General features: G+C 73.1%; 41 protein-coding genes, 1 pseudogene and 2 riboswitches (1 of these 44 running past the window's edge). Of the genes and pseudogenes, 33 read left to right on the top strand and 9 right to left on the bottom strand.

Features of this window, described 5'->3' with window-relative positions:
* The 3 genes from ACWEQL_RS10540 to glgX form a co-directional block, all read right to left on the bottom strand.
* On the bottom strand, positions 1-554 hold the beginning of the coding sequence (locus ACWEQL_RS10540; protein WP_452149817.1) for an ABC transporter ATP-binding protein. 1,339 nt of this gene lie to the left of the window's left edge; only the first 554 of its 1,893 coding nucleotides appear in the window; the start codon lies at positions 552-554; the stop codon falls past the left edge of the window.
* The gene (locus ACWEQL_RS10535) at positions 551-2,359 is read right to left on the bottom strand and encodes an ABC transporter ATP-binding protein (RefSeq protein ID WP_452149816.1); all 1,809 of its coding nucleotides are present in this window, start codon (positions 2,357-2,359) and stop codon (positions 551-553) included. Before ACWEQL_RS10535 ends, ACWEQL_RS10540 begins: the two co-directional genes overlap by 4 nt.
* A 149-nt stretch (positions 2,360-2,508) precedes the next feature.
* Positions 2,509-4,722 (bottom strand): glycogen debranching protein GlgX, encoded by a 2,214-nt coding sequence (glgX, locus tag ACWEQL_RS10530; RefSeq protein ID WP_452149815.1) that lies wholly within the window; start codon positions 4,720-4,722, stop codon positions 2,509-2,511.
* Between the two features lie 205 nt (positions 4,723-4,927).
* Between glgX and ACWEQL_RS10525 the strand changes: the two genes are divergently transcribed.
* The 4 genes from ACWEQL_RS10525 to ACWEQL_RS10510 all read left to right on the top strand — a co-directional run bounded on the left by ACWEQL_RS10525 (position 4,928) and on the right by ACWEQL_RS10510 (position 9,708).
* On the top strand, positions 4,928-6,148 hold the full coding sequence (locus ACWEQL_RS10525; protein WP_452149814.1) for a L,D-transpeptidase: 1,221 nt from the start codon (positions 4,928-4,930) through the stop codon (positions 6,146-6,148).
* Between the two features lie 190 nt (positions 6,149-6,338).
* Positions 6,339-7,613, top strand: coding sequence for a L,D-transpeptidase (locus ACWEQL_RS10520; RefSeq protein WP_452149813.1), 1,275 nt, complete (start codon positions 6,339-6,341; stop codon positions 7,611-7,613).
* 202 nt (positions 7,614-7,815) lie between these two features.
* Positions 7,816-9,030, top strand: a complete 1,215-nt coding sequence (locus ACWEQL_RS10515; RefSeq protein ID WP_452149812.1) for a L,D-transpeptidase — start codon at positions 7,816-7,818, stop codon at positions 9,028-9,030.
* Between the two features lie 198 nt (positions 9,031-9,228).
* Entirely contained in the window at positions 9,229-9,708 is a 480-nt protein-coding gene (locus ACWEQL_RS10510) for an ATP-binding protein (RefSeq protein WP_452149811.1), read from the top strand.
* A gap of 489 nt (positions 9,709-10,197) precedes the next feature.
* Here ACWEQL_RS10510 and ACWEQL_RS10505 read toward each other — a convergent pair whose 3' ends face one another.
* The 4 genes from ACWEQL_RS10505 to gcvT all read right to left on the bottom strand — a co-directional run bounded on the left by ACWEQL_RS10505 (position 10,198) and on the right by gcvT (position 14,702).
* Positions 10,198-11,565 carry an L-serine ammonia-lyase gene (locus tag ACWEQL_RS10505; protein ID WP_452149810.1) on the bottom strand — a complete coding sequence of 456 codons (1,368 nt, stop codon included), beginning with the start codon at positions 11,563-11,565 and terminating at the stop codon, positions 10,198-10,200.
* A 160-nt stretch (positions 11,566-11,725) separates the two neighbouring features.
* Positions 11,726-12,994: a serine hydroxymethyltransferase gene (gene glyA, locus ACWEQL_RS10500; RefSeq protein ID WP_452149809.1), complete on the bottom strand. Its 1,269-nt coding sequence runs from the start codon at positions 12,992-12,994 to the stop codon at positions 11,726-11,728.
* 82 nt (positions 12,995-13,076) lie between these two features.
* Positions 13,077-13,457: a glycine cleavage system protein GcvH gene (gene gcvH, locus ACWEQL_RS10495; protein WP_452149808.1), complete on the bottom strand. Its 381-nt coding sequence runs from the start codon at positions 13,455-13,457 to the stop codon at positions 13,077-13,079.
* A 123-nt stretch (positions 13,458-13,580) separates the two neighbouring features.
* Positions 13,581-14,702: a glycine cleavage system aminomethyltransferase GcvT gene (gene gcvT / locus ACWEQL_RS10490; RefSeq protein WP_452149807.1), complete on the bottom strand. Its 1,122-nt coding sequence runs from the start codon at positions 14,700-14,702 to the stop codon at positions 13,581-13,583.
* A gap of 94 nt (positions 14,703-14,796) precedes the next feature.
* Positions 14,797-14,916, bottom strand: a riboswitch (glycine riboswitch).
* A riboswitch (glycine riboswitch) is annotated at positions 14,917-15,022 on the bottom strand.
* A 184-nt stretch (positions 15,023-15,206) separates the two neighbouring features.
* On the opposite strand from gcvT, the gene ACWEQL_RS10485 reads away from it, so the two are divergent.
* The 8 genes from ACWEQL_RS10485 to ACWEQL_RS10450 all read left to right on the top strand — a co-directional run bounded on the left by ACWEQL_RS10485 (position 15,207) and on the right by ACWEQL_RS10450 (position 24,402).
* Positions 15,207-16,007 carry an enhanced serine sensitivity protein SseB gene (locus ACWEQL_RS10485; protein WP_452149806.1) on the top strand — a complete coding sequence of 267 codons (801 nt, stop codon included), beginning with the start codon at positions 15,207-15,209 and terminating at the stop codon, positions 16,005-16,007.
* Positions 16,008-16,138: 131 nt separating this feature from the next.
* Positions 16,139-17,071 carry an enhanced serine sensitivity protein SseB C-terminal domain-containing protein gene (locus tag ACWEQL_RS10480; RefSeq protein ID WP_452149805.1) on the top strand — a complete coding sequence of 311 codons (933 nt, stop codon included), beginning with the start codon at positions 16,139-16,141 and terminating at the stop codon, positions 17,069-17,071.
* Between the two features lie 437 nt (positions 17,072-17,508).
* Positions 17,509-18,498 (top strand): ABC transporter permease, encoded by a 990-nt coding sequence (locus ACWEQL_RS10475; protein WP_452149804.1) that lies wholly within the window; start codon positions 17,509-17,511, stop codon positions 18,496-18,498.
* 63 nt (positions 18,499-18,561) lie between these two features.
* Positions 18,562-20,334, top strand: coding sequence for an ABC transporter substrate-binding protein (locus ACWEQL_RS10470; RefSeq protein ID WP_452149803.1), 1,773 nt, complete (start codon positions 18,562-18,564; stop codon positions 20,332-20,334).
* Positions 20,335-20,435: 101 nt separating this feature from the next.
* The gene (locus tag ACWEQL_RS10465) at positions 20,436-21,446 is read left to right on the top strand and encodes an ABC transporter permease (protein ID WP_452149802.1); all 1,011 of its coding nucleotides are present in this window, start codon (positions 20,436-20,438) and stop codon (positions 21,444-21,446) included.
* Complete coding sequence (locus ACWEQL_RS10460; RefSeq protein ID WP_452149801.1) at positions 21,443-22,546, top strand: ABC transporter ATP-binding protein; 1,104 nt, start codon at positions 21,443-21,445, stop codon at positions 22,544-22,546. The genes ACWEQL_RS10465 and ACWEQL_RS10460 overlap by 4 nt, the downstream gene beginning before the upstream one ends.
* A gap of 28 nt (positions 22,547-22,574) precedes the next feature.
* Positions 22,575-23,648 (top strand): ABC transporter ATP-binding protein, encoded by a 1,074-nt coding sequence (locus ACWEQL_RS10455; RefSeq protein WP_452149800.1) that lies wholly within the window; start codon positions 22,575-22,577, stop codon positions 23,646-23,648.
* A gap of 94 nt (positions 23,649-23,742) precedes the next feature.
* Positions 23,743-24,402, top strand: a complete 660-nt coding sequence (locus tag ACWEQL_RS10450) for a trimeric intracellular cation channel family protein (protein WP_452149799.1) — start codon at positions 23,743-23,745, stop codon at positions 24,400-24,402.
* Here ACWEQL_RS10450 and ACWEQL_RS10445 read toward each other — a convergent pair.
* Positions 24,338-25,075, bottom strand: coding sequence for an IclR family transcriptional regulator (locus ACWEQL_RS10445; RefSeq protein WP_452149798.1), 738 nt, complete (start codon positions 25,073-25,075; stop codon positions 24,338-24,340). The two genes, ACWEQL_RS10450 and ACWEQL_RS10445, sit on opposite strands and share 65 nt — an antisense overlap.
* Before the next feature lie 279 nt (positions 25,076-25,354).
* On the opposite strand from ACWEQL_RS10445, the gene ACWEQL_RS10440 reads away from it, so the two are divergent.
* The 4 genes from ACWEQL_RS10440 to ACWEQL_RS10425 all read left to right on the top strand — a co-directional run bounded on the left by ACWEQL_RS10440 (position 25,355) and on the right by ACWEQL_RS10425 (position 29,055).
* The gene (locus ACWEQL_RS10440; protein ID WP_452149797.1) at positions 25,355-26,539 is read left to right on the top strand and encodes a cysteine desulfurase family protein; all 1,185 of its coding nucleotides are present in this window, start codon (positions 25,355-25,357) and stop codon (positions 26,537-26,539) included.
* A gap of 87 nt (positions 26,540-26,626) precedes the next feature.
* Positions 26,627-27,766, top strand: coding sequence for a tRNA 2-thiouridine(34) synthase MnmA (gene mnmA / locus ACWEQL_RS10435; RefSeq protein WP_452149796.1), 1,140 nt, complete (start codon positions 26,627-26,629; stop codon positions 27,764-27,766).
* 55 nt (positions 27,767-27,821) lie between these two features.
* Complete coding sequence (locus ACWEQL_RS10430; RefSeq protein WP_452149795.1) at positions 27,822-28,352, top strand: LOG family protein; 531 nt, start codon at positions 27,822-27,824, stop codon at positions 28,350-28,352.
* 13 nt (positions 28,353-28,365) lie between these two features.
* Positions 28,366-29,055, top strand: a complete 690-nt coding sequence (locus tag ACWEQL_RS10425) for an SDR family oxidoreductase (protein ID WP_452149794.1) — start codon at positions 28,366-28,368, stop codon at positions 29,053-29,055.
* Positions 29,056-29,109: 54 nt separating this feature from the next.
* Here ACWEQL_RS10425 and ACWEQL_RS10420 read toward each other — a convergent pair whose 3' ends face one another.
* Complete coding sequence (locus ACWEQL_RS10420; protein WP_452149793.1) at positions 29,110-29,649, bottom strand: nuclear transport factor 2 family protein; 540 nt, start codon at positions 29,647-29,649, stop codon at positions 29,110-29,112.
* A gap of 126 nt (positions 29,650-29,775) precedes the next feature.
* Between ACWEQL_RS10420 and ACWEQL_RS10415 the strand changes: the two genes are divergently transcribed.
* The 17 genes and pseudogenes from ACWEQL_RS10415 (at position 29,776) to ACWEQL_RS10335 (ending at position 57,431) form a co-directional block, all read left to right on the top strand.
* Positions 29,776-30,639 (top strand): LysR family transcriptional regulator, encoded by an 864-nt coding sequence (locus ACWEQL_RS10415; RefSeq protein WP_452149792.1) that lies wholly within the window; start codon positions 29,776-29,778, stop codon positions 30,637-30,639.
* Positions 30,640-30,676: 37 nt separating this feature from the next.
* Positions 30,677-31,687: a methionine synthase gene (locus tag ACWEQL_RS10410; protein ID WP_452149791.1), complete on the top strand. Its 1,011-nt coding sequence runs from the start codon at positions 30,677-30,679 to the stop codon at positions 31,685-31,687.
* Positions 31,688-31,708: 21 nt separating this feature from the next.
* Complete coding sequence (gene ligA, locus ACWEQL_RS10405) at positions 31,709-34,042, top strand: NAD-dependent DNA ligase LigA (protein WP_452149820.1); 2,334 nt, start codon at positions 31,709-31,711, stop codon at positions 34,040-34,042.
* A 407-nt stretch (positions 34,043-34,449) separates the two neighbouring features.
* Positions 34,450-35,934, top strand: a pseudogene (locus tag ACWEQL_RS10400) (putative bifunctional diguanylate cyclase/phosphodiesterase); the annotation flags it as partial.
* 842 nt (positions 35,935-36,776) lie between these two features.
* Positions 36,777-37,073: an Asp-tRNA(Asn)/Glu-tRNA(Gln) amidotransferase subunit GatC gene (gene gatC, locus ACWEQL_RS10395; protein WP_035845952.1), complete on the top strand. Its 297-nt coding sequence runs from the start codon at positions 36,777-36,779 to the stop codon at positions 37,071-37,073.
* A 5-nt stretch (positions 37,074-37,078) separates the two neighbouring features.
* Positions 37,079-38,572: an Asp-tRNA(Asn)/Glu-tRNA(Gln) amidotransferase subunit GatA gene (gene gatA / locus ACWEQL_RS10390; protein ID WP_452149790.1), complete on the top strand. Its 1,494-nt coding sequence runs from the start codon at positions 37,079-37,081 to the stop codon at positions 38,570-38,572.
* A complete protein-coding gene (locus ACWEQL_RS10385) occupies positions 38,569-38,808 on the top strand; it encodes a hypothetical protein (RefSeq protein ID WP_452149789.1) in 240 nt (79 codons plus the stop codon). Before gatA ends, ACWEQL_RS10385 begins: the two co-directional genes overlap by 4 nt.
* A gap of 78 nt (positions 38,809-38,886) precedes the next feature.
* Complete coding sequence (gene gatB, locus ACWEQL_RS10380) at positions 38,887-40,395, top strand: Asp-tRNA(Asn)/Glu-tRNA(Gln) amidotransferase subunit GatB (protein WP_452149788.1); 1,509 nt, start codon at positions 38,887-38,889, stop codon at positions 40,393-40,395.
* A 244-nt stretch (positions 40,396-40,639) separates the two neighbouring features.
* Entirely contained in the window at positions 40,640-40,801 is a 162-nt protein-coding gene (locus tag ACWEQL_RS10375; protein ID WP_452149787.1) for a hypothetical protein, read from the top strand.
* 131 nt (positions 40,802-40,932) lie between these two features.
* The gene (locus tag ACWEQL_RS10370; RefSeq protein WP_452149786.1) at positions 40,933-43,995 is read left to right on the top strand and encodes a helix-turn-helix transcriptional regulator; all 3,063 of its coding nucleotides are present in this window, start codon (positions 40,933-40,935) and stop codon (positions 43,993-43,995) included.
* Positions 43,996-44,582: 587 nt separating this feature from the next.
* Complete coding sequence (locus tag ACWEQL_RS10365) at positions 44,583-47,543, top strand: putative bifunctional diguanylate cyclase/phosphodiesterase (RefSeq protein WP_452149819.1); 2,961 nt, start codon at positions 44,583-44,585, stop codon at positions 47,541-47,543.
* A gap of 312 nt (positions 47,544-47,855) precedes the next feature.
* Positions 47,856-49,709 (top strand): acetolactate synthase large subunit, encoded by a 1,854-nt coding sequence (locus ACWEQL_RS10360; RefSeq protein WP_452149785.1) that lies wholly within the window; start codon positions 47,856-47,858, stop codon positions 49,707-49,709.
* 36 nt (positions 49,710-49,745) lie between these two features.
* Positions 49,746-50,270, top strand: coding sequence for an acetolactate synthase small subunit (gene ilvN / locus ACWEQL_RS10355; protein WP_452149784.1), 525 nt, complete (start codon positions 49,746-49,748; stop codon positions 50,268-50,270).
* 131 nt (positions 50,271-50,401) lie between these two features.
* Positions 50,402-51,400, top strand: a complete 999-nt coding sequence (gene ilvC / locus ACWEQL_RS10350) for a ketol-acid reductoisomerase (RefSeq protein WP_452149783.1) — start codon at positions 50,402-50,404, stop codon at positions 51,398-51,400.
* 237 nt (positions 51,401-51,637) lie between these two features.
* On the top strand, positions 51,638-53,221 hold the full coding sequence (serA, locus tag ACWEQL_RS10345; RefSeq protein ID WP_452149782.1) for a phosphoglycerate dehydrogenase: 1,584 nt from the start codon (positions 51,638-51,640) through the stop codon (positions 53,219-53,221).
* Positions 53,222-53,634: 413 nt separating this feature from the next.
* Entirely contained in the window at positions 53,635-53,796 is a 162-nt protein-coding gene (locus ACWEQL_RS10340) for a hypothetical protein (protein ID WP_452149781.1), read from the top strand.
* Positions 53,797-54,065: 269 nt separating this feature from the next.
* A complete protein-coding gene (locus ACWEQL_RS10335) occupies positions 54,066-57,431 on the top strand; it encodes a S8 family serine peptidase (RefSeq protein ID WP_452149780.1) in 3,366 nt (1,121 codons plus the stop codon).
* The last annotated feature ends 240 nt before the right edge of the window (positions 57,432-57,671 follow it).

Genomic DNA, 57,671 nt, shown 5'->3' with positions numbered 1-57,671 from the left:
CCCTCGGAGAGCAGTTCGCGCAGGGCGTCCACGTCGCTGGTGGCGCGGGAGATGATCCGCCCCGAGGTGTAGCGCTCGTGGAAGTCCAGGCTCAGCCGCTGCGAGTGCCGGAAGATCCGGCCGCGCAGCTCCAGCAGGATGTCCTGGTTGATCCGCGCGCTGATCTTGATGAACGCCCACTGCAGCACCGTGCTCAGCACCGCGAAGGACAGGTAGGCGGTGATCACCGCGATCAGCGGGCCGGCGTCGGAGTCGCGCAGCGCCGGGATGCCGCGGTCGATCGCGACGGCGACCAGCAGCGGCCCGGACTGCAGGGCGGCCTGCTGGACCAGGATCACCGTCATGGCGACGGCGATCCGCCGCCGGTGCGGGCCGAGCAGTTCGCGCAGCAGGGCGCGCGGGGCGCCCGGCGGGACGGGGATGTCCTCCTCGTCCGCCGGGGGCGGCGGGAGTTCCTCCTCCGGGGCGGCCTGAGCGGCGGCGTCCGCGGCGGGGCCGGCGGGTCGGTCGAGCGCGTCGTGGTCGCTCGGGGCGGGGCCGACGGTGGTGGTCATCGGGCGGGGCTCCCCTCCGGGACGGGGGCGGGCTCGCCCGACATCAGTTCGCGGTAGACGGCGGAGCCGCGCAGCAGCTCCTGGTGGGTGCCGACCGCCTCGATCCGGCCGCCGGCGAGCACGGCGACCCGGTCGGCGAGTAGCACGGTGGACGGCCGGTGGGCCACCACCAGGGCGGTGGTGGAGCCGAGCACCTGGCGCAGCGCCCGTTCGACCTGGGCCTCGGTGTGCACGTCGAGCGCGGAGAGCGGGTCGTCGAGCACCAGGAAGTCGGGCCGGCCGACCACCGCGCGGGCCAGTGCGAGCCGCTGGCGCTGGCCGCCGGACAGGCTGAGGCCCTGCTCGCCGACCTCGGTGTCGACGCCCTCGGGCAGCTTCTCGACGAAGCCGGCCTGGGCGGTGGCGAGCGCGTCGCCGAGGTCGGCGGCGGTGGCGCCGGGCGCGCCCATCAGGACGTTCTCCTTGACGGTGGCGGAGAACAGGGTGGGCTCCTCGAAGGCGACCGAGACCAGTTCGCGCAGTTCGTCGCGGGGCAGCCCGCGCACGTCCCGCCCGTCCAGGGTGATGGTGCCGCCGGTGGCCTCGTACAGCCGGGGGAGCAGGGCGGTGAGGGTGGTCTTGCCGCTGCCGGTGGCACCGACCAGGGCCATCGTCTCGCCGCTGCGGATGTGCAGGTCGACGCCCCGGAGCAGGTCGGGGGTGCCGGGCGGGGCGTCGGGGTAGCGGAAGCGGACGCCGCTGAGCCGGATGCCGTCCCGGCTGCCCGCCGGTGCGGCGCCCGCGGGGGCGGCGGTGTCGGCGGGTTCCGGCTGGTCGAGGATCTCGAAGAACCGGTCGGTGGCGGTGGCGGCCTCGTTGGCGTACGCGAGCAGCCAGCCGAGCGAGTCGACCGGCCAGCGCAGGGCGAGCGCGGTGGTGAGGAAGGCGACCAGGGTGCCGGTGCTGAGCTCGTCGTGGGCGACCAGGTAGGCGCCGGCGGCGAGCGCGCAGCCGAGGGCGAGCTCGGGCAGGCCGACGATGACCGCCCACAGGTTGGCGAGCAGCCCGGCCTTGCGCAGCTCGGTGCGGCGCAGGTCGCGGGAGTGGTCGCGGAAGCGCTCGGCCATGGAGCGGTGCCGGCCGAAGGCCTTGACGATGCGGATGCCGAGGATGGACTCCTCGATCACGGTGGCGAGGTCGCCGTTCTGGTCCTGGGCACGGCGGGCGTTCTCGGAGTAGCCGGACTCGAAGCGGCGGGTGAGCAGCAGCAGCGGGACGGCGGGCGTCAGCACGATCAGTGCGAGCCGCCAGTCCTGGGTGAACATCAGGGCCGTGCCGGACAGGAACATCACCGAGTTGACGATGATGAACACCAGCGGGAAGGTCAGGAAGAGCCGCATGGTGAACATGTCGGAGGTGGCCCGGGAGAGCAGCTGCCCCGACCCCCAGCGGTCGTGGAAGGAGACCGGCAGCCGCTGGAGCTTCGCGAAGAGGTCGCCGCGCATGGCCGTCTCGACCCCGGCGAGCGGGCGGGCCAGGATGACCCGGCGGGCGTAGAACAGCGCCGCCTCGACGAGGCCGAGGAACAGCAGCAGCGCCGCCCAGGGCCAGAGGGCGCCGAGGTCATGGTCGGCGATCGGCCCGTCCACGATCCGCCCGAGCACGGTGGTGGTGCCGAGCACGCTGAGCATGGCGATGCAGGCCGCGACCACCGAGGAGGCCAGCCGCCAGCGGATCGGCCGGACGTAGGGCCACAGGCGCAGCAGCGAGCGGACCGTCGACCGGTGGGCGGGGGGTCGGGTCGGGGGTGAGGGTTTCTCGGACATCGTCGCGAGCGTAGGTCGGGAACCCGACATTATTCATCCGGTTATTCGCACCTGTCGTCGAGTTCCGGCCACCCCGTGCGCCGGGGCCCGTGCGCCGTGGGGCGCGTCCGGCGGGCCCCGGTGCGGCAGGGGCGCACGGGCCCCGGCGGTCAGCCGGTGGCGGGGGTGCGCAGCAGCATCAGTGAGCGTCCGTCCAGCACCACGGCCTTCCCGGCGAGGTGTTCCGCGGCGCGCTGCTCCGGACCGTTCCCGAGGTCCTCGACCGCGGTGTCCAGCAGCGTCCCGTACGCCGTGCCCGGCTCGCCGGGCAGGGTGAAGGGGCGCGGCTGGTGACCGGCGTTGAGCAACAGCAGGAAGTCGTCGTCCCGCAGCGGGTTCCCGTCCGGGTCGCGCTCGCCGAGGGCGCTGCCGGAGAGCAGCATCCCCAGGCAGCCGGTCGGGGTGAACCAGTCGGCCTCGGTCATCTCCTTGCCCTGCGGGGTGAACCAGGCGAGGTCGGGCTGCCCGCCGGGGGTGGCGGCCCGGCCGGAGAAGAACGCCCGCCGGCGCAGCACCGGGTGCTCGCGCCGCAGCCGTACCAGCCGTGCGGTCAGCCGGTACAGCGCCCGCCATTCGGGGTCGTCCAGCAGGCTCCAGTCAAGCCAGCTGACCTCGTTGTCCTGGCAGTACGCGTTGTTGTTGCCGCCCTGGGTGCGGCCGAGCTCGTCGCCGGCGGTGAGCATCGGCACCCCGGCGGAGAGCAGCAGGGTGGCCAGCAGGTTGCGCAGCTGCCGCCGCCGCAGCGCCCGGACGGCGGGGTCGGTGCTCTCGCCCTCGGCGCCGTGGTTCCAGGAGCGGTTGTCGTCGGTGCCGTCGCGGTTCTGCTCGCCGTTGGCCTCGTTGTGCTTGCGGTCGTAGCTGACCAGGTCGCGCAGGGTGAACCCGTCGTGGGCGGTGACGAAGTTGACCGAGGCGTACGGGCGGCGCCCGCCGCGCTGGTAGAGGTCGGAGGAGCCGGAGAGCCGGTAGCCGAGCTCCCGTACGTCGGGGCGGGCGCCGCGCCAGAAGTCCCGGACGGTGTCGCGGTAGCGGTCGTTCCACTCGGCCCACAGCGGGGGGAAGCCGCCGACCTGGTAGCCGCCCATGCCGACGTCCCAGGGCTCGGCGATCAGCTTGACCCGGCTGAGCACCGGGTCCTGGGCGACGGCGGAGAGGAACGGGTGCTCCATGTCGACCCCGTCGCCGCCGCGGGCCAGCGCGGCGGCGAGGTCGAAGCGGAAGCCGTCCACGCCCATCTCGGTGACCCAGTAGCGCAGCGAGTCGGTGATCAGCCGCACGACCTGGGGCCGCCGGGTGTCCAGGGTGTTGCCGCAGCCGGTGTAGTCGGCGTAGCCGCGCGGGCGGTTGTGCGGCAGCCGGTAGTAGCCGGCGTTGTCGATGCCGCGCAGCGAGAGGGTGGGCCCGAGCTCGGAGGCCTCGGCGGTGTGGTTGTAGACCACGTCGAGGATGACCTCGATCCCGGCCGCGTGCAGGGCCCGGACCATCCGCTTGAACTCGCCGACCTGGCCGCCGCGGCTGCCGGAGGAGGAGTAGCCGGCGTGCGGGGCGAAGTAGCCGACGGTGTTGTACCCCCAGTAGTTGACCAGCCCGCGGGCCTGGAGGTGGTCCTCGTCGGCGTACTGGTGGACCGGCAGCAGCTCCACGGCGGTGACGCCGAGGCCGGTGAGGTGGGCGATCGCGGCCGGGTGGGCGAGGCCGGCGTAGGTGCCGCGCAGTTCGGGCGGGACCTCGGGGTGGCGCATGGTGAAGCCGCGCACATGGGTCTCGTACAGTACGGTCTCGGCCCAGGGGGTCTTGGGCCGGCGGTCGTCGTACCAGTCGTCCTCGTCGTGGACGACCACCGAGCGGGGCACGAAGCGGGCCGAGTCGCGGTTGTCCCGGACGGTGTCCGCGACCTCGGCCTCGGGCCAGTTGCGCACCGCCGAGCAGACCGCGTCGTCGGCGGTGTAGCAGCCGTCGACGGCCCGCGCGTACGGGTCGAGCAGCAGTTTGGCCGGGTTCCAGCGGGCGCCGGTCCAGGGGTCCCAGCGGCCGTGGACGCGGTAGCCGTAGCGGGTGCCGGGGCCGACGCCGGGTACGAAGCCGTGCCAGGTCTGGAGGGTGTGCTCCTCCAGCCGGAGTCTGGTCTCCCGGCCGTCCTCGTCGAAGAGGCAGAGGTCGACGGCCTCGGCGCCGGCGGCCCAGAGGGCGAAGTTGGTGCCCCGGCGGCCCCGGGCGTCGGCGCGGCAGCGGGCGCCCAGCGGCTGCCAGCTGCCGGGCCAGGGCGGATCCGCGACGGGCCCCTCCGGCCCCGGCGCTCCGGCTTCCCGCTGCTGCCACGTCATGCCGTCACCCTCCCGGTCGGGGTGTCCCGGACCCCGTTCACTTCCTGTTCCCTGATCGTTCCCTGATCCCACGGATCGGAAGCGGTCGACCTGCGGCCCGGCGTGTCCCCGGTGTGCTCCGAGGCGCCCCGAGGTGCCCCGGCGTGTCCCGGGGTGCGCGCGGTCGTTGTGCCCGGTACCGGACGCGAGAGGCGGGAGGCCCGGGATGCGCCCCGGACGGCGGGTGTGGGTGCGGGCGGCGGCCGCGGGGGCGGGGCTGGCCCTGCTGACCGGCTGCGTCGGCGGTGGCGGCCGGGCCGGGGGGTCCTCGCCGGCCCACGGCCACGCCGGGCCGCCGCCGGTCTCCCGCGCCACACTCACCGCGCTGCCCGCCGACGGCACCCGGGACGTCGCGCCGCAGGGCCCGGTCCGGGTCACCGTGACGCAGGGCCGGCTGGTGTCCGTACGGCTGGCGGACGCCCGGGGCACCGAGGTGCCGGGCACGATCACCGGGGACGGCGGCACCTGGATGCCGGACGGGCTGCTGCCGCTGGCCACCGCGTTCACCCTGGAGGCGGTCGCCGAGGACGGGCAGGGGCTGCGGGCGGCCCGGCGCACCGCCTTCTCCACCGCGGCCAGGGCGCACACCTTCGTGGCCTTCTTCACCCCCGAGGACGGCTCGACGGTCGGCGTGGGGATGCCGGTCTCGCTGCGCTTCAGCCGTCCGATCACCGACCGGGCGGCGGTGGAGCGGGCGGTGTCGGTGAGCGCGGTGCCGCCGGTGCGGGTGGCCGCGCACTGGTTCGGGGACCAGCGGCTGGACCTGCGGCCGCAGCGGTACTGGGCGGCCGGCACCAGGGTCAGGGTCGAGCTGCGGCTGAAGGACGTGGAGGGCGCGCCCGGCGAGTACGGCACCCAGTCCAAGGACGTCCGCTTCACGATCGGCCGGGCCCAGGTCAGCACGGTCGACCTGGACGCGCACACGCTGACCGTCCGGCAGGGGGCGGAGGTGCTGCGCACCCTCGCGGTCTCCGGCGGTGATCCCGCCCACACCACCTACCGTGGCGCGCTGGTGGTCTCCGAGAAGTTCAGGGTGACCCGGATGAACTCGCAGACCGTCGGCATGGGTGACGAGTACGACATCGAGGACGTGCCGCACGCGATGCGGCTGACCACCTCGGGCACCTTCGTCCACGGCAACTACTGGGCCGATCCGGCGGTCTTCGGCACCGCCAACACCAGCCACGGCTGCATCGGCCTGGCCGACAGCAAGGGCGGCACGGCCGCGGACACCCCGGCGGGCTGGCTGTTCGAGCACACCATCCCCGGTGACGTGATCGAGGTGAGGGGCTCCGCCGGGGAGGTCGTCCCGCCGCACAACGGCCTCAACGGCTGGAACCTGCCCTGGGACCGGTGGCTGGCGGGCAGCGCCCTCGGCACGGAGTGACCCGCCGGTAACACCCCGTGCGCGGGCCGCCGATTCACCCCGACTCCACCCGGATCCTCCCGAGGATTCACTCATCCGGCCCAGTTATCCTGCTTCCGCGCCGGGGCCCGGTGCGAAAGATCGCCGTCCGGTGCAACCCGTCCGGGCATTCGTGCGTGTATTCAGGATGAATACCGGGAGGGGAGAGACCGTGAAGCCGGTGAGGGCGGCCGACGCCGCGATACGTACCAGCCAGAGCAAGGCTCGGCGGGGCGCGGTGGCGCTGTTGATGGGCGGGGTGCTGCTGGCCAGTGCCGCGTGTACGGGGGACAAGGACAGCGGCGGTCAGGCCGGTGGGAACGGGGACGCGGCGGCGACCGCGGGCGCGACGGCCGGCGGCACCGCCCCGGCGACGGGCCAGGGCACGCCGGCCCCGGCCAAGACCTCGGCCGCGGTGCTGACGGTCGACCCCAAGGACGGGGCGGACGACGTGCCGACCACCGGCCTGAAGGTCGCGGTGGCCAACGGCAAGCTGAGCACCGTCGAGGTGACCGACAAGAACGGCAAGCCGGTCGAGGGCACGATCAGCCCCGACGGCGCGGGCTGGAAGCCCAACGCGGCGCTCGCCGTCGGCATGGCGTACAAGGTGAACGCGCAGGCCAAGGACGCCGACGGCCAGGTGGTCGCGTCCACGACCACCTTCACCACGCTGACCCCGGCGAAGACGGTGTCCACCAACGACAACATCACCGACAACGCCACCTACGGCGTCGGCATGATCGTCTCGGTGGTGTTCAACAAGGACATCAAGAACAAGGACGCCGTCGTCGGCGGCATCAAGTTCGAGACCAACAACGGCACCGAGGTCAAGGGCCACTGGTTCGGCAACCGGCGGGTGGACTTCCGTCCGGCCGAGTACTGGAAGCCGGGCACCAAGGTCGTCATGAAGTACCGGCTGAAGAACGTCGAGATCGCCCCCGGCGTCTACGGCGACGTGGAGAAGGACCAGCCGTTCACCATCGGCCGGTACCAGGTCTCGGTCGCCGACTCGGCCGCCCACACCATGACCATCGACCGCGACGGCAAGAAGACCACCGTCCCGGTCACCCTGGGCGACGAGAAGAACCCGTCCTGGAACGGCAAGATGGTGATCTCCAGCAAGGAGAAGGTCACCCGGATGAACTCGCAGACCGTGGGTCTCGGCGAGGAGTACGACATCCAGGACGTGCCGCACGCCATGCGGCTGACCACCTCGGGCACCTTCGTCCACGGCAACTACTGGGCGAACCCGTTCGGCAAGACCAACGCCAGCCACGGCTGCATCTCGATGCAGGACATCAAGGGCGGCAGCGACAGCTCGGTGGCCGGCAAGTTCTTCAACGACTCGATCATCGGTGACGTGGTCGAGGTCAAGAACTCCAAGGAGAAGACGGTCGCCCCCGACAACGGCCTGAGCGGCTGGAACGTCGGCTGGGCGAACTGGTAGACCACCCCGCCCGGTAGCCGCTCCGGCTCCCGGTGAGCCCCCGGAAGATCTCCGTTCGGGCACCTTTCGGCAACGACCGGCCCGGCCCCTCACTCGATGGGGTCGGGCCGGTCGTCCTTCATGCGTAACTGTCCTCCGAACGGCGCAACCTTTCGGGTGTCGTCGGCGTGTAACTGGCGGAACGCATGGGAGGGAGTCGGCTGTGAAGTCGATACGCAAGGTGGTGGCCGCCGGGGTGCTCGGCGGTGTGATGGTGCTGACCAGTGCCTGCAGCGGGGGCGGGAGCGGTTCGGCGGCCAAGGCGGAGCTGGGCGGGGGCGCGGCCGCGGGGGCCGCGTCGACGGCCCCGGCGGCGCCCGCGACGCCCGCGGTCTCGGCGGCCGTGCTGGACGTCCGGCCGAAGGACGGCGCGGCGGACGTGGCACCGGGGGCGGTCGGGGTGTCGGTGGCCGGCGGCAAGCTCACCCAGGTCAAGGTGACCGACGCGGCCGGCAAGGAGGTGCCCGGGACGACGGCCCCGGACGGCGGCAGCTGGGCCCCGACCACCAACCTCGCGGTCGGCACCGCCTACCGGCTCAGCGCCCAGGCCGCGGACGCCAACGGCGTGGTCGCCACGGCGAGCTCGTCCTTCACCACGCTGACCCCGAAGGCCGAGGCCGCCCCGAGCGACAACATCGCCGACGACGCGACCTACGGCGTCGGCATGATCGTCTCGGTGGAGTTCGACAAGGCGGTGAAGAACAAGGACGCCGTGCTGAAGGGGATCACCTTCGAGACCGACAACGGCACGGCCGTGAAGGGCCACTGGTTCGGCGACAAGCGGGTGGACTTCCGCCCGGAGAAGTACTGGACGCCGGGCACCAAGGTCACCGTGAAGTACCGGCTGAAGAGCGTGGAGGTCGCGCCGGGCGTCTACGGGGGCGTCGACCGGGACGAGCCCTTCACGATCGGGCGGTCCCAGACCTCGGTGGTTGACGCCAAGACCCACCGGATGACGGTGACCAAGGACGGGCAGAGCTCGGTCATCGACATCACCTCCGGCTCGCCGGAGCACCCGACCTGGAACGGCGTGATGGTCATCTCCTCCAAGGAGGGCGTGGTCCGGATGCAGTCCAGCTCGATGCCCGGGATGACCGGCGCCCCGTACGACCTCCAGGTGCCGCACTCGATGCGCCTGACCACCTCCGGGACGTACGTGCACGGAAACTACTGGAGCAACGCCTTCGGCGAGGACAACGTCAGCCACGGCTGCGTCGGCCTCAAGGACGTCAAGGGCGGCGGCGCCGGCACCTCGGCGGGCACCTTCTACGACGGCTCGCTGATCGGTGACGTGATCAAGGTGCAGAATTCCTCGCGCGGCCAGGTCGAGCCGGACAACGGCCTCAGCGGCTGGAACCTCGACTGGAGTGCCTGGTAGGAGCGGTTGTGCGGCAACCCGGGCTTGACGTTCGAACGGCCCGGGTTGCGTCCGGCATATGCCGGAGCGGTGGTGATCGTTTGTTCATTGTCCGTACGCGGCCGCTTGCGTTCCGCAATGATGGGGCGCATGGCGGGTTGGGGCGAAACAGATCAGTCATCACATCCGGGCACCAGCTTGATCGCTGACGTTCCGTCGGTGAGCTTCCTGCGGGAGCTGGCGGCCCTGGAACGGCGCAGCTCCGAGGAGCTGGAACAGATGTACTTCGACAAGCTGTGCGATCAGACGGAACCGGGCGAGGTGCGGCTCCCGTCCCGGCCGGAATCCTGCCCGCTGGCGCGCAGGCTGGTGCTCTCGGTGCTCCAGTCCTGGGAGCTGCACCAGCAGCTGGAGGCCGGTGAACTGCTCACCAGCGAGCTGGTCTCCAACGCCGTGCGCCACGCCGGCGGGCGCACCATCGGTCTGCAGATCACCCGCCGGCCGGGCTGGCTGCGGATCGAGGTCCGCGACTCCTCCCGTTCGCTGCCCTGCATGATCATGGCCGATCCGCTGCCGGTCAACGAGCGGGGGCGCGGCCTCGTGGTGGTCGACGACCTGGCCGACCGCTGGGGCGCGGACCTGCTGCCGCGGGGCAAGGGCGTCTGGTTCGAGCTGAAGACCCGCGAGCGGGGGCACTGAGCCGCCCGTCGCGACCGGAACCCCGCCCCCTCGCCTCCCCGCCGCCGGAAACACGCAGGGCCCCCGATACCGCCGTGGTCCGGCGCGTGGGGGCCCCTGCAGGTCATCGCGCCGGCCAAGGGGGTGCGTGCCGCGCGATGGGTGACGGCCGTGCCGGGTCGGGCCGGCCGTGGTTCGCGTCCAGGGGTGACCGCGGTGTTCGCGCCCGCCGCTGGACTGCGTCGACTATCGCATGGATCTCAGCATGTGGGCAAACCGAGCGGCTTGGAAACCAAGGCTTGTAACCCAGTTCACCTTTGCTATTTGCATGGGTTAACGCGCTCGCCTGTGATTATTCATGATCGATACTTTTCCGTAGCGATCCCCGTACCCCGCGTGCGACCCTCGGGCGCGGAAGACGATCGCGAGTCCGCGCGCCCGCCCCGGGAACGCGCGGGCCCCGGGACGGACGGTCCGTCCCGGGGCCGGGGTGTCAGGGTGCGGGGGGTGTCAGCACTCGATGACGTTGACGGCGAGGCCGCCGCGCGAGGTCTCCTTGTACTTGATCTTCATATCGGCGCCGGTCTCCTTCATGGTCTTGATCGCCTTGTCGAGGGAGACGTGGTGGCGGCCGTCGCCGCGCAGGGCCATCCGGGCGGCGGTGACGGCCTTCACGGAGGCCATGCCGTTGCGCTCGATGCACGGGATCTGGACCAGGCCGCCGACCGGGTCGCAGGTGAGGCCCAGGTTGTGCTCGATGCCGATCTCGGCCGCGTTCTCGACCTGCTCGGGGGTGCCACCGAGGACCTCGGCGAGGCCGCCGGCCGCCATCGAGCAGGCGGAGCCGACCTCGCCCTGGCAGCCGACCTCGGCGCCGGAGATGGAGGCGTTCTCCTTGAAGAGCATGCCGATCGCGCCGGCGGCGAGGAGGAAGCGGACGATGCCCTCGTCGTCGGCGCCCGGGATGAAGTTCAGGTAGTAGTGCAGAACGGCCGGGATGATGCCGGCGGCGCCGTTGGTGGGCGCGGTGACCACGCGGCGGCCGGAGGCGTTCTCCTCGTTCACGGCCATCGCGTAGAGGGTCACCCACTCCATGGCGTTGGCCGGGCCGATGCCCTCGGCGCGCAGCGCCCGGGCGCCGGAGGCCGCGCGGCGGCGGACCTTGAGGCCGCCGGGCAGGATGCCCTCGCGGGACATGCCGGCGCGCACGCACTCCTGCATGACCCGCCAGATCTCCAGCAGACCGGCCCGGATCTCCTCCTCGGTGCGCCAGGCCTTCTCGTTCTCCAGCATCAGGCCGGAGATGGACAGGCCGGTCTCCCGGGTGAGGCGCAGCAGCTCCTCGCCGGTGCGGAAGGGGTAGCGCAGCGCGGTGTCGTCCGGCTTGACGCGCTCGGCGCCGATGGCGTCCTCGTCGACCACGAAGCCGCCGCCGACCGAGTAGTAGGTCTTCTCCAGCAGGGTCCGCCCGTCGGCGCCGAACGCCCAGAGGGTCATGCCGTTGGCGTGGTACGGCAGCGAGCGGCGCCGGTGCAGGACCAGCTGGGTGTCGGGGTCGAAGTCGATCGGGTGGACGCCGAGCAGGTTGATCCGCTTCTCGGCCCCTATCCGCTCGACGTCCTGGTCGGCCCGGTCGACGTCGACGGTGCGCGGGGAGTTGTTCTCCAGGCCCAGCAGGACGGCCTTGGGGGTGCCGTGGCCGTGGCCGGTGGCGCCGAGGGAGCCGTACAGCTCGGCGCGGACGGCGGTGACGTCCGTCAGCAGGCCCTCGGACTTCAGTCGGCGGGCGAACATCCGGGCGGCGCGCATCGGGCCGACGGTGTGCGAGCTGGAGGGGCCGATGCCGATGGAGAAGAGGTCGAAGACGCTGATGGCCACGGGGTGACGTCCTTGTCTGGTCTCGTGGAAGGACAGGGCGGTGCATGGAACGGGGCACCGCGCGCACATTCCAGTGTGCGCGGTGCCCCGGAACAACAGGTGGCCCGCCGGAGTGAGGCCGGTCACCAGGAGGGGTACGCGGTGGGTACCCCGGGCCGAATCAGAGGTTCGGGTAGAGCGGGTACTTCTCGGCCAGCGCGCTGACCCGGGCCTTCAGGGCGGTGGCGGTGGCCTCGTCGAAGGCCGGCTTGAGGGCCTCGGCGATGATGTCGGCGACCTCGCGGAAGTCCTCGGCCTGGAAGCCGCGGGTGGCGAGGGCCGGGGTGCCGATCCGCAGGCCGGAGGTGACCATCGGCGGGCGGGGGTCGTTCGGGATGGCGTTGCGGTTGACCGTGATGCCGACCTCGTGGAGGCGGTCCTCGGCCTGCTGGCCGTCGAGCTGGCTGTTGCGCAGGTCGACCAGGACCAGGTGGACGTCGGTGCCGCCGGACAGCACCGAGACGCCGGCCTCGGCCACGTCGGCCCGCAGCAGGCGCTCGGCGAGGATCTTGGCGCCGTCCAGGGTGCGCTGCTGGCGCTCCTTGAACTCCTCCGAGGCGGCGACCTTGAAGGCCACGGCCTTGGCGGCGATCACGTGCTCCAGCGGGCCGCCCTGCTGGCCGGGGAAGACCGCGGAGTTGATCTTCTTGGCGTGCTCGGCCTTGGAGAGGATGACGCCGCCGCGCGGGCCGCCCAGGGTCTTGTGGGTCGTGGTGGTGACCACGTCCGCGAACGGCACCGGGTTGGGGTGCAGGCCCGCGGCGACCAGACCGGCGAAGTGCGCCATGTCGACCATGAGCAGCGCGCCGACCTCGTCGGCGATCCGGCGGAACTCGGCGAAGTCCAGCTGGCGCGGGTAGGCGGACCAGCCGGCGATGATCAGCTTCGGCTGGTGCTCCTTGGCGAGGCGCTCGACCTCGGCCATGTCGACCTGGCTGGTCTTCTCGTCGACGTGGTACGCGACCACGTTGTAGAGCTTGCCGGAGAAGTTGATCTTCATGCCGTGGGTCAGGTGACCGCCGTGGGCCAGGTTCAGGCCCAGGATGGTGTCGCCCGGCTTGATCAGCGCGAACATCGCGGCGGCGTTGGCCTGCGCGCCGGAGTGCGGCTGGACGTTGGCGTGCTCGGCGCCGAACAGGGCCTTGATCCGGTCGATGGCGATCTGCTCGGCCACGTCGACGTGCTCGCAGCCGCCGTAGTAGCGGCGGCCGGGGTAGCCCTCGGCGTACTTGTTGGTCAGCACCGAGCCCTGGGCCTCCATGACCGCCACCGGGGCGAAGTTCTCGGAGGCGATCATTTCCAGGGTGGACTGCTGGCGGTGCAGCTCCGCGTCGACCGCGGCGGCGATCTCCGGGTCGAGGGCGTGCAGGGACTGGTTGAGAACCGTCATGGTGTGCTTCCCGGGGAGGAGAGAGTCAGGGACGGCCGGCGCGCGGGGCGGCCGCCGCGCTGCGGCCGCCCCGACGGGTGGCTCAGGCCGAGGGGTTGGTCAGGGCGGTGTACTCGTCGGCGGTCAGCACCTTGCCGGTGGCCTCGACGCGGACCTTGAACAGCCAGCCGGCCTCGAACGGGTCGCTGTTGACCAGGCCGTTGTCGTCCAGGACGTCCTGGTTGATCTCGGTGACCTCGCCGGTCACCGGGGAGTACAGGTCGCTGACCGACTTGGTGGACTCGAGCTCGCCACAGGTCTCACCGGCGGTGACGCTGGCGCCGACCTCGGGGAGCTGCACGTAGACGATGTCACCGAGCGCGTCGGCCGCGTGCTTGGTGATGCCGATCGTCGACACACCGTCCTCGGCGGCGGTCAGCCACTCGTGCTCCTCGGTGTACTGCAGGTGCTGGGGGTTGCTCATGGCGTCATTCTCCAGGATGGGAAGCGGGTACGACGAAGCGGTCCGTCGGGCGGACGACACTCGGAAGGGTGGAAGGCCTGGCCCGGGGCCCGGGAGGGGGCCCGGGCTCCCGGTACGGGTGCCTCAGCGGGCGCGCTTGTAGAACGGCAGCGCCACGACCTGCACCGGCTCGTGCTTGCCGCGCACGTCCACGGCGACGGTGGTGCCGGGGGCCGCGTGGGCGGCGTCCACGTACGCGATGGCGATCGGCTTGCCCAGGGTGGGGGAGGGGGCGCCGGAGGTGATCCGGCCGATCGGCTCGCCCTCGGTGGAGACCACGGTGTACTCGGCGCGCGGGACGCGCTTGCCCTCGGAGACCAGGCCGACCAGCACCCGCGGCGGGTTGGCCTCGGCCTCGGCGGCGGCCTTCTCCAGGGCCTTGCGGCCGACGAAGGCGCCGTCGTTGGTGGTCTTGTCGAAGCGGACGACCCGGCCGAGGCCCGCGTCGAACGGGGTCAGCTCGGTGGACAGCTCGTGCCCGTACAGCGGCATGCCGGCCTCCAGGCGCAGCGTGTCGCGGCAGGACAGGCCGCACGGGACCAGGCCGCGGCCGGTGCCGGCCCCGGTGAGCGCGTTCCAGATGTGCTCGGCGTCGGCGGGGCCGCAGAAGATCTCGAAGCCGTCCTCGCCGGTGTAGCCGGTACGGGCCAGCAGCACCTCGCGGCCGGCCACCCGGGCCGGGAGGATCGCGTAGTACTTCAGGCCGGGCAGGTCGGCGTCGGTGGTGTCGGCCAGGATCGCGGTGGACTCCGGGCCCTGGACGGCGATCAGCGAGTAGGCGTCGCGGTCGTCGTTCACGACCACGTCGAAGCCCTTGGCGCGGGCGGTCAGCTCGTCCAGCACCAGCTGAGCGTTGGAGGCGTTGGCGACGACCAGGAAGGAGTCCTCGCGCAGGCGGTAGACGATCAGGTCGTCCAGGATGCCGCCGTCCTCGGCGCAGATCATGGTGTAGCGGGCGCGCAGCACGCCGAGCGCGGAGACGAAGCCGACCAGGGAGTGGTCCAGCATCTCGCCGGCCTGCGGGCCGGTGACGGTGATCTCGCCCATGTGGGAGAGGTCGAACAGACCGGCCTTGGTGCGGACGGCGAGGTGCTCCTCGCGCTCGCTGCCGTAGCGCAGCGGCATGTCCCAGCCGGCGAAGTCGGTCATGGTGGCGCCGAGGGCGCGGTGCAGCGCGTCGAGCGCGGTGAGGCGGAGGGACGACATGGCCAGGAACTCCTCGGTCGGGGCACTCAGGTGTGCGCACGCCGGACCGGTCCCGGTCGGGGACCTGACCTGCGCGCGGGCATGCGGCGGCTGGGTCTCCCCATCTGTCGTCGGACCTGAGAGCTTCACCGCGTGCATGTCCTCACAGGACAGCATGGCGGCTTGCACCGTGGGTGGGCGCACGGCAGGGCCGTGTTCCGCTTTCCAGATGTGCCTCGCCCGTGCGGTAGGGGTGCCTGAGAGATTCCGGGGAGGACTTGCTCCTTCGGCGCCGGCTGTGCCGCCTGTCGGGGCACTCCGGGCTCTCCCGCGCGGGTTCGAGCGGCCGGTATGGAGTTGGAGGGCTGGCCGCGGCGGCGGGCTCGGAGCGGGCCGCGCGGACGCGGACATCATGGCACGTCCGCGCCCCGGAAGACGAGAGGGGTCGGACGGGCGGGGGCGGGAGGGGGTGCGGGAGCACTAGGCTGCACCGCATCGGCAGCGTGGAGGGCGGTTCAGGGGCGGATGGGGTACCCGGTGGAGCAGGGGCAGGCGTGGGGCGGTCCGGAGTCGGCCCCGGAGGGCGGCTCGTGGCCGGCCAACGAGCTGGAGCAGGTGCTCACCGCCGCGCTCGGCGACCCGGGCGCGACGCCCAGGGTGTTCGAGGTGCTGGCGCGCAGCCAGGTGTGGATCCCGCTGCCGGCCGGCGCCGACCCGCAGGGGCAGGCGCTGGACCTTCCGACGATGGAGCTGGCCGGAGCGCCGTACGTGCCGGTGTTCACCTCGCAGGAGGTGTTCCTCCAGCAGGCGCCCGGGATGGCGTTCGCGGTGGCGCCGGTGTGGGAGTTCGCCCGCGGACTGCCGCTGGGCGTGGGCATCGCGGTCAACCCGCAGGCCCCGGTCGGCATCCCGGTGCCCCCGGAGGGCGTGGCCGAGCTGCGGCGCGGTCCGCGCGCGGACCGCTGGGACGAGGGCGGCGACGCCCCGGCCGCCGGCGGCCGGGTGGCGCTGCGCGAGCCGGTGCCGGGCGAGGAGCCGGTGGCCTTCCTGACCGCCGCCTGCGCCGAACTGGCCGCGCTGCCGGGCGTGCTGACCGCCCGCCGCGCGCTGGCCAGCGTCGAGGGCGAGCCGACCGTGCTGTTCGTGGGCGTCCAGCTGGACCCGGCCGCCCCGGCCGACCCGGCGGCCGTGAACGAGGCGCTGGGCCGGGCGCTGGGAACCGCCCCGCTGCCCGGTGGCGTCCACCTCGTGCTGCTCGACGTCGTGGACGACCCGGTGGTCGAGTGGCTGCTCAACCGGGTACAGCCGTTCTACGGACGGATGTGATCCCGGTCCACAGGCACGTCGGCATGGCGGCCGTCTGCGGCGCCAAATAGGGTGCGTGCAGTGACTCCCGGCCGGCACCCCGGCCGGGGCCGGCGGCAGGCGAGGAAGAAGAGGCGCGGCGAGGTGGGCGCATGAGTGCGGGACCGGTAACAGGAGGTGCCCCGGGGCCTTGGGGCCAGGCACCCGCCGGGCGCCCCGGCGCGGACCCGGGAGCGTTGGAGCGCGCCCTGCGCGAGGTCGCGCCGGAGCGCTGGGAGGCGTACGAGGCACTGCTGCACGCCCTGGCTGCGGGCCAGGTCTGGATGCTGCTGTGGCACGGCTCGCCGGGCAGCCCGGACGCCCAGTACGGGAACATGGAGGTGAGCGGCCACGGCTACGCGCCGGCCGTCACCTCCCCGGAACAACTGGCCGCGAGCGGCTGGGCGCGGGCGCACGAGGTGATCTCCGGCCGGGAGATCGCCGCCTCGCTGTACCGCACCCGCTGGGGCCTGTGGCTGAACCCGCACGCCCCCGGCGGCGGCGTCGGCGTGCCGTGGGCGGACCTGCGCCGGGTCGCGGCCGGGCTGGACCGGCTGCCGGCCGGCCCGCTGCGGCTGAGCGAGCCGCAGGTGCAGGCGTCGCAGTTCTTCGCGCTGCTGGAGCGTCAGGCCGGCGAGGTGCGCGCGGTGCGCTCGCTGCGCCGGGCCTGGGTGCAACCGGCCGTGGGCGAACCGTACCTGGCGATCGGGCTGGACCTGTACGAGAGCTCCCCGCCGACCGTGGAGGCCGTCCGCGCGCTGATGCAGCGGGCGCTCTCGGTGGCGCCGGAGGGGCTGGCCGTCTCCACCGTGGCGATGAGCGACGAGTACGATCCGGTGGCGCTGTGGATGCGCGCCAACGCCCGGCCGTTCTTCGACCGCGAGGCGGGTCACAACATGTCCCAGAGCGCCGCGTACCCGCCGGTGCCGCCTCCGCCGTACGCCTCGCAGGCGGGGTACGGCTACGGCACCCAGCCGCCGGCGCCGGCCTGGCCGGGGCAGCACCCGCCGCCGCAGCAGCCGTGGCCCGGTTACCCCGGCCGCTGAACCCCAAACCCGTGAAGCCGGTCTGACGTGACGTCAGGCCGGCTTTCGGCTTTCGCCGGGGAGTGATCCGGCCAGTTCCGTTCGCACATATTGACATGCCAGTAACAGCCGTGTGAAGAGGGGTATGCCGACCCGTCGGAGGGTGCATGCGTACAGATCACAGTTGGGCATCTGTCGGTTGTCAGGGCTGGCGCAAGCCAGTTCGGATGGCAGAGAGTTCTGCGCAACGCACTGCGCGTACGTAGGCCCCACGAAGGTGAACGCGCACGGCGACCGCTCGTACCTCGCGACGCCCATCCCGCGAGGTGGCAGTACCGAGCAATGCCAGTACCGCTGTTGACCCATCTGTACCTCCGCACGTCCGCACCAGCCGTACCGCCGATCCGGCGACCGGCACCCGTGGGCCGGCCACCGTCGGCGAGGGGACCGAACTGACCATGACCGCACCCATCGAGACCACCGGAACCGCCCCCGAGGCCGCGCCCCGACCGGGCCCGGCGAAGACGATCGAGGGCCGTTCCCTCAGCCAGATCGCCTGGCTGCGCTTCAAGCGTGACAAGGCCGCCGTCGCCGGCGGCGTGATCGTGATCCTGCTGGTACTGCTCGCGGTACTGGCCAAGCCGATCCAGTCCGTCTTCGGGCTCGACCCCGACGCCCTGAACCAGGACCTGCTGGACGTCGACCTCGGTGGCATCCCGTACGGCGACTGGGGCGGCATGAGCGCCGACCACCCGCTGGGCGTGGACCCCGGGTTCGGCCGCGACATCATGTCCCGCATCATCGAGGGCTCCTGGGTCTCCCTGCTGGTGGCCTTCGGCGCCACCGTGCTGTCCAACGCCATCGGCACCGTCCTCGGCGTGATCGCCGGGTACTACGGCGGCTGGGTGGACACCGTGATCAGCCGGCTGATGGACACCTTCCTCGCCTTCCCGCTGCTGCTGTTCGCGATCTCGATCTCCGCCTCGCTGCAGGGCGGCGCCTTCGGCCTCAAGGGCCTCCCGCTGCACATCACGGTGCTGATCTTCGTGATCGGGTTCTTCAACTGGCCGTACATGGGCCGGATCGTGCGCGGACAGACCCTCTCGCTGCGCGAGCGGGAGTTCGTGTACGCGGCCCGCAGCCTCGGCGCCCGCGGCCCGTTCATCCTCTTCAAGGAACTGCTGCCGAACCTGGTCGGCCCGATCCTGGTCTACTCGACCCTGCTGATCCCGACCAACATCCTCTTCGAGGCAGGCCTCAGCTTCCTCGGCGTCGGCATCCAGCCCCCGCAGTCCTCCTGGGGCGGCATGCTCAGCGACGCGATCAAGTACTACCAGGTGGACCCGCAGTACATGGTGGTCCCCGGTATGGCGATCTTCCTGACGGTGCTCGCCTTCAATCTGCTGGGCGACGGGCTGCGCGATGCCCTCGACCCGCGCAGCAACTGACATCACGTCAGACAACCCGACACCACCCACTCCCTCACGTTCTCCAAGGGGTTGATCTCACCCATGCGCAGGTCCCGCAGCACCGCACTGACCGCACTGGCGGCGGCCGCCGTCCTGGTGGTCACCGGATGTTCCAGCGACGCCAAGAAGAGCGCCGACGGCAAGGGCACCAACACCTCCGGCTCCGGCGCCAACGCGGCCACCGGCAAGGTGGTGAACGTGTCGGACAAGAAGGGCGGAACGGTCGTCTACGAGCACAGCGATGTGCCGGACTCCTTCGACCCGGGCAACACGTACTACGCGTACATGTACAACTTCTCGCGTCTGTACGCCCGTCCGCTGACCACCTTCAAGCCGTCCGCGGGCGAGGACGGCAACACCCTCGTCCCGGACCTCGCGGAGGCCCTCGGCCAGCCGAGCGACGGCGGCAAGACCTGGACGTACAAGATCCGCAAGGGTCTGAAGTACGACGACGGCTCCCCGATCACCGCCAAGGACGTCAAGTACGCCGTGGAGCGCGCCGGCGGCTTCGCCCCGGACGTGTTCTCCAACGGCCCGACGTACTTCAAGGAGCGTCTGGTCGACAACCCGACCCCGTACGAGGGCCCCTACAAGGACAAGAGCCCCGAGGGCCTGAAGTCCATCGAGACGCCGGACGACTTCACGATCGTCTTCCACCTGAAGGAGGCGTTCGCGGACTTCGACTACCTGGTCTCCACCCCGCAGACCGCCCCCGTGCCGCAGGAGAAGGACAAGGGCGCCGACTACCAGAAGAGCATCGTCTCCTCCGGCAGCTACAAGTTCGAGAGCTTCGAGCAGGACAAGCAGGTCGTCCTGGTCCGCAACCCCAACTGGTCGGCCGAGACGGACCCGATCCGCAAGCAGCTGCCGGACAAGATCGTCGTCAAGCTGAAGGTCTCCCAGTCGACCATCGACCAGGACCTGATGTCCGGCGCCGCCACCGTCGACCTGGCCGGCAAGGGCGTGGACCGCCAGACCCAGGCCAAGCTGCTGACCGACGCCAAGCTCAAGGCGCAGACCGACAACGCGCAGGGTGGCCGCCTCGCGTACGTCGCGATCAACAGCAAGGTCGCGCCGTTCGACAACCTCGACTGCCGCAAGGCCGTCCAGTACGCCATCGACAAGGTCTCGGTGCAGACCGCCTCCGGCGGCCCGATCCGCGGCGACATCGCCTCGACCTTCCTGCCGCCGGACATCCCGGGCTACCAGAAGTTCGACACCTACGCGACGCCCGAGAACAAGGGTGACGCCAACAAGGCCAAGGACGCGCTGAAGGCCTGCGGCAAGGAGGGCGGCTTCACCACCTCCATCTCCGCCCGCAGCGACCGTTCGGGCGAGGTCGACGCGGCCACCGCGGTCAAGGCCTCGCTGGAGAAGGTCGGCATCAAGGTCGAGATCCAGCAGTACCCGCAGGGCAAGTACTTCTCCGACTACGCCGGTGTGCCGAAGTTCACCGAGGAGAAGGGCATCGGCCTCATGATGATGCAGTGGGGCGCCGACTGGCCGACCGGCTACGGCTACCTCCAGCAGGTCGTGGACGGCGCCGCCATCAAGGCCTCCGGCAACACCAACCTGTCGCAGCTGAACGACCCGGCCGTGAACAAGCTCATCACGGAGGCGATCGCCAACACCGACAAGGCCGCCCGTGAGAAGGCCTACGCGGAGATCGACAAGAAGGTCATGGACTCCGCGGTCATCGTCCCGCTGATGTACTTCAAGGTCCTGCTCTTCCGCCCGGACAACGCCACCAACATGGGCAGCACGCCGGCCTTCTCCGGCCAGTACGACTACCTCAACATCGGTACCACCAAGTAAGAGCCTGGCTCCACATCCCTGAAGGCAGGTGAAGGCAGCCGCGCCCGCCTCCGCCCGGGTCGACCATCCGGACGGGGGCGGGCCGCCGCAGCCGACCGACTATGTTTGCCTACATCATCCGGCGGACGTTCGCGGCCGTCCTGCTGCTCCTCGTGGTGAGCGCGGTAACCTTCGCGATCTTCTTCGTCCTCCCGGCCCTGGCCGGGCAGAACGCCGACCAGCTGGCCACCCAGTACGTCGGCAAGAACCCCACGCCCGAGACCGTCCTCGCGGTGAAGAAGAACCTCGGACTGGACCAGCCCGTCTACGTCCAGTACGGGAACTTCCTCAAGGGCCTGGTCAGCGGCGCCGAGTACAAGTTCGGCCCCGATCCCGTCACCTGCCAGGTGCCCTGCTTCGGCTACTCGTTCAAGAACCACATCGAGGTCTGGCCCGAGATCGCCTCGCGCATCCCGGTCACCGTCTCGCTCGCCCTCGGGGCGGCCGTCCTGTGGCTGCTCTCCGGCGTCACCGTCGGCGTCATCTCGGCCCTCAAGCCGAAGTCGCTCTTCGACCGCCTCTCGATGGGCATCGCCCTGGCCGGCGTCTCGCTGCCGATCTTCTTCACCGGCGTGCTGTCGCTCGCGCTGTTCAGCTACGAATGGCCGATCTTCGACAACCTCGAGTACGTCGAGTTCGCCGAGGACCCGCTGATGTGGGCCCGCAACCTGGTCCTGCCCTGGGTCTCGCTGGCCTTCCTCTACTCCGCCCTCTACGCCCGGCTCACCCGTGCCGGGATGCTGGAGACGATGAGCGAGGACTACATCCGCACCGCGCGGGCCAAGGGCCTCGCCGAGCGCAAGGTCATCGTCCGGCACGGCCTGCGCTCCGCGCTCACCCCGATCATCACCATCTTCGGCATGGACCTCGGTCTGCTGCTCGGCGGTGCCCTGATCACCGAACAGGTCTTCTCGCTCCAGGGCGTCGGCTTCTTCGCGGTCTCCGCGATCGCCGACAACGACCTGCCGAAGATCCTCGGCGTCACCCTGGTCGCCGCCTTCTTCATCGTCATCTGCAACCTGCTGGTTGACCTCCTGTACGCCCTCGTCGACCCCCGGGTGAGGCTGTCATGACCGAGCTCTCCAAGGCCGCGGCGGCCGACCCCGGGAAGGCCCCCGCGTCCACCGCCGACCTCACGAAGCCCCCGGCCGGCGACGCGTACCTCTCGGTGCGCGACCTGCGGATCCACTTCGACACCGACGACGGTCTGGTCAAGTCGGTCGACGGGGTCAGCTTCGACCTGCACAAGGGCCGCACCCTCGGCATCGTCGGCGAGTCCGGCTCCGGCAAGTCGGTCACCTCGCTCGGGATCATGGGCCTGCACCGCTCCAAGCGGGCCCGGATCACCGGCCAGATCCACCTGGACGGCGAGGAGCTGGTCTCCGCCGACCCGGACCGGGTGCGCCGGCTGCGCGGCCGCGCGATGTCGATGATCTTCCAGGACCCGCTGACCGCGATGCACCCGTACTACACGGTCGGCCAGCAGATCATGGAGGCCTACCGGGTCCACCACCCGGCGGCGAACAAGAAGCAGGCCCGCACCCGGGCGATCGAGATGCTCGACCGGGTCGGCATCCCGCAGCCCGACCGCCGGGTCGACGACTACCCGCACCAGTTCTCCGGCGGCATGCGCCAGCGCGCGATGATCGCCATGGCGCTGGTCAACGACCCCTCGCTGCTGATCGCCGACGAGCCCACCACCGCCCTGGACGTCACCGTCCAGGCGCAGATCCTGGACCTCATCCGCGACCTCCAGCAGGAGTTCGGCTCCGCGGTCATCATCATCACCCACGACCTCGGGGTGGTCGCCGAACTCGCCGACGACATCCTCGTCATGTACGGCGGCAAGTGCGTCGAACGCGGCCCCGCCGAGCAGCTCTTCGACGCCCCCGAGCACCCCTACACCTGGGGCCTGCTCGGTTCGATGCCCCGGCTGGACCGGGAGCTCCAGGACCGGCTGATCCCGGTCAAGGGCACCCCGCCCAGCCTGATCAACGTGCCCAGCGGCTGCGCCTTCCACCCGCGCTGCCCGTACGCCGAGCTCACCGGCGGGCGCTCGTCGACCGACGTCCCGGCGCTGGCCGAGGCCGCGCCCGGCCACCACGCGGCCTGCCACCTCAAGGCCGCCGACCGGCACCGCATCTTCACCGAAGAGATCGCGCCCCGGCTGTGAACGCGCACGACCTGTTTGGAGACACCCCATGACGGACACTCAGGCGGCGGCGATCCCGGCACCCGCGCCCGCCCCCGACCGCGAGCCGCTGCTCCGGGTGACCGGTCTGACCCGGCACTTCCCGATCACCAGCGGGCTGCTGCGGCGCCAGACCGGCGCCGTCCGGGCCGTCGACGGCATCGACTTCTCGGTCAACGCCGGCGAGACCCTGGGCGTGGTCGGCGAGTCCGGCTGCGGCAAGTCGACGATGGGCCGGCTGGTCACCCGGCTCGACGAACCGACCGGCGGGAAGATCGAGTTCGAGGGCACCGACATCACCCACCTGGGCGTCGGGGCGATGCGGCCGCTGCGCCGTGACATGCAGATGATCTTCCAGGACCCGTACTCCTCGCTGAACCCGCGGCACACCGTCGGCACCATCGTCGGCGCGCCGTTCAAGCTGCAGAAGGCGGAGCCGGCCGGCGGCATCAAGAAGGCCGTCCAGGAGCTGCTGGAGCTCTGCGGGCTCAGCCCCGAGCACTACAACCGCTACCCGCACGAGTTCTCCGGCGGCCAGCGCCAGCGCATCGGCATCGCCCGGGCGCTCGCCCTGCGGCCCAAGATGATCGTCGCCGACGAGCCGGTCTCCGCCCTGGACGTCTCCATCCAGGCCCAGGTCGTCAACCTGCTCGACGACCTGCAGAAGGAGCTCGGCCTCACCTACCTGATCATCGCGCACGACCTCTCGGTGGTCCGGCACGTCTCCGACCGGGTCGCCGTGATGTACCTCGGCAAGATCGTCGAGATCGCCGACCGGGACTCGCTGTACCGCTCGCCGATGCACCCGTACACCACCGCGCTGATGTCCGCGGTGCCGGTGCCGGACCCCCGGCGCAAGGAGCGGCGCGAGCGCATCCGGCTCCAGGGCGACGTGCCGTCCCCGATCAACCCGCCCAGCGGCTGCCGCTTCCGCACCCGCTGCTGGAAGGCCCAGGACGTCTGCGCCACCCAGGAGCCGCCGCTGGTCGCGGCCAAGGTGGGGCACCAGGTGGCGTGTCACTTCCCGGAGAACTCGGCGGAGGGTGAGGGCGGGGACGGCGGGAAGACGCTCGCCTCGGCCTGAGTCATCTTGAGTGACGGCCTGGGAAATCCCGGCCGACCCCCCTGATCAGGGGCTGATTCGCTGATCAGGGGGGTCGTCGGTCCATAGTTGTGCGGTGACCTCGCAGATCTTCCCCTCCGACGTGCAGCAGTCCCTGGACCTGGTCGGCATCTTCGTCTTCGCCCTCTCCGGGGGCCTGCTCGCCGTGCGCAAGAACATGGACATCTTCGGCATCTGCGTGCTGGCCGAGGTCACGGCCCTCGGCGGCGGGGTCATGCGGGACCTCGTGATCGGTGCCACCCCGGTCGCCGCCTTCACCAACCTCGGGTACTTCGTCACCCCGCTCGCGGCCGGCCTCGTGGTCTTCTTCCTGCACCCCGAGGTCGAACGGATCAACCTCGCCGTGCAGACCCTGGATGCGCTCGGGCTCGGACTGTTCTGCGTCACCGGCACCGCCAAGGCCCACGACTACGGGCTCGGCGCGGTCGCCTCGATCGCCCTCGGCATGGTCACCGCGGCCGGCGGCGGCGTCATGCGCGACGTCCTCGCCGGCGAGATCCCCTCCCTGCTGCGCTGGGACCGCGAGATCTACGCCGTCCCCGCCCTGGTCGGCGCCTCCCTGGTCGCCCTGCTCATCGCGCTCGACGACCTCACCACCCTCACCGGCACCTCCGCCGCCCTGGTCGCCTTCGGACTGCGGATGCTCGCGCTCAAGTACGGCTGGCGCGCCCCGCGGGCCTGGCACCGCAACGGTTCTCGCACCAGCGAGGAGTAGGCGAGCCGCCGTACGCCAGCGAGATCGCCTCGGCGGTGCAGAGCAGCTCCGGCAGCAGCCGGGTCAGCTCCCCGGCTGGCGTCAGCTCGGCCGGCGCGGACACCGCGCAGGCCGCCACCGTCCGCCCGCCGCTGCCCGCCACCGGGGCCGCCACGCAGGTGACCGCCTCCCGGTGCTCGGCCGACTCCACCGCCCAGCCCTGGCGGCGGACCGCGGCCAGCTCCTCCCCGGCCGCCGCTCCGTCGGCCCGCCCGGCCAGCAGCACCCGGCCGATCGCGGTGCTCGCGGCCGGCGCCCGCCGGCCGATCCGGGACGGCCGGGCCGGCACCCCGCGCCCGGTCAGCTCGTCGACGTACAGCACCTCACCCTCGTGCAGGACCGCCAGCTGGACGGTGTGGCCGCAGCGCGCGTTCAAGGCGGCCAGGTAGGGCGCCGCGACCTGCCGGACGTCGAGCTCCTCCAGCGCCCGGTGGGCCAGCGACAGCACCCGGCCGCCGACCCGGTAGCGGCGGTCCGCCTGGCGCTGGACGAAGCCGTGCTCCTCCAGCGTGCGCAGCAGCCGCAGTGCGGTGGACTTGTGCACGCCGAGGCCGGTCGCGGCCTGTTCGAGGGTCACCGGCCCGTCGCCGAGCGAGGCGAGCAGGGTGAGCGCCCGGTCGACCGACTGAGCCATCCCGCCCCCAGTCCCGCGCCGGGCCGTCGCTGCGCCCGGCGTCTCGGTGTCTTCGGTGTCTTCGCTGTGTATCGGTGCGTTCGGTGCGTCCGCGCCGGGTTCCGTGCGTCCGCCGTGTTCGATCTTCGGTGCCCGGTGCGTCCGGTGTGTCCGCCGTGTGCGCCGTGTGTTCGGGTGTGGGCGTCAGGCTAGCCCCTCGCGGTACGCGGGACCAACGGCGAGTTGCCGTCGGTGGTATGGCCGGAACGCCACCCGGCGGCCATCTACAATCGGATGGTTATGCCATACCTGGACCATGCGGCGACCACGCCGATGCTGCCCGAGGCGATCGCCGCGATGACGGCGCACCTGGGGGTCGTCGGCAACGCCTCCTCCCTGCACGCGTCCGGCCGTCGGGCCCGCCGCGTGGTCGAGGAGTCCCGCGAGTCACTGGCCGAGTCGCTGGGCGCCCGTCCGAGCGAGATCGTGCTCACCGGCGGCGGCACCGAGTCCGACAACCTCGCGGTCAAGGGCCTCTTCTGGGCCCGGCGCGACGCCGACCCGGCCCGCACCCGGGTGCTGTGCAGCCCCGTCGAGCACCACGCGGTGCTGGACGCCGTGCACTGGCTGAGCGAGCACGAGGGCGCCACCGTCGACTACCTGCCGGTCGACGCCCTCGGCCGGGTGCACCCCGGCGCGCTGCGCGAGGCCATCGAACGCGACCCCGCCTCGGTCGCCCTGGTCACCGTGATGTGGGCCAACAACGAGGTCGGCACGATCCAGCCGGTCGCCGAACTCACCGCCGTCGCGGCCGAGTACGGCATCCCCGTGCACGCCGACGCGGTCCAGGCGCTCGGCCAGGTGCCGCTCTCCTTCGCCGGCTCCGGGCTCACCGCGCTCACCGTCACCGGCCACAAGATCGGCGGCCCGTACGGCATCGGCGCGCTGCTGCTCTCCCGCGGCGCCACCCCCGTCCCGCTGCTGCACGGCGGCGGTCAGGAGCGCGACGTGCGCTCCGGCACCCTCGACGCGCCCGCCGCCGCCGGCTTCGCGGCCGCCGCCGAGATCGCCGTCGCCCGGCAGGCCGAGCACGCGGCCGCGCTCGGCGCGCTGCGCGACGAACTCGTCGCGGACGTGTTCGCCGCCGTCCCCGACGCCGTGCTCAACGGCGATCCCGCCGCCGAGGGCCGGCTGCCCGCCAACGCGCACTTCTCCTTCCCCGGCTGCGAGGGCGACGCGCTGCTGATGCTGCTCGACGCCCAGGGCATCGAGTGCTCCACCGGCTCGGCCTGCTCGGCGGGCGTCCCCCAGCCCAGCCACGTGCTGCTCGCGATGGGCGTCGACCCGCTGCTGGCCCGCGCCTCGCTGCGGTTCTCGCTCGGGCACACCTCCACCCGGGAGGACGTGGCCGCGCTCGCCGCCGCCATCGAGCCCGCCGTGCACCGCGCCCGCAACGCCGGACTGGCGGCCGCCGCCCGCCGGTGACCGGCTTCCGGCCCGCCGGTACTCCGCTCCGGCCCGCCGGTAATCCGCTCCGGGAAGCATCCGGGCGGCGCGTACGCTTGGTGCATCATGACTGACTTCCCCGGTGCCCCGACCACCCCGTCCACTGGCCGCCTGCGCGTGCTCGCCGCGATGTCCGGCGGGGTGGACTCCGCCGTCGCCGCCGCCCGCGCCGTCGAAGCCGGCCACGAGGTGACCGGCGTGCACCTGGCGCTGTCGGCCAACCCGCAGTCCTTCCGCACCGGCGCCCGCGGCTGCTGCACCATCGAGGACTCCCGCGACGCCCGCCGCGCCGCCGACGTCATCGGCATCCCCTTCTACGTGTGGGACCTCGCCGAGCGCTTCCGCGAGGACGTCATCGACGATTTCGTCGCCGAGTACGCGGCCGGCCGCACCCCCAACCCCTGCCTGCGCTGCAACGAGAAGATCAAGTTCGCCGCGCTGCTGGACAAGGCGATCGCCCTCGGCTTCGACGCCGTCTGCACCGGCCACTACGCCCGGATCGTCGACCTGCCGGGTGGCCGCCGCGAGCTGCACCGCGCCGTCGACGCCGCCAAGGACCAGTCGTACGTGCTCGGCGTGCTCGACGCCGACCAGCTCGCCCACTCGCTCTTCCCGCTCGGCGACACCACCAAGGACGCCATCCGCGAGGAGGCCGCGCGCCGTGGCATTGCCGTCGCCAAGAAGCCCGACAGCCACGACATCTGCTTCATCGCCGACGGCGACACCCAGGGCTTCCTCGCCAAGCACCTCGGCACCGCCCGCGGCGACATCCTCGACGCCGACGGCACCAAGCTCGGCGAGCACGACGGCGCGTACGGCTTCACCATCGGCCAGCGCAAGGGCCTGCGGATCGGCCGCCCCGCCGCCGACGGCAAGCCGCGCTACGTCCTCGACATCTCCCCGGTGAACAACACCGTCACCGTCGGCCCCGCCGAGGGCCTGGACGTCACCGCCCTCACCGCCATCCGCCCCCGCTGGTGCGGCACCGAGGCGGTCGAGGCCGAGGGCCGCTACACCGCCCAGCTGCGCGCCCACGGCGATGAGGTCCCGGTCACGGCGGCGATGGCCGGCGACGAGCTCCACGTCACCCTGGACACCCCCGCCCGCGGCATCGCCCCCGGCCAGGCCGTCGTCCTCTACGACGGCACCCGCGTCATCGGCTCCGCCACCATCGCGACCACGGAGCGCCGGGCCGTCGGGGTCTGAGCGGCCGGAAACCCGGTGAGCGGGTGGGCGGGTCCGTGATAGACCGGGGAGCACTATGAACATCTCTGTCTTCTGCTCCGCGTACTCGCTCGACGACCGCTACTCGGCCCCCGCCGCCGAGTTCGCCCGCCTGCTCGGGGAGGGCGGGCACACCCTGGTGTGGGGCGGCTCCAACGCCGGGCTGATGGGGGTGCTCGCCGACGGGGTGAAGGCCGCCGGCGGCCGGCTGGTCGGGATCTCCGTCGAGCTGCTGAAGCACAAGGCGTACCAGGGCGCCGACGAGCTGGTCACCACCGGCGACCTCGCCGAGCGCAAGGCCCAGCTGCTGGCCCGCGCCGACGCGGTCGTCGTCCTCGTGGGCGGCCTCGGGACGCTGGACGAGGTCACCGAGGTGCTGGAGCTGAAGAAGCACGGCCTGCACGACAAGCCGGTGATCGTCCTCGACACCGAGGGCTTCTACGACGGCCTGCGCACCCAGCTGGAGCGGATGGACACCGAGGGCTTCCTGCCGCGTCCGCTGGCCGAGCTGGTGCTGTTCGCCACCTCGCCCGCCGAGGCCCTGGAACAGCTGAAGGCCGTGGCCTGAGAGGATCGGCACCATGCCCGCACACCTGATCACCGGCGCCGGCTCCGGCATCGGCGCAGTCCTCGCCGACCGTCTCGCCGAGCGCGGCGACGACCTCTGGCTGCTCGCCCGCGACGCCCGCCGTGCCGCCGAACTGCGCGAGCGGTTCCCCGGCGCGAAGACCCTGGTCGGCGACCTCGGCGACCCGGCCAAGCTCTCCTGGGCCTTCGGCCACCAGGCGCTCCCGGTCGAACTCGACTCGCTGCTGCACGTCGCCGGCGTGGTCGAGCTCGGCCAGGTCGGCGAACTGCCGGTCAAGGCCTGGCAGGAGACCCTGAACGTCAACCTGGTCGCCCCCGCCGAGCTCACCCGGCTGCTGCTGCCCTCGCTGCGCCTGGTCAAGGGCCACGTGGTCTTCGTCAACTCCGGCGCCGGCCTCAACGCCCACGCCGACTGGTCCGCGTACGCCGCCAGCAAGCACGGTCTCAAGGCGCTCGCCGACTCGCTGCGCCTGGAGGAGTCCTCCCACGGCGTCCGCGTGACCTCCGTCTACCCCGGCCGTACGGCCACCCCGATGCAGGTCAAGGTGCACCAGCAGGAGGGCAAGGCGTACGACGCCGACCGCTGGATCGCGCCCGAGTCGGTGGCGAAGGCCGTCGTCGCGGCGCTCGACGCCTCCCGCGACGCGCACATCACCGACATCACCGTCCGCCCGGGGGCGTAGCAGCCGCGTGGGAGGTCGGCCCGGCCGACTTCCCACGCGTGGGCCCACCCGCGGTCAGGCCCCGAAGACGGCGACGGGGTCGCCGACCAGCCAGGTGTTCTCGATGCGCATCCGACGGATCAGCCAGCGGCCGCCGTCGCGCACCAGCTCGACCCGGTAGGGGTTCTTCAGCAGGGCGTGGACGGTCGGGTCGGCGGTGAGCAGGTGCTGCGCCTCGACCAGCGCGGTCAGCCGGGCGGTGTCGCCGTCGACGGTGATCCGCGGGTTGGTGATCTGGTGGGTGGTGTCGACCCGGCCGGTGAACAGCTCCAGGATCGTGTCGACGATGGTGTCCCGCCCGGCCATCAGGGGCGGGGCGGCGCCCCAACGCGCGGCGGCGGGACGGAAGTCGAGCTCGGCGTCGGCCGCGAACGCGGAGGCGAACAGGTCCCGGTCCTTGAGGTCCTGGCCGAGCGCGAAGCGGTACAGCGCGTCGGTGATCTCGGCCCGGTCGCGCAGTTCGGCGACGACGGCGGCGGTGTCACCGGGCGGGGCGGCCAGGGCCTGCCGCGCGTGCCGGTCGGTCGGGGTGTTCCGGGCGGTGGCGGCGGTCATGGTGTCCTCCGGGCAGGGAGTGCGGTGGGCTCGACGCCGTCCACTCTGCTGCGCCGGTGCGGGGCGAACAACGACGGTCTGCGCAAGGATCGTGAAGCGGGGCTTCACGACGGGGACGGAGGACGCGTGATCGAGCGGTACGAGGTGGAGGCGCTGCTGGTGCTCGCCGAGGAACTGCACTTCGGGCGGACCGCCGAGCGCCTGCACGTCTCGACGACCCGGGTGAGCCAGACCGTCCGCAAGGTGGAGCGGCGGGTGGGCGTGCCGCTGTTCCGCCGCACCAGCCGGCACGTCGAACTCACCGCCGCGGGGCGGAACCTGGTCGAGGACCTCCGGCCGGCGTGGCAGGCCGTGGGTGCGGCGATGGAACGGGCGGTCGAGGCGGGGCGGGGTCTGTCCGGCACCCTGCGGGTCGCCTTCGTCGGCGCGGCCGCGGGCCAGCTGGTGGCCGGGGCCGCGCAGGCGTTCCGCGACCGGACGCCCGACTGCGAGGTGCGCCTGCGGGAGGCGCAGACCGGTGAGCTGCTCCCCTGGCTGTGCGAGGGCGAGGCCGACCTGGGGCTGGGCACCGTGTGCCACGAGCCCGGGATCGCCTGCGGCCCCGTCCTGGTCGCCGAGCCGTGGATGCTGGCCGTTCCCGTCGACCACCCCCTCGCCGGCCGCGCCGGCGTCCCCGTCGCGGAGCTGGCCCGGGTGCCGGTGCTGCGCCTGGACGGCCACGCGGCCGTGCCCGTGCCGCCGCAGGGCGCGGCGCCGGGGCCGCGGGCCGTGACGTTCCAGGAGGCGCTCACCCTCGTCGGCGCCGGGCAGGGCGTGCTCCCGGTCGGTGCCCACACCCGCCGCTACTACGTCCGCCCCGACGTCGCGTACGTCCCCCTCGACGGTGCCCCACCGCTGGAGTGGGCACTGCTGTGGCCGGCCGACGGGGCGACCGCCCGCGTCCACGCCTTCGCCGAGGCGGCGGTCGCGCTGGTCCACGGGCCCGGATGAGCGGGGAGCCCCCGCGCGGCGCACTAGGCTCGGGCGGGTGAGCAACGGACATTCCTTCCCCGACCTGCGCGGCGCCGCGACCGGCGTCGGCTCGCTGCCCGGCACCGACGCCCGGGAGGCCGCCAAGACCTCGACCGGGGCGCTGGAGCACCTGCCGTTCCTGCCCGAGCTGCCGGCCCGCGGGCCGGGCGCCGACATGATCGGCCGCGGGGCCGGGCTGCTGGTCGAACTGTTCGCGCAGACCGAGCCCAGCGGCTGGCGGTTCACCGACCGGCCGGGCCGGGACACCCGGCGCGCCCACTCCTGGCTCGGCGAGGACCTGGACGCCCTGGAGGAGTTCACCCAGGGGTACACCGGCGCGCTCAAGGTGCAGGCCGTCGGGCCGTGGACGCTGGCCGCCTCGGTCGAGCTCAAGCACGGCGAGAAGGCGCTCGCCGACCCCGGCGCGTGCCGTGACATCACCGGCTCGCTCACCGAGGGCCTGCGCCGCCACCTGGCCGACGTCCGTCGGCGGATCCCGGGCGCCGAGGTGGTGCTCCAGCTGGACGAGCCCTCGTTGCCCGCCGTGCTGGCCGGCTCGGTGAAGACGGCCAGCGGCTTCCAGCGGCTGCGCGCGGTGGACCGTCAGATCGCCGAGGAGCAGCTGCGCGAGCTGATCCGCGCCCTCGACGCCCCCGTGGTCGTGCACTGCTGCGCGCCCGGCGTGCCGGTCCCGCTGCTGCGCCGTGCCGGGGTCGCCGGACTGTCGCTGGACTTCTCGCTGTTGACGGAGCGTGAGGACGACGACCTGGGCGAGGCGGTCGAGGCGGGCACCGCGATCCTGGCCGGTGTCGTCCCCTCCACCGACCGTGGACTGTCAGACCCTGCCGGTAGTGTCCAGGGTGTCAGGACGTTGTGGCGCAGGCTCGGGTTCGCCCCGGAGCTGCTCGGCCGCCATGTGCTGGTGACGCCGACCTGCGGGCTGGCCGGGGCCTCCCCGGCGTACGCGCGCAAGGCGTTGTCACTGAGCGTGAGGGCGGCGCAGAGCCTGGTGGACAACCCGGAATGAGACGGTAGGAGGCTTGCGGTGGTGGCTGTCGAGGGCTGGGAGGACGTCCCGGCGGAGGTGCGCAGGCGGCACGCGGAGCTGGCGGCCGAGATCGAGGACCACCGGGCGCGGTACTACGAGCAGGACGCGCCGACCGTCAGCGACGCCGAGTTCGACGCCCTGATGCGCGAGCTGGAGGCGCTGGAGGCCGGGCACCCGGCGCTGGTGACCCCGGAGTCGCCCTCGCAGAAGGTCGGCGGGGCGGTGGTCGCGGGGCTGTTCGCCTCCGTCGAGCACCGCGAGCGCCTGCTCAGCCTGGACAACGCGATGGACGGGGACGAGCTCGCCGCCTGGGCCGAGCGGGTCGGGGCCGAGCTGTCCGGCATCGACTACCACTACCTGTGCGAGCTCAAGGTGGACGGACTGGCCGTCAACCTCACCTACGAGAACGGCCGGCTGGTGCAGGCCGCCACCCGCGGCGACGGCCGGGTCGGCGAGGACATCACCGCCAACGTCCGCACCATCAAGGAGATCCCGCACCGGCTGCACGGGGACGACGTCCCCGCGCTGGTGGAGATCCGCGGCGAGGTGTACTTCCCGACCGAGGAGTTCGACGCGCTCAACGCCTCCTTCGCCGAGGAGAACGAGCGCCGCCGGCAGGAGAACGAGGAGCGTGCCAAGGAGGGCAAGCGGCCCCGGGCGATGATCCGGCTGTTCATGAACCCGCGTAACGCGGCGGCCGGTTCGCTGCGCCAGAAGGACCCCCTGGTCACCGCCTCCCGTCCGCTGCGCATGGTGGTGCACGGCATCGGTGCCCGCAGCGGCTTCGACATCGACTGCCAGTCGCACGCCTACGAGTTGCTGCGCGGGTGGGGCCTGCCCACGGCCCGGCACAACCAGGTGGTCGGCACGCTCGACGAGGTCCGCGCCTTCATCAAGCACTTCGGCGAGCAGCGGCACTCGGTCGAGCACGAGATCGACGGCGTGGTCGTCAAGGTGGACGAGATCGCCCTGCAGGGCCGGCTCGGCGCCACCTCCAAGTCCCCGCGCTGGGCGATCGCCTGGAAGTACCCGCCGGAGGAGGTCACCGGCAGGCTGGCCGAGATCAAGGTGGGCATCGGGCGCACCGGCCGGGCCACCCCGTACGCGGTGCTGGCCGAGCCGGTGAAGGTGGCGGGCTCGATGGTCCAGTACGCGACGCTGCACAACCAGGAGGTCGTCAAGGCCAAGGACGTGCTGCTCGGCGACACCGTCGTGCTGCGCAAGGCCGGTGACGTGATCCCGGAGATCCTCGGCCCGGTGTACGACCTGCGGGACGGCACCGAGCAGGCCTTCGTCATGCCCGTGCGGTGCCCCGAGTGCGACAGCGAGCTGCGTCCGATGGCCGAGGGGGACATCGACCTGCGCTGCCCCAACGCGCGGTTCTGCCCGGCGCAGATCCGGGAGCGGATCGCCTTCCTCGGCGGGCGGTCCTCGCTGGACATCGAGGGGCTCGGGTACGTCGCCGCCACCGCGCTGACCCAGCCGCTGGCCCCGGCCGACGCCCCGGTGCGCAACGAGGGCGACATCTTCGGGCTGACCGTGGAGCAGCTGCTGCCGATCAAGGTGCTGGTGCGCGACCAGAAGACCGGCATGCCCAAGCTGGACGACGAGACCGGCGAGGAGAAGGAGGTGTTCTTCTTCGCCACCACCTCGGGTGCGGCCCGGAAGAACACCGGTGTGATGCTCGACAACATCGAGCAGGCCAAGGAGCGCCCGCTGTGGCGCTTCCTGAACGGGCTGTCGATCCGGCACGTCGGCCCGGTCGCCGCCCAGGCGCTGGCCCGGGAGTTCCGCGACCTGGACCGCGTCTTCGCCGCCACCGAGGAGGAGCTCGCCGCCACGGAGGGCGTCGGCCCGGGCACCGCCCGCTCGATCGTCGAGTGGTACGCCGAGGACTGGCACCGCGAGATCCTGGAGAAGTGGCGCGCGGCCGGCGTCCGCTTCACCGAGGAGTTCGAGGAGGACGAGGGCGAGCGGCCGCTGGAGGGCCTGACGGTGGTGGTCACCGGCACCCTCGCCGGGCACACCCGGGACGGCGCCAAGGAGGCGCTGACCTCGCGCGGTGCGAAGGTGACCGGTTCGGTGTCGAAGAAGACCCATTTCGTGGTGGCCGGTGACAACCCCGGTTCCAAGTACGACAAGGCGGTGCAGCTGGGCCTGCCGGTGCTGGACGACGCCGGGTTCGCCGTGCTGCTGGAGCGGGGGCCGGACGCGGCCCGCGAGCACCTGGGCATCGCCCCGGCCGAGGGGGAGGCCGCAACCGGGGAGCCGGGGGCGGACGGCGAGGCGGAGAAGGCCGTCGCGGGGGAGGTGCCGGAGGCGTCCGAGGGCTGACCCGACCGCAGACACCCTGAATCCGTGTTGTTATCTTCCTGATGCAACGTCACCGGGTCCCGCGCGGTGGATTGCGGGCACAGTGGGATCGGGCACGGCGCCCGGAGTCACTGTGTCACCGTGCGGTACCTGATCGTTATGGTGCGTTCCCGGTTGTCCGAAAGTCTGCCCACGCGGGGGACCCCGGCATACCCTGGAGCGCAACAGAGTGTCAGCAGGGGTGGGGGCACCGGCTGAGCCGGTCTCCGCGGGGCCGCTCCATGCCCGGCAGCTGCCGGCGCACTACGGTGTGCCTCACGCCGTGAGGCGGCCTGACGGGGCGGGCCCGACGGAGGACAGGGCTTATGGATCGTACGACCGGCGGTGCGCCCACACGCCCGCCGCAGGGGGTGGCAGGTGCGGTCCTGCTGCTCGGCGTGCTGCTGGCCGGTGCCGCGCCGCTCATCCCGCTGGCCGTCCTGGTCTACCGGTACGAGCCCGAGCTGTTGCCGCTGTTCGCCGTGCCGCTGGCCGTCCTGGTCGCCGCCTGGCGGATCGCCCGGGACCGTGCCCGCGACCAGCTCACCGACCCGCTGACCGACCTGCCCAACCGTCAGGCCTTATTGCTCGCCGCCCAGGAGGCGATCGCCGAGCACGAGGAGGGCTACAGCGTCGGCCTGATACTGCTCGATCTCGACCGGTTCCGGTCACTCAACGACACGCTCGGCCATACCGCCGGCGACCGGCTGCTGGTGCACATCGCCCGCCGGCTGCACCGCGCGCTGCGTTCCGGCGGCCACGCCGGCGCGGCCGCCCGCGGTTCGGTGGACGAGGTGTACGCCGGGCTGCCCCCGCACCGGCGCGGCCGGCCGCTGGTGGCCCGGATGGGCGGCGACGAGTTCGCCGTCCTGCTGCCCGGCGTCGGCTGCCCGGACACCCTGGAACGCGTCGCCAAGGCCCTGATCGCCGAGCTGGCCGCGCCGATCCGCCTGGACGGCCTGCTGCTCGTCCTGGAGGCCAGCGCCGGCGTCTGCGTCTACCCCAAGCACGCCCAGGACGCCGAGTCGCTGCTGCGCCGCGCGGACGTGGCGATGGGCCACGCCCAGCAGGGCCGCACCTCGGTCGAGCAGTACGACGAGGCGCAGGACGCCGACACGCCGTACCGGATCGGGCTGCTGGGCGACCTGCGCCGGGCCCTGGAGACCGGCGAGGTGCAGCTGCACTACCAGCCGAAGGTGGCCTTCGACGGCCGGGTGGTCGGCCTGGAGGCGCTGCTGCGCTGGGAACGGCCCGGCCAGGGCAAGGTGTCGCCGGACGAGTTCGTCGGCCTCGCCGAGTCCAGCGGCCTGATGCCCCGGCTGACCGACTACGTGCTGGAGGCCGCGGTCGGCCAGCTCGCGTACTGGCGCGACCAGGGCCTGCAGGTGCAGGTCGCGGTGAACGTCTCGCCGCGTGACGTGCTCAACCCCGGCTTCGCCCAGCGGGTCGCCGGGCACCTCGTGCGCCACCAGGTGCCGGCCCACGCGCTGCAGCTGGAGATCACCGAGCGGCTGCTGCTGGACGACTCCCGGCGGGCCGCCGACACCCTGGCGGAGCTGCGCGGCTACGGCGTCGGGATGTCCCTGGACGACTTCGGCACCGGCCACTCCTCGCTGGTGCGGCTGCGCAGCCTGCCGGTCGGCGAGCTGAAGATCGACCGCTCGTTCGTCTCCCGGATGGTCGCCGACGACCACGACGCGGCCGTGGTCCGCTGCTCGGTGGAGCTCGCCCACTCGCTCGGGCTGACCGTGGTCGCCGAGGGCGTCGAGGACGACGAGACCTGGGAGCGGCTGCACTGCATGGGCGTGGACGCGGTGCAGGGCTGGCTGGTGTCGGCCGCGCTGCCGGCCGAGCAGGCCACCGCCTGGCTGCGGGTGCACCGCACCGGCGCCCCGCCGGTGGAGCGGCTGGAGCGCTACGAGCGGCAGGAGCGGCTGGAGCGCCAGGAGCGGCACCAGCGCCACGGCCTCCAGGAACGCCAGGACCGGCAGGGCCAGGAGCGCCCGGTCCGGCCCGAACGGGTGGAGCGTCCGGCCGCCCAGCTGCCCGCGGCGGCCCAGCTACCGGCGGCCGCCCAGCTGCCCGTGGCCGTGCAGCCGGCGGCCCAGCCGTTCGCGCAGCCCGTGCCCCGGCCCTGCGCGACGCAGCCCATGGGGCAGCCGCTGATCCAGCCCGTACCCCAGCCCGTACCGCAGCCCGTGATCCAAGCGGTCCCGCAGCCCGTGCCGCACCCGTACGCCCAGCCGTACGCCCATCCGGCGCCCCAGCCGCCGGCCCCGGTCGCGCCCGTCGGACCGACCGGCCAGCCGCTGCTGCCGCAGGCCCTGCCGCCGGTGATCAAGCCCGTGCTGCCGCCGGTCCTGCCGGCCGCCCGCCAGCCGGTGATCCAACCGGTGATCCAGCCCGTGATCCAACCGGTGGCGCAGTCGGTGCAGTCCGCGAAGCTGGAGATCAACGCGCCCGGCGCGCAGAGTTGGGCGCAGACCCGCCCGCAGTGACGGCCTCCGGGGGCCGCCCCCGGGGGCCCGTCGGGCCCGCCCCGGGCCCCCGGTGACCGCGCACCGGGGTTACTCGTTCGCCGGGGGTGGGGCCTCGCCCCATAGGATGGGCCCACAGACCAAGAGGACGGGGGCGCCCACCGGGCCGCCCCGTCCGGGCCCGGTACCGCCTGACGGCACCGCCGGGCCTCACCAGAACTCACCCTGAGGATCGCTGCATGCCTGGCATCACGCGCGAGGAGGTCGCCCACCTCGCTCGGCTGTCGCGTCTTGAGTTGCAGGCCGAAGAGCTGGACCACTTCGCCGAGCAGCTCGACGTGATCATCGGCGCGGTCGCCCGCGTTTCCGAGGTCGCCGGACAGGACGTCCCGCCGACCTCCCACCCGCTGCCGCTGACCAACGTCATGCGCGCGGACGAGGTGCGGCCGTCGCTCACCCCGGAGCAGGCGCTGGCCGGCGCCCCCGCCGCCGAGGAGCAGCGTTTCCGTGTGCCGCAGATCCTCGGGGAGGACTGACCGAGATGACCGAGCTGATCAAGTTCACCGCCGCCGAGACCGCCTCCGCGATCGCCAAGGGCGAGGTCTCCGCCGTCGAGGTCGCCCAGGCGCACCTGGACCGCATCGAGGCCGTCGACCAGAAGGTCAACGCCTTCCTGCACGTGGACACCGAGGGCGCGCTGAGCGCCGCCCGGGCCGTCGACGCCAAGCGCGCCAAGGGCGAGGAGCTGGGCCCGCTGGCCGGCGTCCCGCTCGCGCTCAAGGACGTCTTCACCACCAAGGGCGTGCCGACCACCTGCGGATCCAAGATCCTCGAAGGCTGGGTCCCGCCGTACGACGCCACCCTGACCACGCGTCTGAAGGACGCCGGCGTGGTGATCCTCGGCAAGACCAACATGGACGAGTTCGCGATGGGCTCCTCCACCGAGAACTCCGCCTACGGCGTGACCGGCAACCCGTGGGACCTCTCCCGCATCCCCGGCGGCTCCGGCGGCGGCTCGGCCGCCGCGCTGGCCGCCTACGAGGCCCCGCTGGCGATCGGCACCGACACCGGCGGCTCGATCCGCCAGCCCGGCGCGGTCACCGGCACCGTCGGCGTCAAGCCGACCTACGGTTCGGTCTCCCGCTACGGCCTGGTGGCGTTCTCCAGCAGCCTCGACCAGGGCGGCCCCTGCGCCCGTACGGTCCTGGACGCGGCGCTGCTGCACGAGGCCATCGCCGGCCACGACCCGCTGGACTCCACCTCGATCGACGCGCCGGTCCCGGCCGTGGTCGAGGCCGCGAAGCTGCGCGACGTCCGCGGCATGCGGATCGGCGTGGTCAAGGAGTTCGCCGGCGAGGGCTACCAGGCCGGCGTGATGCAGCGGTTCAACGAGTCCGTGGAACTGCTGCGCGAGCTGGGCGCCGAGGTCGTCGAGGTCTCCTGCCCGTCCTTCACCCTGGCGCTGCCCGCGTACTACCTGATCGCGCCGAGCGAGGCCTCCTCTAACCTGGCCCGCTTCGACGCGATGCGCTACGGCCTGCGGGTCGGCGATGACGGCTCCCGCTCCGCCGAGGACGTCACCGCCCTCACCCGTGAGGCCGGCTTCGGCCCCGAGGTGAAGCGCCGCATCATCCTGGGCACCTACGCCCTCTCCTCGGGTTACTACGACGCCTACTACGGCTCGGCCCAGAAGGTCCGCACCCTCATCTCGCGGGACTTCGACGCCGCCTTCGCCGGCGTGGACGTGCTGGTCTCCCCGACCACGCCGACCACCGCCTTCCCGATCGGCGAGCGCGCCGACGACCCGATGGCGATGTACCTGGCCGACCTGTGCACGATTCCGTCCAACCTGGCGGGCAACGCGGCCATGTCGCTGCCCTGCGGCCTGGCCCCGGAGGACAATCTTCCGGTCGGCCTGCAGATCATCGCACCCGCGATGGCGGACGACCGCCTGTACCGCGTGGGCGGCGCCGTCGAGGCCGCACTCAACGACAAGTGGGGGCACCCCCTGCTGGAGGAGGCACCGGCACTGTGAGCAAGATCGAGAAGGCCAAGGGTTTCAAGCACTCGAAGCCCGGCCTGTGGCTGTCCATCGGCACCAGCGCGTTCGGGGCGATCTCCATCGTCAAGGACGTCAAGAAGGCCCGGTCCGAGAACGACACCCTCAAGCTGATCAACGCCCTGGTCGGTGCCGCGGCCCTGGTCACCGGGACCGCCCTGCTGGTGCGCGAGCTGCGCCGGCTCGGCGACGACGACGTGCTGCTGGGCTGACCGAGCCCCGAGCGGCCCGGCCCGCCGTCCGCGCGGGCCGGGCCGCTACCTCCGAAAGCTTTTAGTGAAGGGGACGCTGTGAGCGTCATGAACCTGGTCTCCTACGAGGACGCTCTCGCGTCGTACGACCCGGTGATGGGCCTTGAGGTCCACGTCGAGCTGGGCACCAAGACCAAGATGTTCTGCGGTTGCTCGACCGAGCTGGGCGCCGAGCCGAACAGCCAGGTCTGCCCGACCTGTCTGGGCCTGCCGGGCTCGCTGCCGGTGGTCAACGCGGTCGGCGTGGAGTCGGCGATCAAGATCGGCCTGGCGCTGAACTGCGAGATCGCCGAGTGGTGCCGGTTCGCGCGGAAGAACTACTTCTACCCGGACATGCCCAAGAACTTCCAGACCTCGCAGTACGACGAGCCGATCGCCTTCAACGGCCACCTCGACGTGCAGCTGGAGGACGGCACGGTCTTCCGCGTGGAGATCGAGCGCGCCCACATGGAGGAGGACACCGGCAAGTCCAGCCACGTCGGCGGCGCCACCGGCCGCATCCACGGTGCCACCCACTCGCTGCTGGACTACAACCGGGCCGGCATCCCGCTGATCGAGATCGTCACCAAGCCGATCGTCGGTGCCGGCGAGCGCGCCCCCGAGGTCGCCAAGGCGTACGTCGCCGAGCTGCGCGAGCTGATCCGCTCGCTGGGCGTCTCCGAGGCCCGGATGGACAAGGGCCAGATGCGCTGCGACGTCAACCTGTCGCTGCGCCCCAACGGCACCGAGACCTTCGGCACCCGCTCCGAGACCAAGAACGTCAACTCGCTGCGCAGCGTCGAGCGGGCCGCCCGGTTCGAGATCCAGCGGCACGCCACGGTGCTGGGCGAGGGCGGCACCATCGTCCAGGAGACCCGCCACTTCCACGAGGACGACGGCAGCACCACCTCGGGCCGGATCAAGGACAACGCCGAGGACTACCGCTACTTCCCGGAGCCGGACCTCGTCCCGATCGCGCCCTCGCGCGACTGGGTGGAGGAGCTGCGCGCCGCGCTGCCCGAGCTGCCGCGGGTGCGCCGGGCCCGGCTGCAGGGCGAGTGGGGCCTGTCCGACAAGGACATGCAGTCGGTGCTGAACGCCGGCGCGGTCGAGCCGATCCTGGAGACCATCGCCGCCGGCGCCCCGGCCGATCAGGCCCGCAAGTGGTGGATGGGCGAGCTGGCCCGCCGCGCCAACGAGACCGGTACCGAGCTGGCCGAGCAGCCGATCACCCCGGTGCAGGTCGCCCGGGTCACCGCGCTGGTCGCCGAGGGCAAGCTGAACGACAAGCTGGCCCGCCAGGTCATCGAGGCCGTGCTGGCCGGCGAGGGCGAGCCGGACGAGGTCGTCGAGAAGCGCGGCCTGGCCGTGGTCTCGGACGACTCCGCGCTCGGCGCCGCGGTCGACCAGGCCATCGCCGAGAACGAGGCGGTCGCCGCCAAGATCCGCGACGGCAAGGTCGCCGCGGTGGGCGCGTTGGTCGGCGCGGTCATGAAGGCCACCCGCGGTCAGGCCGACGCGGCGCGCGTCAAGGATTTGATCCTTGAGAAGCTGGGCGTCTCCGCCTGAGTTTCCAAGGTGTCTAAGGCGCCCTAAGGCCTACTTAGACGAATGAGGCCCGGTCTTACCCCGCATAAGGGGGTAGGGCCGGGCCTTTGCCCTATCCGTGGTCCGCCCGGGTGCCGTCCGGGCCCCGGGTCTAAGGCGGACCGGCCCCGGAAGATCCGGCAGTCTGCCGATGTGGCCCGCCCCCCTGGGGGAGCAGTCTGTACTCAGCACGAGAGAGACAGCGAAACCCACGAGGGGAAACACCGTGATCGAGTACGAGCTCATCCAGCAGCAGGCCCTGGAGCTCCAGGCCCACGCCGAGCACGAGCGCCTGGTCCGCGAGGCGAAGACCGCCGGACGCACCGGACGGCGGCCGAACGTCGGCTTCCGCATCCAGCGGCGCGCCGTCCGTCCGTCCGAATGCTGACGGACCGGCACCCGGGTGCCGAGGACATGACGGAGGGGGAGGCGCCGCGGGGGAGCGCCTCCCCCTCCGGGCGTCCGGGGAGCGGGATAACCGGTCGGAGCGCGCACGACGTTTATGGCATGCTCGCCTCCATGCAGCAGATATCGGTGAGTCCCGTCTTCGTCGGCCGTGGCACCGAGATCACCGCACTCGCCCAGGCGCTGGACCGGGCCAGGTCGGGGCTCCCGCAGACCGTGCTGGTCGGCGGCGAGGCGGGGGTCGGCAAGACCCGGCTGCTGGAGGAGTTCCTCCGTCAGGCCGCCGACGCCGGGGGCGTGGTGACCACGCTGGGCGGCTGTCTGGAGGTCGGCGCCGAGGGACTGCCGTACGCGCCGCTGTCCGCCGCGCTGCGCCGGCTGCACCGCACCCTGGGCGGCGAACTGGAGGCCGCGGCCGCCGGCATGGAGGGTCATCTGGCCCGGCTGCTGCCCGACTTCGGGGAGGCCGCCGACGGCGAGGCCAACGACGAGTACGGCCGGGCCCGGCTGTTCGAGCACACCGCGAGGCTGTTCGAACGGCTCGGCGCGGACCGTACCCTCGTCCTCGCCGTGGAGGACCTGCACTGGTCCGACCGCTCCACCCGGGAGCTGCTCGCCTACCTGGTCCGCACCCTGCACCGGGCCCGGGTGCTGCTGGTCGCCACCTACCGCAGCGACGACCTGCACCGCCGCCACCCGCTCAGACCCTTCCTCGCCGAGCTCGAACGGTTGCGCACCGTCCAGCGGCTGGAGCTGGCCCGGTTCGAACGCGGCGAGGTCGCCGAGCAGTTGGCCGGCATCCTTGGCACCACCGCGCCGGACGGCGAGCTGGTCGACCGCATCCACCGCCGCTCCGAGGGCAACCCCTTCTTCGTCGAGGAGCTCGCCACCGCCTTCCAGAGCGGCTGCGCGGCCGGGCTCACCGACTCGCTGCGCGACATCCTGCTGGTCCGGGTGGAGGCCCTGGACGAGGAGACCCAGCGGGTGCTGCGGATCGCCGCCGAGGGCGGCTCCTACGTCGAACACGCGCTGCTCGCCGCCGTCCTGGACGACGACGAGGAGGAGCTGATCGAGTCGCTGCGCGCCGCCGTCGGCGCCAGCATCCTGCGCCCGGACACCGACGGCGACGGCTACCGGTTCCGGCACGCGCTGGTGCGCGAGGCGGTCTCGGACGACCTGCTGCCCGGTGAGCGGCACCGGATCAACCGCCGCTACGCCGCCGCCCTGGAGCGGCGCCCGCACCTGGTCGGCGCGGACGTGCTGCCCGCCCGGCTGGCCAACTACTGGTACCAGGCGCACGACCCCGACCGGGCCCTGCCGACCGCCCTGGACGCGGCCCGCGCCGCCCGCCGCCGCAACGCCTTCGCCGAGCAGCTGCGGATGCTGGAGCGCGCCCTGGAGCTGTGGGACCAGGTCTCCGAGGACGTCCGCGCCAACACCCTGCGCCCGTACGACTGGGCCGAGACCTACCCGCCGGCCGCCTGTGACCCCGCCGCGCCGGAGGGTGAGGCCCTGGTCGCCTGCGAGCGGCTGCAGCTGATCGACGTGCTGGCCGAGGCCGTGGTGGCGGCCCGCCGCAGCGGCGACCGCGAGCGCGGGCTGAGCCTGTCCAAGCGGGCGCTGAAGCTGGTCGACGAGCCCCGCAACCCGGTCCGCTCGGCCTGGTTCCGGATGAACCGGGCGCGGATGCTCGGCCATCTGCGCCGCTCCGGTGACGACGAGGAGATCGGCTACGCCCACCGCCTGGTGGAGAACCTGCCGCCGTCCGCCGTCCAGGCCGAGGTCTTCGCGCTCGGCGCGGGTATCGCGATGCTCGGCAGCCCCACCCGCGAGCACATCGAACTGGCCGAGCGGGCCGTCGCGATCGCCCGCGAGGTCGGCGCCCACGCCGTCGAGCAGCACGCCCTGATGACCCTCGGCAGCCTGCGCTACGGCCTCGACGACGATCCGGACCGGGCGGTCGCCGCGCTGACCGAGGCGATCGCCGCCACCCGCCGGCTCGGCATGCCGGACGTGCTGCTGCGCGGCATCAACAACCTGGCCAGCATGCTGCGTTCGCTCGGCCGCTCGCAGGAGGCGGTGGAGCTGGCCCGGGAGGGCCTGGAGGCCGCCGACAGCACCGGCCTGCTGCGCAACACCGGCAGCATCCTGACGGGCAACCTGGCCGAGGCGCTGGTCGACGTCGGCCGCCTCGACGAGGCCGCCGCGGTGCTCGCCGGCTCCGACCGGACCGGCACCGGCGGCACCCACACCGAGTTCCTCGACCGGATGCGCGGCGAACTCGCCCTGATGCGCGGGGACCTGGCCGCCGCGGCCGGCCTGCTCGCCCAGGCCCGGGCCGCCAACCGGGTCGGCCAGGTGCAGCACGCCATCCCGATCAGCCAGCTGGCGCTGCGGCTGGCCGCCCGCAGCGGACGGCCGCTGGACGCCCGCGCCGAACTCCGGGCCGCGCTGGACGACGGTGTCGCGGTGGGCTACGAGGCGGACTTCTACCCGCTGCTGGTGGACGCGGCCGGCGCGGAGGCCGACAGCCGGGGCCTGCCGGAGGCCGCCGAGGGCCGGGCCGAGGCGCTGGCCAGGATCACCGCCGCGGCCGCCGGGCTGCGCCCCAAGGCGCCGCTGCACCACGGCTGGGCCCGCCTGTTGGAGGGCGAACTCGCCCGCGCCGAGGGCGCCGACACGGCCGCGCACTGGGCCGCCGCGGCGGGCGAGCTGCGGACCACCGGGCTGCCGTACCCGTTGGTGCTGGCACTGCTGCGGGGCGCCGAGGCCGAGGTGGTGGCCGGCCGCCGGGAGGAGGGCGCCGAACTGCTGCGCGAGGCGCGGGAGCTGGCCCGGGTCCGGGGTGACGTCCACCTGCTGGGGGAGATCACCGCGCTCGCCGAGCGGGCCGGCCTGGCCCTGTCCGGGCCCGCCGCGGCCGCCGGGGGCACCCGGGCACCGGCCGGCGCGGATCCGTTCGGGCTCACCCCCCGTGAGCGGGACGTGCTCCGGCTGCTCGCCCGGGGCCGCACCAACCGCCAGATCGCCGAGGAGCTGTACATCTCGCCGAAGACCGCGAGCGTCCACGTCTCCAACATCCTCGGCAAGCTGGAGGTGGCCGGCCGGGGCGAGGCGGCCGCGCTGGCGCACCGCCTGCGGCTCTTCCCGGAGGAGCTGGCCCCGGTCGGCGACTGACCGCCGGCCCGTCCCCGCCGGGCGGCGCCCGTCCCCCGGGTGGGGACGGGCGCCGCTTCGTGCTCCCGTGCGCGCCGCGTGAGCCCCCGTCCGCGCGCCGCCGCCAACCGGGCCGATCCGGGGGAATCGGGTGCATTTCCCTACCCCGGGGCCATTACTCTAAGTTGAGTGTGCGTCTCATTGAGTGACCGAGGTGGTGTAGTGTCCCGGGTGGGAACATCGGTGCGGTGCGCCGGCCGGCAGGCCGGGTACCCCCTGGGCCGCAGCCCTGACGGGGCGCCAGGACACCGCGTACGTCCACCGGGTGCGCGGCCGGTGGCCCGTGTCCGGGGCGCCAGGTCCCGGGCCGGAGGGGGAGAGGCCGAGTGAGCTCCACCGATGCGGTGCTGCCCGGGGCCGGGCGGCCGGGGGTGCCGGGCGCCGACACGTCCGCGCCGGTCGGAGCGTCCGTCCTGCCCCCGCCCGCGGAGCCGTCCGTGCCGTCCGCGCCGCCTTCCGGGCACGCCCCGGAGTCGTCCGGCCCGGCCGGGCCGCCGGACCCGCAGGCCGGTCCGCAGACCGACCCGCAGGCCGCCCCGGAGCACCTCCTGTGCCGCCTGCTGCACAGCCGCCGGCTGCCCGGTGCCGCCCTCGCCGCGCTCTGCCTGGCCTACGCGGCCGGCGCCGCCCTCGGCTGGGGCTCCCGCCAGATCGCCGTCTTCATGGGGGACTTCGGGCTCGCCGCGGCGGCCCTGGCCGCGGCGCTGTCCTGCCTCGCGTACGGCTGCACGGTCAACGGCCACGCCCGGCCGGCCTGGCTGCTGTTCGGCCTCTCCTCGCTGATGGTCTCCTTCGGCAACGGCACCTGGGGCTGGTACGAGCTGGTGCTGCGCTCCCCGCTGCCGGAGGACTCGCTCGCCGAGTACGCCTTCCTGCTGTTCGCCCCGCTCGCCATCACCGGCGTGGTGGTGCTCGCCCAGCGCCCGCGCAACGCGGCCGGCTGGCTCTGCCTGCTGCTGGACGCCTGGCTGGTCGCCGGCTCGCTGTTCACCCTCAGCTGGAGCCTGGCGCTCGGCCGGGTGGCGGCCGGCGAGGACGGCTCCCCGCTGCGGCTGGCCCTCAACCTGGCCTACCCGGTGCTGGACATCCTGCTGGTCTCGCTGGTCGTCGGCCTGCGCTTCGGCGGCCGGGACGGCAACCGGGCGGCCGTGCACACCGCCATGGTCGGGCTGGCCGTCACGGTGATCTGCGACGCCCTGTTCACCACCCCCGAGCTGCGCAGCGGCTACCGCTCCGGCGAGCTGCTGGACGCCGGCTGGTTCGCCGGCAGCGTGCTGCTCGCCTGGGCGCCCTGGTCCCCGCGCTGGCGCCGGCCCAGCCGTGAGCACCCCTCGGCCGGCGGCACCCCGCGCCGCCGGGTGGCCACCACCTTCAGCGCGCTCACCCCGTACGCGGCGGCCGGCGTCTGCACCGCCGGCATCCTCTACAACGCGCTCGGCGGCCGCCCGCTGGACCGGGTGGTGGCCGCGGCCGCCTGCACGGTCGGCCTGGCGCTGATCCTGCGGCAGGGCGTGATGCTGCTGGACAACCTCTCGCTGGCGCAGGAACTCGCCCAGAAGGAGGCGCACTTCCGCTCCCTGGTGCAGGGCTCCAGCGACGTCATCATGATCGCCGACGCGGACGGCACGCTCAGCTACGTCTCCCCGGCCGCGCTCGGCGTCTACGGGCGCGACCCGGAGGAGCTGGTCGGCGGCGGGCTGCTCGACCTGGTCCACCCCGAGGACGTCGAGCGGGTGCTGCAGGAGGTGCGCCGCTTCCTGGCCCGCGGCCGGCTCGCCGCGCACCGCGCCCCCGGCGCCGCCGAGGCCTCCGCCCGGGTGGAGTGCCGGATCCGCTCCGGCGGCGGCGAGTGGCTGCACGTGGAGTCCACCGTCAGCCGCTACCGCGACGGCCTGATCCTCAACAGCCGGGACGTCACCGAACGCGTCATGCTCCAGGCCCAGTTGCAGCACAACGCCTTCCACGACCCGCTGACCGACCTGCCCAACCGGGCGCTGTTCGCGCTGCGGCTGCGCGCCGCGCTGGGCGCCCGCGGCGAACGCGGCCACGAGCACGGCCGCCCGCACGGGCCCGAGGACGGGGCCGGCACCGGCGTCGCGGTGCTCTTCCTCGACCTGGACGGCTTCAAGGCGGTCAACGACACCGTCGGCCACCAGGTCGGCGACGAGCTGCTGGTCCAGGCCGCCCGCCGGCTCCAGGCGGCGGTGCGCTGCGGGGACACCGTCGCCCGGTTCGGCGGGGACGAGTTCGCCGCGCTGGTCTGCGGCCCGCTCGGCCGCCTCCAGGTGCAGGAGCTCGCCGAGCGGCTGCGGGTCGCGCTCTCCGAGTCGTACTGGATCGGCGGGGCCGAACTCGGCGTCGCGGCCAGCATCGGGATCGCCTTCGGCACCCCCGAGCGCGGCCCGGCGGCCGACCCGAGAGCCGCCGCCGACGAGCTGATGCGCAACGCCGACCTCGCGATGTACCGGGCCAAGTCGGAGGGCAAGGGCCGGGTGGTGCTGTACAGCCCGGCCATGCGCGCCGACCTGGAGCGCCGCACCGAGCTGGAGGAACGGCTGCGGGTCGCCGTCCGGGAGGGCAGCTTCACCCTGCTGCACCAGCCGGTGGTGGACCTCGCCAGCGGCGCGGTCACCGCCGTGGAGGCGCAGGCCCGCTGGCGCTCGGCGCAGGGCATGCTGCTCACCCCGGCCGAGTTCCTGCGCTCCGCCGAGCACGGCGACGCGGCCACCCGCTTCTCCCGCTGGCTGATCCACGAGGCGGTCACCGCGGCGGCGCTGCGCCGGGCGGTGCCGGCCGGGCCGCGCGCGGTCGCCGTCCCGGTGTCGGTCCGGCTCTCCGCCGAACGGCTCTGCGCGCCGGGCATGTACGAGGCGGTGACCGCCGCGCTGCGCGACACCGGGCTGCCGCCGGGCCAGCTGGTGATCGAGGTGGCCCGGATGGGCCCGGACGCCCTGGCGGACGAACTCGGCCGCCGGCTGGCCGCGTTGCGCCGGCTCGGGGTGTCCACCGCGGTGGCCGGCTTCGGGGCCGGCGGCGGCTCGCTGGGCACCCTCGCCCGGCTGCCCTTCGACGGCCTCAAGCTGGACCGCACCCTGGTCCAGGACCTCGCCGAGTCCGCGCTCAGCCGCGCCCTGGCCGGCCACTCGCTGCGCCTGGCCCGGGACCTGGGCCTGGTCACCGCCGCCGAGGGGGTGGACCTGCCCCGGCAGCTCGCCGTCCTCCAGGAGCTCGGCTGCCGGCAGGGCCAGGGCAGCGCCTTCGCGCCGCCGCTGGACGAGACCCGGCTGCGACGGGCCCTGGCCCGCCGGGTGTACCCGCTGCCGAGAACCCCCGGGCCCGTCCCGACACGCCGCGGATACCTGGCCGCGGACGCCCGATCGGGTGGCCGGGGGGAGTCCACGGGAGGACGTGTCGTACATCACCACGGTGCCTGTGACCAGCCCGAACACCGCGCCGTGGCAGGTCCGGGGCACGGTCCGCATGGCGAGACTGTGATCCCACCTGCTTGACAGTCGGTGCCGAAGCGGAGGAAGGTCGTTGCCATGCGCACCCGAATTCTCGTACTTGGCGGGCGCGTCGGCTGAGCGGGCCTGCACGCCCCGCTCGTGACAGACCGACGCGCCACCCCTCGCATGCCCTTGGCACGAGGGGTTTTTTGTTGCACTGACGCTGTTCCACCACCGCAAGACCCCTGGCTCCGATCGCTCCGCCGGCCCCGCTCGACGGGGAAAAGGAGGACGATTGGGGCAGAGCCGGCGATCGGCCCGCATGCGATAGAACCCTCCTATCCGGGCCGGCAGAACCCGAGAAGAGACAGGCAGATGACCGAGCACGCCGCATCCCCCCGCCGCGGGGACACCCCGGCCGCCCACGCTCCCGCTCCCCAGCACGTCGTCGAGACCATGACCGGCGCCCAGTCGCTCATCCGCTCGCTGGAGGCCGTCGGCGCGGACACCGTCTTCGGCATCCCGGGCGGGGCCATCCTTCCCGCGTACGACCCGCTGATGGACTCCACCAAGGTGCGCCACATCCTGGTCCGCCACGAGCAGGGCGCCGGTCACGCCGCCACCGGTTACGCCCAGGCGACCGGCAAGGTCGGCGTCTGCATGGCGACCTCCGGCCCGGGCGCCACCAACCTGGTGACCCCGATCGCCGACGCCTACATGGACTCGGTGCCGATGGTGGCCATCACCGGCCAGGTCTCCTCCAAGGCGATCGGCACCGACGCCTTCCAGGAGGCGGACATCTGCGGCATCACCATGCCGATCACCAAGCACAACTACCTGGTCACCGACCCGGCCGAGATCCCCCGGGTGATCTCCGAGGCGTTCCACATCGCCGCCACCGGCCGCCCCGGCCCGGTCCTGGTCGACATCGCCAAGGACGCCCTCCAGGCGACCACCACCTTCCGCTGGCCGGCCGAGGCCACGCTGCCCGGCTACCGCCCGGTCACCAAGCCGCACGCCAAGCAGATCCGCGAGGCCGCGAAGATGCTGGTGAGCGCCAAGCGCCCGGTGCTGTACGTCGGCGGCGGCGTGATCAAGGCGCGCGCCACGGCCGAGCTGCGGATCCTCGCCGAGCTGACCGGCGCGCCGGTCGTCACCACCCTGATGGCGCTCGGCGCCTTCCCGGACAGCCACCCGCAGCACCTGGGCATGCCCGGCATGCACGGCTCGGTGCCGGCCGTCACCGCGCTGCAGAAGGCGGACCTGCTGTTCACCCTCGGCGCCCGCTTCGACGACCGGGTCACCGGCAAGCTGGACAGCTTCGCCCCGTACGCCAAGGTCGTGCACGCCGACATCGACCCGGCCGAGATCGGCAAGAACCGTCCGGCCGACGTGCCGATCGTCGGTGACGCCCGCGAGGTGCTGGCCGACCTGATCGTCGCCGTCCAGGCCGAGTTCGACGCCGGCCACAAGGCCGACTACGGCGACTGGTGGGTCAAGCTCGACGAGTGGAAGAAGACCTACCCGCTGGGCTTCGAGCCCGCGCCCGAGGGCCGGCTCTCCCCGCAGCAGGTGATCGAGCGGATCGGCCAGCTGGTCGGCCCGGAGGCCATCTACACGGCGGGCGTCGGCCAGCACCAGATGTGGAGCTCGCAGTACATCCGGTTCGAGAAGCCGGGCACCTGGCTCAACTCGGGCGGCGCGGGCACCATGGGCTACGCCGTCCCGGCCGCGATGGGCGCCAAGGCGGGCCTGCCGGAGACGGCGGTCTGGGCGATCGACGGCGACGGCTGCTTCCAGATGACCAACCAGGAGCTGGTCACCTGCGCCCTGAACGACATCCCGATCAAGGTCGCGGTCATCAACAACGGCTCGCTGGGCATGGTCCGCCAGTGGCAGACGCTCTTCTACAACCAGCGCTACTCCAACACCGTGCTGCACGCCGGCCCCGGCCACGACGGCATCGCGCCGCCGGCCCAGGGCACCCGGATCCCCGACTTCGTGCTGCTGTCCGAGGCGATGGGCTGCGTCGGCCTGCGCTGCGAGCGCCCCGAGGACCTCGACGCGGTGATCAAGCAGGCGATGGAGATCAACGACCGCCCGGTGGTCATCGACTTCATCGTCCACCAGGACGCCATGGTCTGGCCGATGGTCGCGGCCGGCACCAGCAACGACGAGATCCAGTTCGCCAAGGGCGTCCGCCCGGACTTCGGCGACGACACCGACTGAGCACCCGAGACCCACGGACTAAGCGGAAAGAGACCCATGTCCAAGCACACCCTCTCCGTCCTGGTCGAGAACAAGCCCGGCGTGCTCGCCCGCATCGCCTCGCTCTTCTCCCGTCGGGGCTTCAACATCGACTCCCTCGCCGTCGGCCCGACCGAGCACCCGGACATCTCCCGGATGACCATCGTGGTCAACGTCGAGGACCTCCCGCTGGAGCAGGTCACCAAGCAGCTCAACAAGCTCGTGAACGTGATAAAGATCGTCGAACTCGACCAGGCCGCTGCGATCCAGCGGGAACTGGTCCTGGTGAAGGTCCGGGCGGACAACGAGACCCGGTCCCAGATCGTCGAGATCGTCCAGCTGTTCCGTGCCAAGACCGTCGACGTGTCGCCCGACGCGGTGACCATCGAGGCCACCGGCAGCTCGGACAAGCTGGAGGCGATGCTCCGGATGCTGGAGCCGTACGGCATCAAGGAGCTCGTCCAGTCCGGTCTGGTCGCCATCGGGCGCGGCGCGCGCTCGATCACCGACCGTTCGCTGCGGGCCCTCGACCGCAGCGCCTGAGGCGCCGGCGGCGCTCCCCGCACGGAGCGCCCCGTCTCACACCCTGAAGCAAAGCCCCACACCAGCCCGGGTCCGCATACGGTAGGAACCGCAGTACCCGGCAACACCACCACGCAAGGAGATGTGCCCCCGTGGCCGAGCTGTTCTACGAAGACGACGCCGACCTGTCCATCATCCAGGGCCGCAAGGTCGCGGTCATCGGTTACGGCAGCCAGGGCCACGCCCACGCGCTGTCCCTGCGCGACTCCGGCGCGGACGTCCGGGTCGGCCTCAAGGCGGACTCCACGTCCCGTGCCAAGGCCGAGGAGGCCGGCCTGCGCGTGGTCACCCCCGCCGAGGCCGCGGCCGAGGCCGACGTCATCATGATCCTGGTGCCGGACCCGATCCAGGCCGACGTCTACAACGAGTCCATCGCCCCGAACCTGAAGGCCGGCGACGCCCTGTTCTTCGGCCACGGCCTGAACATCCGCTACGGCTTCATCAAGCCCCCGGCCGACGTCGACGTCTGCATGGTCGCCCCGAAGGGCCCGGGCCACCTGGTCCGCCGCCAGTACGAGGAGGGCCGCGGCGTCCCCGCGATCGTCGCGGTCGAGCAGGACGCCACGGGCGGCGCCTTCGCGCTGGCCCTGTCGTACGCCAAGGGCCTGGGCGCCACCAAGGCCGGCGTCATCAAGACCACCTTCACCGAGGAGACCGAGACCGACCTGTTCGGTGAGCAGGCCGTCCTCTGCGGTGGCACCGCCGCCCTGGTCAAGGCCGGTTTCGAGACCCTGGTCGAGGCCGGCTACCAGCCGGAGATCGCCTACTTCGAGTGCCTGCACGAGCTGAAGCTCATCGTCGACCTGATGTACGAGGGCGGCCTGGAGAAGATGCGCTGGTCGGTCTCCGAGACCGCCGAGTGGGGCGACTACGTCACCGGCCCGCGGATCATCACCGACGCCACCAAGGCCGAGATGAAGAAGGTCCTCGCCGAGATCCAGGACGGCACCTTCGCCAACACCTGGATCGCCGAGTACAAGGCCGGCCTGCCCAAGTACAACGAGTACAAGAAGGCCGACGAGGACCACCTGCTGGAGACCACCGGCAAGAAGCTCCGCAAGCTGATGAGCTGGGTCAAGGAAGAGGCGTAAGGCCTCCGGGGGACACCGCCCGGCGTTCGTACCCCCGTTGTACAACTAGGCTGCTCCCGTCCGGGTGATTTCGCCGGACGGGAGCAGCCTGGCACCCAGCCCGTCGATACACTTCCGAGTGCGCGTCAGGCCCACAGCGTCGTGCGTCTAGCTACGCGGCATGCCACCTTCCCCCGCCGGCAACGCCACCCTCGTGCCGGGGCCGGGGTGAACCGGACAGTTAAGGACAACACTGTCGTGAGCAAATCCGTAGTACTGATCGCCGAAGAGCTGTCGCCCGCCACCGTCGACGCCCTCGGCCCCGACTTCGAGATCCGCCACTGCAACGGCGCGGACCGGGACGAGCTGCTGACCGCCATCGCCGACGTCGACGCGATCCTGATCCGCTCCGCCACCAAGGTGGACGCGCAGGCCCTGGCCGCCGCCCGCAGGCTGAAGGTCGTCGCCCGCGCCGGCGTCGGTCTGGACAACGTCGACGTCTCCGCCGCCACCAAGGCCGGCGTGATGGTCGTCAACGCCCCGACCTCCAACATCGTCACCGCCGCCGAGCTCGCCTGCGGCCTGCTGATCTCGGTCGCCCGCAACATCGCGCCGGCCAACGCCGCGCTCAAGGGCGGCGAGTGGAAGCGCAACAAGTACACCGGCGTCGAGCTCAGCGAGAAGGTCCTCGGCGTCGTCGGCCTCGGCCGGATCGGCGTCCTGGTCGCCCAGCGGATGTCCGCGTTCGGCATGAAGATCGTCGCGTACGACCCCTACATCCAGGCAGCCCGCGCCGCGCAGATGGGCGTCAAGCTGGTCTCGCTGGAGGAGCTGCTGGAGGTCTCGGACTTCATCACCGTCCACCTCCCGAAGACCCCGGAGACCATCGGCCTGATCGGCGACGAGGCGCTGCACAAGGTCAAGCCGACCGTCCGCATCGTCAACGCCGCCCGCGGCGGCATCGTGGACGAGGCCGCGCTCGCCAGCGCCCTGCGCGACGGCCGGGTGGCCGGCGCCGGCCTGGACGTGTACGCCAAGGAGCCGTGCACCGACTCGCCGCTGTTCGGCTTCGACAACGTGGTCGCCACCCCGCACCTGGGCGCCTCCACCGACGAGGCCCAGGAGAAGGCCGGCATCGCCGTCGCCCGCTCGGTGCGCCTGGCGCTGGCCGGCGAGCTGGTGCCGGACGCGGTCAACGTCCAGGGCGGCGTGATCGCCGAGGACGTGCGCCCGGGTCTGCCGCTGGCCGAGAAGCTCGGCCGCATCTTCACCGCGCTGGCCGGCGAGGTGGCCGTCCGCCTCGACGTCGAGGTGCGCGGCGAGATCACCCAGCACGATGTGAAGGTGCTCGAACTCTCCGCCCTCAAGGGTGTGTTCGAGGACGTCGTGGCGGAGACGGTGTCCTACGTCAACGCCCCGCTGTTCGCCCAGGAGCGTGGCGTCGAGGTGCGCCTGACCACCTCCAGCGAGAGCCCCGAGCACCGCAACGTCATCACCGTGCGCGGCACCCTCGCCGACGGCGAGGAGATCGCCATCTCCGGCACGCTCTCCGGCCCGAAGCAGACCCAGAAGATCGTCGGCGTGGACGCCTTCGACGTGGACGTCGCGCTGACCGACCACATGGCCTTCTTCAAGTACGAGGACCGCCCGGGCGTCGTCGGCGTCCTCGGCCGCCACCTCGGCGACGCCGGCATCAACATCGCCGGCATGCAGGTCGCCCGCGACGGCAGCGGCGCGCTGGCCTCCATCACCGTGGACAGCCAGATCCCGCAGGAGGTGCTCACCGCGATCGCCTCCGAGATCGGGGCGCGCTTCGCCCGCTCGGTCGACCTCGGCGCCTGATCCGCGCCCGACGCGCCTGATCCGCACCGTACGGGGCACGCCCGTACGGGGCCGCGCCCGTACGACGAGGGCCCGGACCACCTCCGTGGTGGTCCGGGCCCTCGTGATTTCCCGCAGCGCCCCCGCAGCGCCTCCGTGGCCGGTTCCCGCAGGTCGGGGCGGCCGTCCGGACCCGTGCGGTACGTCGGGCGGGTGACTCCCGTCTCAGATACTAGGAAATCCAACTATTCGTGCAGACAGTTCACGCCCGGCTTTGTACCGTGGAAGAGCCATACGGTGAGCCACCCCTGCAAGCCAGGGTGCGTGGCCCGTGTGCGCCCGTACGCATCGGCGGCAGGCGATCCCTGCCCGGCGTGCCCCTCCTCACCCTCCGCGCGCCCCCGTGTCGCGCACCGCTTCCAAGGAGTCCAGGTATGCCCCCCACCGCAGACCGCCACGCCACCCCCGCCCCGGCCGCCGCGCCCGCCCGCGCCCCGCGCCGCCGCCGCGCCGTCGAGACGAACCGGTTCGCGGCCGACGCCCTGCAGCGCGCCCTCGACCGCCGTGACAACGGCGGCTCCACCGGCCACTTCTGACGGGCCCGGCCGTGCGCGCCACGACCCTGCGGCTGAGTCTGCGCCGCACTCTGGTGAAAATCGTCCGAATGAGCCGGACGGTCTGAGGTTCCGTCACTCCGGAGAGTGCAAGTGACCCCCGTAGGAGGGAAGTTGCTCGCACTCTCCGGCGCGATCATCCTAATTTGGGGCCCCCGGAAGGGTGATCGGCGTCCGCACCGGCGGGCGCCAGCGGCGCGACCTGCGGCGCGACGTGCGGATCAGTCCCCCTTGCCGGGGGAGAGGCCCCAGTGCGCCAGCCGTCCGCCGTCCACCGCCGCCGTGCCCCCGGGCGCCCGATCGTCCGGGCCGGGCTCGCCCTGGCCCTGCTCGCCGGGCCGCTCGCCCTGACCGCGGCGCCCTCCGCGGCACGCCCCACCGAGGGGCCGCCGGGCACCGCCCGCCCGGTGCCCGTCCTGCTCGAACTCGCCACCGAGGCCGCCGGCCCCGCCTGGCAACGGGCCGGCGACGAGGCCCGGCGTGCCCGGCGCTCCCCGGAGGCCGTCCAGCGGGCCGCCGCCCGCGCCGGCTCCGAGCAGCGGGCCCGCGCCGCCGACGCGCTCGACCGGCTCGCCGCGGACGTCCACGCGGCCGCGCCCGCCGCCCGGGAGCTCTACCGCACCCGCACCCTGCTCACCGGCCTGGCCGTCAGCGCCCCCGCCGACCGGCTGCCCGCCCTCGGCGCCCTGCCCGGGGTCCGCGCGGTGCACCCGATCGTCCGCAAGAACCGCGACAACGCCCACTCCGTCCCGCTCACCGGCGCCCCCGGGGTGTGGGCGGGCCCGTCCGGCGACGCGGACGGCGGCAACACCGGCCGGGGTGTGCGGATCGGCATCATCGACAGCGGCATCGACTACACCCACGCCGACTTCGGCGGCCCCGGCACCCCGGAGGCCTTCCGCTCGGTGGACGGAGCCAGGACGGCCCCCGCCGGGCTCTTCCCCAACGCCAAGGTGATCGGCGGCCGCGACCTGGTCGGCGACGACTACGACCCCGACCCCGCCTCGCCCGGCCACCAGCCCGTCCCGCACCCCGACGACAACCCGATCGACTGCGCCGTCAACGGCCACGGCACCCATGTCGCCGGCACCGCCGCCGGCCTCGGCGTCACCACCGACGGCCGCCCCTACACCGGCCCCTACCGGCCCGGCCTCGACCCGGCCGCCTTCCGGGTCGGCCCCGGCGCCGCCCCCGGCGCGCAGCTGTACGCGATCCGGGTGTTCGGTTGCGACGGCGCCACCGAGCAGCTCACCGAGGCCCTGGACCTCGCCGCCGACCCGGACGGCGACGGCGACCTCACCGACCGCCTCGACGTGGTCAACCTCTCGCTCGGCAGCCGCTTCGGCAACACCGACGACGCCGACTCCGTCGCCGCCGACCACCTCGCCGCCCTCGGCACGGTCGTCGTCGCGGCCGCCGGCAACGAGGGCGACGTGTACGGCATCGGCGGCAGCCCCGGCACCGCCCCCCGCGCCCTCGCCGTCGCCGCCTCCGTCGACCCGCACGGCGACGCCGACGGGATCGAGGTCCTCGCGCCGCAAGCGCTCGCCGGCACCGTCCCCGGCCACTGGAGCGGCCGCTACCAGGGCTGGTCCACCGCCGAGGTCACCGGTGAGCTGGCCCTGCCCGCCGACCAGGCCGACGGCTGCGCCGCCTTCACCGAGGCCGACCGGCAGCGGCTCACCGGGCGGATCGCCGTTCTCGCCTGGGCCACCCGCGAGTCCGAACGGGCCTGCGGCTCGGCCGCCCGCGCCGACCACGCGGCCGACGCCGGGGCGATCGGCGTCGTGCTCGCCGCCGTCGACGACCACCTCGCCGAGATCGCGGGCAACGACCGCGTCCCCGCCGTGCTGCTCGGCCGGGCCGACGGCGAACGGCTGCGCCAGGGCGCCGCCGCCGGCCCGGTACGGGTACGGCTCGCCACCCCCGGCAACCCGCTGCACGGTGTGGTCCCGCAGGAGCAGCCGCAGCGCACCGACACCCTCACCGACTTCACCTCGCGCGGCATCGGCGTCCCCGGCGTGGTCAAGCCCGACCTGGCCGCGCCCGGCGAGACCATCTGGTCGGCCGCCGTCGCCACCGGCACCGCCGGCATGCGCGAGGACGGCACCTCGATGGCCACCCCGCACGTGGCCGGTCTCGCGGCGCTGGTCCGCGCCGCCCACCCCGGTCACACGGTCGAGCAGGTCAAGGCCGCGCTGATGAACACCGCCGAGGACACCTGGCTCGGCGACGACCACGGCGGCCCGGTCTACGGCCCCGAACGCACCGGCGCCGGCCGCGCCCGGGTCGACCGGGCCGTCCGCACCCCCGCCGTCGCCCTCGCCGCCGGGGACGGTGCCGTGCCCGGCTCCGTCGGCGTCTCCTTCGGCCCGGTCGCCGTCGGCGGGCCGCTGAGCCTCGGCCGCGAGGTCGAGGTCCGCAACCTGTCCGGCACCGCCCTGGAGTACCGCACCGGCTACGCCGCCGCCACCGAGGTGCCCGGCGCGCGCTTCGAGGTGACGCCCGAGCGGGTCACCGTGCCCGCCGGCGGCACCGCCCGGGTCACCGTCACCCTGAGCGTCCCCGGCGAGCTCGGGCGCGCCCCCGACCCGACCATCGCCCTGCTGCAGGGCGGCCGTGCCCGCAGCTACCGGGCCGAGCTCTCCGGCCGTCTGCTGCTCACCCCGGCCGACCCGGACCTGCCGCAGCTGCGGGTGCCCGTCCTCGCCGCCCCGCGCCCGGCGACCGGCCTCACCGCCGCCGTACAGGTCCGCACCTCCGCCGCCTCCGCCGTGGTCGCCCTCAACGGCAGCTCCGCCCCCGGCGGACGCCCCGGCCTGCTCAGCGCCTTCGCGCTCGGCGGCGAGGGCACGCGCTGGCCGGACTGCCCGGCCGGCGGCAGCGGCGCCGCCGTCGGGCCCGGCGCGGGCATCGTGCCCGAGGAGGACACGGCCGCCGGACCGGCCGCCCCCGAGGCGATCTGCGTGGAACGCCCCGGCGACCGCGCCGCCAACCTGCGCGCGGCCGGCGCGGCGGTCGCCGACGGCACGCTGTACCTGGGCGCCCGGGTGTGGGCCCCGGCCACCACTCCGGTCGGGGTGTTCGCCGTCCGCGCCTCCCTGGACACTGACGGGGACGGGACCACCGACGCGTACGTCAAGGCCGACCGCCTGCGCGGCAGCGACGTCCTGGTCGCCCGGACCCTGGACGCCCGCACCGGGGCCGAACTCGACGTCCAGCCGCTGAACGCCCGCTGGGGCGACACCGAGACCGCGCTGCTGGACAGTGACGCGCTGGTCCTCCCGGTCCGCCTGGCGAGCCTCCCGGGCACGGGCACGCGCAAGAACCTGCGCTACGCGCTCTGGACGGGCGCCGTCGCCGCCGGTACGCCCGACCCGGCGCAGGCCTTCTCCGTCATCGGGCTGCGCGGCACCCGGCCCACCCTGGCGTTCGACGCCGAGCACCCCGCGCTCGACGTCCGCGCCGGGATCTCCGGGCCGCCCGCCGTGGTCGCCGAGGTCCGGCCGGGCACCGTCCTCGACGTCCGCCGCGCCGCCGGCGACCAGTCCCGGCTGCTGCTCCTCCACCACCTCAACCCCGAACCCCTGCGCACCGAGATCCTCCAGCTCCCCTGAGCCCGACCCCGCCCCGACCCGGGCCCGCCGTCACCCCGACGGCGGGCCCGGCCGCGTCACGGCCCGCTCCCCGGGGTCAGGCCGGGTCCGCCCCGCCCGCCTCGTCGGGGCGGCCGGGGGCCGCCCCCCGGGGGGGGGGGGGGGGGGTGGGGGGGGGGGGGGGGCGGGGGGGGGTGGGGTGAGGGTGGTGGTGGGGATGTGGGTTTTGGGGGGGGGGGTTGTGTGGGGGGTGGGGGGATG

The sequence above is a fragment of the Kitasatospora sp. NPDC004240 genome, from assembly GCF_053603215.1.
The sequence above is the reverse complement of the archived record's forward strand: the minus strand, read 5'-3'. Positions and strand labels throughout refer to the sequence as shown.

Coding starts and splice junctions, on each gene's coding strand:
- ACWEQL_RS10465 (WP_452149802.1), top strand. CDS start 20,436: ATGTTTGCCTACATCATCCGGCGGACGTTCGCGGCCGTCCTGCTGCTC.
- gatA (WP_452149790.1), top strand. CDS start 37,079: ATGACCGAGCTGATCAAGTTCACCGCCGCCGAGACCGCCTCCGCGATC.
- gcvH (WP_452149808.1), bottom strand. CDS start 13,457: ATGAGCAACCCCCAGCACCTGCAGTACACCGAGGAGCACGAGTGGCTG.
- ACWEQL_RS10535 (WP_452149816.1), bottom strand. CDS start 2,359: ATGTCCGAGAAACCCTCACCCCCGACCCGACCCCCCGCCCACCGGTCG.
- glgX (WP_452149815.1), bottom strand. CDS start 4,722: ATGACGTGGCAGCAGCGGGAAGCCGGAGCGCCGGGGCCGGAGGGGCCC.
- ACWEQL_RS10445 (WP_452149798.1), bottom strand. CDS start 25,075: ATGGCTCAGTCGGTCGACCGGGCGCTCACCCTGCTCGCCTCGCTCGGC.
- ACWEQL_RS10430 (WP_452149795.1), top strand. CDS start 27,822: ATGAACATCTCTGTCTTCTGCTCCGCGTACTCGCTCGACGACCGCTAC.
- ACWEQL_RS10525 (WP_452149814.1), top strand. CDS start 4,928: ATGCGCCCCGGACGGCGGGTGTGGGTGCGGGCGGCGGCCGCGGGGGCG.
- ACWEQL_RS10455 (WP_452149800.1), top strand. CDS start 22,575: ATGACGGACACTCAGGCGGCGGCGATCCCGGCACCCGCGCCCGCCCCC.
- ACWEQL_RS10425 (WP_452149794.1), top strand. CDS start 28,366: ATGCCCGCACACCTGATCACCGGCGCCGGCTCCGGCATCGGCGCAGTC.
- glyA (WP_452149809.1), bottom strand. CDS start 12,994: ATGACGGTTCTCAACCAGTCCCTGCACGCCCTCGACCCGGAGATCGCC.
- gcvT (WP_452149807.1), bottom strand. CDS start 14,702: ATGTCGTCCCTCCGCCTCACCGCGCTCGACGCGCTGCACCGCGCCCTC.
- ACWEQL_RS10360 (WP_452149785.1), top strand. CDS start 47,856: ATGACCGAGCACGCCGCATCCCCCCGCCGCGGGGACACCCCGGCCGCC.
- ACWEQL_RS10340 (WP_452149781.1), top strand. CDS start 53,635: ATGCCCCCCACCGCAGACCGCCACGCCACCCCCGCCCCGGCCGCCGCG.
- ACWEQL_RS10370 (WP_452149786.1), top strand. CDS start 40,933: ATGCAGCAGATATCGGTGAGTCCCGTCTTCGTCGGCCGTGGCACCGAG.
- ACWEQL_RS10440 (WP_452149797.1), top strand. CDS start 25,355: ATGCCATACCTGGACCATGCGGCGACCACGCCGATGCTGCCCGAGGCG.
- gatC (WP_035845952.1), top strand. CDS start 36,777: ATGCCTGGCATCACGCGCGAGGAGGTCGCCCACCTCGCTCGGCTGTCG.
- ACWEQL_RS10475 (WP_452149804.1), top strand. CDS start 17,509: ATGACCGCACCCATCGAGACCACCGGAACCGCCCCCGAGGCCGCGCCC.
- ACWEQL_RS10470 (WP_452149803.1), top strand. CDS start 18,562: ATGCGCAGGTCCCGCAGCACCGCACTGACCGCACTGGCGGCGGCCGCC.
- mnmA (WP_452149796.1), top strand. CDS start 26,627: ATGACTGACTTCCCCGGTGCCCCGACCACCCCGTCCACTGGCCGCCTG.
- ACWEQL_RS10485 (WP_452149806.1), top strand. CDS start 15,207: ATGGGGTACCCGGTGGAGCAGGGGCAGGCGTGGGGCGGTCCGGAGTCG.
- ilvN (WP_452149784.1), top strand. CDS start 49,746: ATGTCCAAGCACACCCTCTCCGTCCTGGTCGAGAACAAGCCCGGCGTG.
- ACWEQL_RS10480 (WP_452149805.1), top strand. CDS start 16,139: ATGAGTGCGGGACCGGTAACAGGAGGTGCCCCGGGGCCTTGGGGCCAG.
- ACWEQL_RS10460 (WP_452149801.1), top strand. CDS start 21,443: ATGACCGAGCTCTCCAAGGCCGCGGCGGCCGACCCCGGGAAGGCCCCC.
- ACWEQL_RS10420 (WP_452149793.1), bottom strand. CDS start 29,649: ATGACCGCCGCCACCGCCCGGAACACCCCGACCGACCGGCACGCGCGG.